This window comes from Parabacteroides sp. PF5-9, assembly GCF_029893105.1.
Lineage (GTDB): Bacteria > Bacteroidota > Bacteroidia > Bacteroidales > Tannerellaceae > JARXWG01.
This window is the reverse complement of the sequence record NZ_JARXWG010000029.1, coordinates 1-50,524: the sequence shown is the minus strand read 5'-3', so window position 1 is coordinate 50,524 and position 50,524 is coordinate 1. Positions and strand designations below refer to the sequence as shown.

Annotated in this window: 41 protein-coding genes, 1 tRNA gene and 1 pseudogene; 14 read left to right on the top strand and 29 right to left on the bottom strand. The window is 40.1% G+C overall.

Features of this window, described 5'->3' with window-relative positions; all coding sequences use genetic code 11:
* The 19 genes from M2135_RS14120 to lptB form a co-directional block, all read right to left on the bottom strand.
* On the bottom strand, nt 1–182 hold a 182-nt coding region (locus M2135_RS14120; RefSeq protein ID WP_280749169.1), incomplete at its 3' end, for a 6-bladed beta-propeller.
* A 1,243-nt stretch (nt 183–1,425) separates the two neighbouring features.
* Nucleotides 1,426–2,715 (bottom strand): HlyD family efflux transporter periplasmic adaptor subunit, encoded by a 1,290-nt coding sequence (locus M2135_RS14115; protein WP_280749168.1) that lies wholly within the window; start codon nt 2,713–2,715, stop codon nt 1,426–1,428.
* Between the two features lie 106 nt (nt 2,716–2,821).
* Nucleotides 2,822–5,020 carry a peptidase domain-containing ABC transporter gene (locus M2135_RS14110; protein ID WP_280749167.1) on the bottom strand — a complete coding sequence of 733 codons (2,199 nt, stop codon included), beginning with the start codon at nt 5,018–5,020 and terminating at the stop codon, nt 2,822–2,824.
* Between the two features lie 223 nt (nt 5,021–5,243).
* Nucleotides 5,244–8,735: a carboxypeptidase-like regulatory domain-containing protein gene (locus tag M2135_RS14105; protein WP_280749166.1), complete on the bottom strand. Its 3,492-nt coding sequence runs from the start codon at nt 8,733–8,735 to the stop codon at nt 5,244–5,246.
* Nucleotides 8,736–8,927: 192 nt separating this feature from the next.
* Nucleotides 8,928–10,046 carry a DUF4249 domain-containing protein gene (locus tag M2135_RS14100; protein WP_280749165.1) on the bottom strand — a complete coding sequence of 373 codons (1,119 nt, stop codon included), beginning with the start codon at nt 10,044–10,046 and terminating at the stop codon, nt 8,928–8,930.
* Nucleotides 10,047–10,097: 51 nt separating this feature from the next.
* Entirely contained in the window at nt 10,098–10,877 is a 780-nt protein-coding gene (locus tag M2135_RS14095) for a galactosyltransferase-related protein (protein WP_280749164.1), read from the bottom strand.
* A 60-nt stretch (nt 10,878–10,937) separates the two neighbouring features.
* Entirely contained in the window at nt 10,938–11,966 is a 1,029-nt protein-coding gene (locus tag M2135_RS14090) for a hypothetical protein (protein WP_280749163.1), read from the bottom strand.
* A gap of 18 nt (nt 11,967–11,984) precedes the next feature.
* On the bottom strand, nt 11,985–13,136 hold the full coding sequence (locus tag M2135_RS14085; protein ID WP_280749162.1) for a 6-bladed beta-propeller: 1,152 nt from the start codon (nt 13,134–13,136) through the stop codon (nt 11,985–11,987).
* A gap of 19 nt (nt 13,137–13,155) precedes the next feature.
* The gene (locus tag M2135_RS14080; protein ID WP_280749161.1) at nt 13,156–14,373 is read right to left on the bottom strand and encodes a 6-bladed beta-propeller; all 1,218 of its coding nucleotides are present in this window, start codon (nt 14,371–14,373) and stop codon (nt 13,156–13,158) included.
* A gap of 114 nt (nt 14,374–14,487) precedes the next feature.
* Nucleotides 14,488–15,600, bottom strand: a complete 1,113-nt coding sequence (locus M2135_RS14075) for a 6-bladed beta-propeller (protein WP_280749160.1) — start codon at nt 15,598–15,600, stop codon at nt 14,488–14,490.
* Nucleotides 15,601–15,617: 17 nt separating this feature from the next.
* Nucleotides 15,618–16,826 (bottom strand): 6-bladed beta-propeller, encoded by a 1,209-nt coding sequence (locus M2135_RS14070; RefSeq protein WP_280749159.1) that lies wholly within the window; start codon nt 16,824–16,826, stop codon nt 15,618–15,620.
* An 18-nt stretch (nt 16,827–16,844) separates the two neighbouring features.
* Nucleotides 16,845–17,945, bottom strand: a complete 1,101-nt coding sequence (locus tag M2135_RS14065; RefSeq protein WP_280749158.1) for a 6-bladed beta-propeller — start codon at nt 17,943–17,945, stop codon at nt 16,845–16,847.
* 29 nt (nt 17,946–17,974) lie between these two features.
* Complete coding sequence (locus tag M2135_RS14060) at nt 17,975–19,057, bottom strand: 6-bladed beta-propeller (protein ID WP_280749157.1); 1,083 nt, start codon at nt 19,055–19,057, stop codon at nt 17,975–17,977.
* A 72-nt stretch (nt 19,058–19,129) separates the two neighbouring features.
* Entirely contained in the window at nt 19,130–19,327 is a 198-nt protein-coding gene (locus tag M2135_RS14055) for a TIGR04149 family rSAM-modified RiPP (RefSeq protein WP_280749156.1), read from the bottom strand.
* A gap of 183 nt (nt 19,328–19,510) precedes the next feature.
* On the bottom strand, nt 19,511–21,079 hold the full coding sequence (locus tag M2135_RS14050) for a vitamin K epoxide reductase family protein (protein WP_280749155.1): 1,569 nt from the start codon (nt 21,077–21,079) through the stop codon (nt 19,511–19,513).
* 1,231 nt (nt 21,080–22,310) lie between these two features.
* The gene (locus M2135_RS14045) at nt 22,311–22,673 is read right to left on the bottom strand and encodes a DUF3244 domain-containing protein (RefSeq protein ID WP_280749154.1); all 363 of its coding nucleotides are present in this window, start codon (nt 22,671–22,673) and stop codon (nt 22,311–22,313) included.
* Between the two features lie 109 nt (nt 22,674–22,782).
* The gene (locus M2135_RS14040) at nt 22,783–24,516 is read right to left on the bottom strand and encodes a tetratricopeptide repeat protein (protein ID WP_280749153.1); all 1,734 of its coding nucleotides are present in this window, start codon (nt 24,514–24,516) and stop codon (nt 22,783–22,785) included.
* 165 nt (nt 24,517–24,681) lie between these two features.
* Complete coding sequence (locus M2135_RS14035; RefSeq protein ID WP_280749152.1) at nt 24,682–25,368, bottom strand: DUF1080 domain-containing protein; 687 nt, start codon at nt 25,366–25,368, stop codon at nt 24,682–24,684.
* A gap of 37 nt (nt 25,369–25,405) precedes the next feature.
* Nucleotides 25,406–26,158, bottom strand: coding sequence for an LPS export ABC transporter ATP-binding protein (lptB, locus tag M2135_RS14030; protein ID WP_280749151.1), 753 nt, complete (start codon nt 26,156–26,158; stop codon nt 25,406–25,408).
* Between the two features lie 145 nt (nt 26,159–26,303).
* Here lptB and M2135_RS14025 point away from each other — a divergent pair, with 145 nt between their 5' ends.
* Nucleotides 26,304–27,047: an ABC transporter permease gene (locus tag M2135_RS14025; protein WP_280749150.1), complete on the top strand. Its 744-nt coding sequence runs from the start codon at nt 26,304–26,306 to the stop codon at nt 27,045–27,047.
* Nucleotides 27,048–27,052: 5 nt separating this feature from the next.
* On the top strand, nt 27,053–27,823 hold the full coding sequence (locus M2135_RS14020) for an ATP-binding cassette domain-containing protein (protein ID WP_280749149.1): 771 nt from the start codon (nt 27,053–27,055) through the stop codon (nt 27,821–27,823).
* 15 nt (nt 27,824–27,838) lie between these two features.
* On the opposite strand, the gene M2135_RS14015 is transcribed toward M2135_RS14020, so the two are convergent.
* The 3 genes from M2135_RS14015 to gdhA all read right to left on the bottom strand — a co-directional run bounded on the left by M2135_RS14015 (nt 27,839) and on the right by gdhA (nt 32,649).
* Entirely contained in the window at nt 27,839–28,804 is a 966-nt protein-coding gene (locus M2135_RS14015) for a FimB/Mfa2 family fimbrial subunit (protein WP_280749148.1), read from the bottom strand.
* 175 nt (nt 28,805–28,979) lie between these two features.
* On the bottom strand, nt 28,980–30,458 hold the full coding sequence (locus M2135_RS14010) for an Mfa1 family fimbria major subunit (protein WP_280749147.1): 1,479 nt from the start codon (nt 30,456–30,458) through the stop codon (nt 28,980–28,982).
* Nucleotides 30,459–31,314: 856 nt separating this feature from the next.
* Nucleotides 31,315–32,649, bottom strand: coding sequence for an NADP-specific glutamate dehydrogenase (gene gdhA / locus M2135_RS14005; protein WP_280749146.1), 1,335 nt, complete (start codon nt 32,647–32,649; stop codon nt 31,315–31,317).
* Nucleotides 32,650–32,754: 105 nt separating this feature from the next.
* Here gdhA and M2135_RS14000 point away from each other — a divergent pair, with 105 nt between their 5' ends.
* Nucleotides 32,755–35,751, top strand: coding sequence for a PEP/pyruvate-binding domain-containing protein (locus tag M2135_RS14000; RefSeq protein WP_280749145.1), 2,997 nt, complete (start codon nt 32,755–32,757; stop codon nt 35,749–35,751).
* A gap of 72 nt (nt 35,752–35,823) precedes the next feature.
* Here M2135_RS14000 and M2135_RS13995 read toward each other — a convergent pair whose 3' ends face one another.
* Entirely contained in the window at nt 35,824–37,254 is a 1,431-nt protein-coding gene (locus tag M2135_RS13995; protein ID WP_280749144.1) for a Gfo/Idh/MocA family oxidoreductase, read from the bottom strand.
* A 150-nt stretch (nt 37,255–37,404) separates the two neighbouring features.
* On the opposite strand from M2135_RS13995, the gene surE reads away from it, so the two are divergent.
* Entirely contained in the window at nt 37,405–38,175 is a 771-nt protein-coding gene (gene surE, locus M2135_RS13990; protein ID WP_280749143.1) for a 5'/3'-nucleotidase SurE, read from the top strand.
* Entirely contained in the window at nt 38,172–39,308 is a 1,137-nt protein-coding gene (lpxB, locus tag M2135_RS13985; RefSeq protein WP_280749142.1) for a lipid-A-disaccharide synthase, read from the top strand. The genes surE and lpxB overlap by 4 nt, the downstream gene beginning before the upstream one ends.
* Nucleotides 39,309–39,518: 210 nt before the next feature.
* On the opposite strand, the gene M2135_RS13980 is transcribed toward lpxB, so the two are convergent.
* The 4 genes from M2135_RS13980 to M2135_RS13965 form a co-directional block, all read right to left on the bottom strand.
* Nucleotides 39,519–39,875 carry a hypothetical protein gene (locus M2135_RS13980; RefSeq protein ID WP_280749141.1) on the bottom strand — a complete coding sequence of 119 codons (357 nt, stop codon included), beginning with the start codon at nt 39,873–39,875 and terminating at the stop codon, nt 39,519–39,521.
* 91 nt (nt 39,876–39,966) lie between these two features.
* On the bottom strand, nt 39,967–40,527 hold the full coding sequence (locus tag M2135_RS13975; RefSeq protein ID WP_280749140.1) for an ORF6N domain-containing protein: 561 nt from the start codon (nt 40,525–40,527) through the stop codon (nt 39,967–39,969).
* 27 nt (nt 40,528–40,554) lie between these two features.
* Complete coding sequence (locus tag M2135_RS13970; protein WP_280749139.1) at nt 40,555–41,151, bottom strand: ORF6N domain-containing protein; 597 nt, start codon at nt 41,149–41,151, stop codon at nt 40,555–40,557.
* 123 nt (nt 41,152–41,274) lie between these two features.
* A tRNA-Gln gene (locus M2135_RS13965) sits at nt 41,275–41,345 on the bottom strand.
* Nucleotides 41,346–41,565: 220 nt separating this feature from the next.
* On the opposite strand from M2135_RS13965, the gene rsfS reads away from it, so the two are divergent.
* From rsfS to M2135_RS13950, 3 genes are read left to right on the top strand one after another with little or no spacing between them, the layout of a single operon-like run.
* Nucleotides 41,566–41,925, top strand: a complete 360-nt coding sequence (gene rsfS / locus M2135_RS13960) for a ribosome silencing factor (RefSeq protein ID WP_280749138.1) — start codon at nt 41,566–41,568, stop codon at nt 41,923–41,925.
* A 37-nt stretch (nt 41,926–41,962) separates the two neighbouring features.
* On the top strand, nt 41,963–43,996 hold the full coding sequence (gene ftsH, locus M2135_RS13955) for an ATP-dependent zinc metalloprotease FtsH (protein ID WP_280749137.1): 2,034 nt from the start codon (nt 41,963–41,965) through the stop codon (nt 43,994–43,996).
* A gap of 24 nt (nt 43,997–44,020) precedes the next feature.
* On the top strand, nt 44,021–44,857 hold the full coding sequence (locus M2135_RS13950) for a phosphatidate cytidylyltransferase (RefSeq protein ID WP_280749136.1): 837 nt from the start codon (nt 44,021–44,023) through the stop codon (nt 44,855–44,857).
* Here M2135_RS13950 and M2135_RS13945 read toward each other — a convergent pair.
* Nucleotides 44,844–45,545 carry a porin family protein gene (locus tag M2135_RS13945; RefSeq protein ID WP_280749135.1) on the bottom strand — a complete coding sequence of 234 codons (702 nt, stop codon included), beginning with the start codon at nt 45,543–45,545 and terminating at the stop codon, nt 44,844–44,846. The genes M2135_RS13950 and M2135_RS13945 overlap by 14 nt on opposite strands.
* Before the next feature lie 149 nt (nt 45,546–45,694).
* Between M2135_RS13945 and M2135_RS13940 the strand changes: the two genes are divergently transcribed.
* Complete coding sequence (locus M2135_RS13940) at nt 45,695–45,862, top strand: 4Fe-4S binding protein (protein WP_280749134.1); 168 nt, start codon at nt 45,695–45,697, stop codon at nt 45,860–45,862.
* Nucleotides 45,863–45,969: 107 nt separating this feature from the next.
* Here M2135_RS13940 and M2135_RS13935 read toward each other — a convergent pair whose 3' ends face one another.
* Nucleotides 45,970–46,335 carry a DUF3276 family protein gene (locus M2135_RS13935; RefSeq protein ID WP_280749133.1) on the bottom strand — a complete coding sequence of 122 codons (366 nt, stop codon included), beginning with the start codon at nt 46,333–46,335 and terminating at the stop codon, nt 45,970–45,972.
* A 225-nt stretch (nt 46,336–46,560) separates the two neighbouring features.
* Between M2135_RS13935 and nusB the strand changes: the two genes are divergently transcribed.
* From nusB to M2135_RS13910, 5 genes and pseudogenes are all read left to right on the top strand, one after another.
* Entirely contained in the window at nt 46,561–47,487 is a 927-nt protein-coding gene (nusB, locus tag M2135_RS13930) for a transcription antitermination factor NusB (RefSeq protein WP_280749132.1), read from the top strand.
* Nucleotides 47,488–47,551: 64 nt separating this feature from the next.
* Nucleotides 47,552–47,863 (top strand): preprotein translocase subunit YajC, encoded by a 312-nt coding sequence (yajC, locus tag M2135_RS13925; RefSeq protein WP_280749131.1) that lies wholly within the window; start codon nt 47,552–47,554, stop codon nt 47,861–47,863.
* A gap of 17 nt (nt 47,864–47,880) precedes the next feature.
* Nucleotides 47,881–48,891 carry a YbbR-like domain-containing protein gene (locus M2135_RS13920; protein ID WP_280749130.1) on the top strand — a complete coding sequence of 337 codons (1,011 nt, stop codon included), beginning with the start codon at nt 47,881–47,883 and terminating at the stop codon, nt 48,889–48,891.
* Nucleotides 48,888–49,469 (top strand): dephospho-CoA kinase, encoded by a 582-nt coding sequence (coaE, locus tag M2135_RS13915; protein ID WP_280749129.1) that lies wholly within the window; start codon nt 48,888–48,890, stop codon nt 49,467–49,469. The genes M2135_RS13920 and coaE overlap by 4 nt, the downstream gene beginning before the upstream one ends.
* An 89-nt stretch (nt 49,470–49,558) precedes the next feature.
* Nucleotides 49,559–49,984: pseudogene (locus tag M2135_RS13910) on the top strand (DUF5606 domain-containing protein); the annotation flags it as partial.
* Nucleotides 49,985–50,524: the final 540 nt, after the last annotated feature.

Below are 50,524 nucleotides of genomic sequence, written 5' to 3'. Positions count from 1 at the left end.
ACATCTTTACCGATAGCTTGCACAAAACCAGTAGTTATAAACTCATCCTTAGTTTCCAACGGAATATATTCCACATCCAAAAAATCCTGAAGAATCAATTCCTTTTTAGGATACTTTATCGAAACATCCACAGTGATAAACTCACCTGTTGATTGGTTATTTTCTTCTCCGCATCCTGCCATAAAAAACAGGATCGTTGTTATAATGGTAAATGATTTTTCATAACAATAGTAGATTTATATGATTTTTTTGTATTATGCATGAGGTATAAATTGCAAATTAGCTTTAGCCCATTATGAATTAGTTGAAATCACTTTGGCTACTTGACAGTTTCTGCCATCAATGATATGGATAATAAATAGAAAAACCAAGTTTTTGAGGTCACAGTTTGGTCACAAGTTATAATTGATCAAAAAATTACGATGAAATCGTTATTTTTTAACGATAGAAAAACAGCAGTATTTGTTGAAAACGTATTTTTATTTTACTTTTTTAAGTTAACGAAATTAAAAATACCAATGAGTCAATAACTGATGTACCAAAGAAATATTCATTTCCCCTCTCTTGTGGAGAGGGGGCAGGGGGAGAGGTGCTCTCCAGTATCAAAATAACACCAAACCGCCCATTTTAGTAACACACAAAAGAGGAAAAAAACACCAAACAGACAAAAAAACAAGGTTTTCCACCCCCTTTTTACGACTCAAAAGCGAGTGTTAAAAAAATCATATTAATGATATCCGACAGTTATCTAAAAGATTTTTAAAATCATGTAGAACACGCGCAACAATGATGCTGATGATTTGCCGGAGAGAATGCGTTCTTTTTCTGTAACAGGCAAAAAACGATAAAAAACAGTCGGAAAATCATCTTTTTTTCACCTGGATGGTGCAAAAAATAGTTGCATTTGAAATAATCATTTTTCCATCAAATAAGTGTTTCGGATTCCAACACTCCGGAAATGATCTACACGGTTTTCGTTTCACGATCAATAAGTGACGGTATAAGATCGACTGGCCTACATTTTGACAACAGCGAACTTCCGGAGAGGAGGATATTTGAAACGATTCCCGGGTCTAAGGGCAACGAAGAGCCTGTTGAAGGGGGTATTTTGACATTTTGTCAATAAGATGATCGATATGGAAAAAGTATCTTAGCTCCTTGCCTGGCCAGGCGAGGGGAACCGCTGCTCTGCTGCGGTGGAGTGGTCGCTTCACATGAACAAATCTGAATATCAGACGAATATAGCATTTTACGAGCAGATACCAACTAGAGTTTTGTTTATTATTTACCACTCTACAACCACTCCACCACCGCAAGCGGCGGTCCCCCTCGCCTGGCCAGGCGAGGAGCTGAGAATGTTTACTTGATATGATCAAAAAATGTGCATAAAGAGTAGAATAAATATGGGATATCATTAACCATTAATCATTCTTTACTCATCCCTTCTTTCCATATCCGTTTCAGCGGCATAAAAAACCGTTCGATCAGTCGCAACTCTTCCGTGACAATCTCTGCCGAAGCTTTCATCTCGTGTGATAAGGGTAAGGTCTTGCCGTAGTTGGTGGTCAACCCTTCCGGGAAGGCGACTTCCACCATATAGTTGTTTTCCGAAGGGACTAATGAGATCGATGCGACCACTCCATTGACTATACCAAACTCCTGATCGGGATAGTTCAAGAAACGGGTGATCACCCGCTGGCCCGTCCTGACCTTTCCCGATCGCTGTACAGGTAAAAGCGCTTTTCCCACTACTGCCTCATCTTCATCCGGCACAACGGTAAATGCATTTTCTCCTGCCCGGATATATTGATTTTCATTCCAATAGGTTGTAAAAGTTACTTTTCCGGCGATCGGAGCCGTCAGGCAATAATTCAGTTCCCAGCCATTGATGCCACTTTGCAACTGTTCGATAGCCACCCGGAGATTCTGCGTCAACACACTTTCTTTCTCCTGTTGTTGCAACCTCAGATCCAACAAGGTCTCTTCCAACTGACCGATTTGTATGTTCAGATTCTGCAATGACGCATTGGTGCCCTCCAACGAATAGCGGCTTTGCAGCCAGGTGGTTCGCGAAGTTTCATGTTCCGACGGTGAAAGCACCTGTCTGACAAACAACAACGAATCGCGTGCATACTGCCGACCGGCAATCTCATGTTGCAACTCCATCACCTGTTGTTGCTGTTTTAAATTAGAGGCGTATACTTTGTATTTTTCAATCTGGTCATTGGTGGAAGTGATCTTCTTCGGATAATAATCCAACGCTTTATAATTGCGGTATTCATATACGCTATTCAAAAAGGAGGCGTAAGCCGACTGGATATCTCCCAGTGAACCACCGATATCGACCAACGGAATGACCGTATCGATCCGGTCTGTTTTTTCCAGGAACTTTTTCAAGTTCAACACCTCCTGGGTATTCGCTGCATTTTCTATAACCGCCAGGATCATGCCCTGCTCCACCGATTGCCCGTCGCCAACCCAAAGTCCGTTGATCTTTCCCGACGAACGAGCCACCACCTGTGCTACCGGCTGAGAACCGGTGAGCGTCATCTCCGTCACAATCACATCGGGATACCTGAAAAAACAACTTCCGATCACCAATATCAAAATAACAACAAACAAGATCGTAATGCCCCATCGCACAATCCAGGCAGGAATCTGCCCCATCACCTCCTGCACTTCTTCGCTTCGTATTTCTATTTCAGATTTCTTCATAGAAATACAATCTTGTTTCTTTTATTCTTCATTTCAATTATTTATCTAAGTCTTACAGAGTTATTCTTTTTTTATATTTCCATTGTCAATTTCAACTGGTAAAGAATCAGCTTCCCAATTCAAGCTGATTCTTTACCAGCTGATAGTATTTTCCTTTCCGCCGCGTCAACTCCTCATGCGTTCCTTCTTCCGCGACTTTCCCTCCATCCAGTACCACGATATGGTCGGCATCCCGTACCGTACTCAGGCGATGAGCCACGACCACGACCGTCTTGCCGATATAAAACTCATGCAAATGAGCCATAATCTCTTTTTCATTATTGGCATCCAACGCATTAGTCGCTTCGTCGAGGAATATATACTCCGGATTTTTATAAACGGCTCGGGCGATCAGTATCCGTTGGCGTTGTCCCTGACTGATACCATTACCTTCCATGCCAATGATTGTATTATACCCCAAAGGCAACGAATCGATAAACTCACGGATATTGGCGACGGTAACCGCATGCAACAACCGCTCTTTGTCGATCGCCTCCACCCCAATGGCGATATTCTTAGCGATCGTATCCGAAAAAATAAACCCATCCTGCATCACACTGCCACTATGTGCACGCCACACATGCGGGTTGATGTATTGTAACCCGATATCCCCCACTTTGATCGTTCCTTTATTCGGCTCATAGAAACCAAGGAGCAGCTTGATCAATGTCGTCTTGCCACTCCCACTGGCTCCTACGATAGCTGTCACTTTACGTGCCGGTATTTCCAGGTTTATACCATCCAATACATAATCGCGATCAGCCCCATCATAGCTAAAGTTCAGGTTCTCGATATACAGTGTCCGGTTTTCCGGAAGGGCTGTTAATTTCGTATCCAGAGTTTGCTCTTCGTCTTCTTTCTGATGAATCTCACCTAAACGTTCCAGGCTGATCTTCGCATCTTGAAAATCACGGGCAAATCCGATAAACTGCTCTACAGGCGCCGATAGTTGTCCGACAATATAGGTGAGCGACATCATCATACCCAGTGTCATATCACCGGAAACAACAGCTCGGGCGGCGAGAAAGGAAATAAGGATGTTGGTGCTTTGGTTAAAAAACGCCGTCCCAAGCTGTTGATATTGTTGTAAGGCTAAGCCTTTTATACTTATTTTAAATAGTTTGACCTGAATACGTTCCCATTGCCAACGTTTCTCGGTCTCGCAATTATTGAGTTTAATCTCCTGCATACCGGTAATCAACTGATACAGGTTGCTCTGCTCACTGGCAGCCTGCGCAAAGCGTTTGATATCCAACTCCCGCCGATACCGCATAAAGGCCAATACCCAGGCGACGTATAATCCATTGCCTAAAAGAAATAATCCCAGTATTTTCAAATCGTAATAGGCCAACACAAAACCAAAAACAATAAAGTTGACAAACGAGAATAAGGTATTGATCGACGAACCGGTCATAAACGCTTCGATCCGGCTATGATCACCGATCCGCTGTATGATATCTCCGACTTTTTTTGTATCGAAAAACCGCAAAGGCAATCGCATCAGTTTAGCCAGAAAGTCCGAGATCAAGGCGATATTAATCCGGGTATTGACATGCAATAAGATCCAGCTACGGATAAAATCGACCGATAACCGGGCAATAAAAATCACCAGTTGAGCAATCAGTATCAACGTAATAAAACTCAGGTTACTGTCACGGATACCGATATCTACCAATGCCTGGGTCAGGAAAGGCATAATTAATTGCAGGATACTGGCTGTTACCATGCCCAGAATCAGCTGAATAAATTCCCGTTTGTAAGGCGTCAGATAACGGAAAAAGAAAGAGAGCCCACGTCTGTTTTGATCTTTATCCTCCTCACTGAAGGTATAAAACATAGGTCCCGGCTCCAACAACAACGTGGTTCCCGCATCATGGTCGCCGACTTTCGTACTTAACCAACAACGCTTAAACTCTTCTTCCCTATATGACACTTGTGTATTGGCCGGATCGGAAATGTAGTATTTATTGTTTTTAATTTTATAAAGCACCACAAAATGGCTCTGGTTCCAATGAAGAATACAAGGTAAAGGTGTCTCTCTTTTCAGTTGATCTAAAGTAATCTTCACCCCAATTGTTCGGAACCCGATCAACTCGGCCGCATCACTGATCCCCAACATCGACACCCCTTCGCGGGTCAGGAACGCCTTCTCCCGGAGATATTGTACCGAATAGGTTCGCCCGTAATACTTCGCGATCATACGAAGACAGGTCGGACCACAATCCATGGCATCCAGTTGTTTATAATGCGGAAAAGATTTTAACATTCATTTTAGCTTCACAATGTTTCACACTCGTTCTAATGATGCTCCGAAAGTATGTAAAACATAAAAAGAAAAAAAGGAATTGAGGTCACAGTTTGGTCACAACTTACTTTAAAGCGATATTTCGCGATGAAATCGTACTTATTTTTTCACTAAAAAGAGAAAAACAGGGGACAAAGACTCTTTTTTCGCCCATTCCTTAACAGAAATTAATATAAAAATCGGCTTATTTGACAAAAAGTGGTCGCACTTCATGTACAATCCGGCCATCCTGAGTCAATCCTTCGATGATAACCGAATAGGTGGTCGAAAAGTCAGAGGTGTAAAATTCAAAAGAAGTTTTTCCGTCTGCAGCAGTCACAAGATCGGGTTTCCAGAAGATTGTTGTGCGTAAATCGGGTTTAATATCAAACTTCTGCTCCTGCGTCTCATAACGGGGAGAATAGAATTCGATCGGTTGCTGATAACCCAACGGCATGATTGTTTTTTGATGATGTATCTCCTTTATGCTTTCCGGGATGCCTTCGCCGCGTTTTGTGGTGATACTGATAACACCATTTACCCCCAATACCCCATAAATTCCACTTTCTGCACCAGCACGAAATATGTCTATACGTTCAATATCATGAACACGGATCATCTCTAAAGGATTTCCCATTTCAGGAGACATATAAACATCATCAATAAAAACAGCACCACCAAATTCAAGATCATTTGGATCTTCTCCTATAGCTTTAACAGTAAATCCGGGGATTCCCGCAAAAGCATCCAACAATGTAGCAGGCTTTTTCTCTTCCAACTCCGTTAACCCGATCGAAATACTGGCCATTTTAGAAAAAACAGAAAAGGGTTCGGGATCTTTCTTTTGTTTACGGGCTACAATATCCACATCCTGCAAATGGATGATACGCATTTCATCATCGAACTTAGAACGTTCAGAAGCTTTCTCCATAAATGTTCCGGTTAGTTCTATAGGGGCATTCTGAACTGTCGCCACAGTATGTGGATCAAATAATAACGCTTTAGGCATTGGAAAAGATTTCTTATTCAATCGCAATTCCACAGAAGAACGTCCATTACTATTCTCTGCACGAAGAAAGAATATAGTGCTGTCGGGAAATTCGAATTCATCAAAAACAAAGCCTCCATCTTCCGAGGTTGTTGTCTCAAATATTTCTCCTGTACTCATCGTCATCATACTAATGGAACTATTTTTTACAGGACGATCAGTTAACTGAGTCGTTACTTTTCCTAATATGGCAAGATTTGTTTCCGGTTTTTGTCGGGGTGATTCGACATTCCCTTTCACTACTTCCGCCACATCATATCTTCGCCAGCCGTGTGTCAACATCAGTAAATCCAATAATTGTGCCGACTTTTCATCATTATTTTGGAAGTAGTAAGCAGGTGATTCAATATATCCTTTCAACTCGGAAGTCAACAACATTGTCGAAAGGATGGATACCGAATGGTCAACTGCCTGATCTTTATCATCGGTGACCGAAACGGAATAATTGCCTGATAACGGAAAACCATCCCTATCAGTAATTAAAAGATTCGCAGTTATTTTATCCCGTATATCATAGTATTCCTTATCCGTTGAAAATGACAATTGAGCCTGATTATCATTCAGACAAAAGACAAGACGTTCGCTTAACGGATTCATTTGTTCATCAAACAGTAAAATATGAATGACCCCCGAAGGAAGATCGTCTTTATGAAAAGTCATAAAAGGGGTGGTTGCTTTCCAGTGGTTGAAATATAATATCTCTCCACGACAATGAAGCAGAATATACATTGAAGAAACATCGTTTACTCCAGTTGCTTTCTGCCGCCCTACTATCAATCGGTCATCTCTGCCATAAGATGCTGTAAGCGCATAAGCATCAGAAAGTGCATCAGGAAGAATAAACTTTTTTTGATTACCATTCAAATCTGCACATTCGACAAAATAACGTTTCCCTTTTCCCGGAATAAATCCAAAAATACCCATCCCGGCATGAAGGGTGTGTAGTGAACTTTGTATATTTCCTTCTTCATCTATTACATTGCCAGAAATATATGCAGAAGATCCATCAGCATTCAACGCTTTAAAAGCCACTTTACATAAAGTACCTTCCAACAGGCTTCCTCCCTCCGGGAAAAACGACACATCAAAGTCCTGAAGCTGTGTCTTCTTTTCCGATTTTAAAGCAACAGCCTGCTTACCTGAAATATCACCGATCCGGATCGACTTTCTGAAGAAATAATCACCATCGGGATTATCCATATAAGAGGTATAGGCACGAACGGTATAATAACCTTCCGGCATGGCTTCGGAAAGGAATATATGCCCGTAATGCATACCCTGTTCCGGGCGCAGCATCACACGGTGGATCAATCCGTCGGACGCATCAAGTAGTTCGACATAAACATACCGGCTTAAATTGCTTGATTGATGGGTAAGTGCATCTGCCAAATAGGCCTTAAACCATATTCGTTCGCCCGGCACATAATAGTCCCGGTCGAGATGCAGGTGAAGCTTCTCCTGGGGATAAACCTCCAACTGACGACGAAAATGGTCGAAAATGGAATTTCCTCTCATTAATATATCCGGCATATTTGTAGAATCGCTCAGAGACACATAATCCGAAGGGAAACTATCCCCCACCCTCATTTTGCCCATATAACCGGAGAACACCACTTTATCTACAGGAGTAATGATACGAAAGTGATCAATAAAAAAAGAATCGGTTTGAAATTGTATCTGTGAACGGTTCTTTCCATACGAAATATCCAGAAATGGAAACTCGGAACTGTCCCCCTTTTCATATTCACTTAATCTGAGCATCTCATCCGCCATATCATAACTCAGTTCCGGTTTGGTGTCTTCCTCAACGTCAAACCGTTTCACCCTCACAAGAGCACCCTCAGGGGTATAACTAACAGAAAAACAGTCATTGACTAATACTCTTTTATTCCTTTTTTTAATCACAAATCCAGACTCTTCCAATGTTCCCAAGTAAAGATTCCTGATAAAATCAGGCACAGAACCTTTATATGTCTTTTCACGGTTGCTGTTGACTACAAGATTGGAGGCTCCATTATCCTGAAAAAAAGAAGTGCCCAGATAAAACGAGCGAATAACTTTTGAGTTTCCCAAGCTATTGTCGCTATACCATACACTAAACTCCTTAAGATCAAACCGGATATGATAACCTAGTTCACTGTTTTCGATCAGAATAGGCACACCAGAAGTTGCTGTCAACTGTTTGGATCGCGAATCATAGATCAGGCGAATATCCTCCTCATTCAGAATACGACTCGTTTTTCCATTTCGAGTTAAGCCTAAAAACTGATCACGAAATGCAGCGAGCTTCTTCTCCCGGCTGTACTTCTCTTTTACGCTGTTTTTAACAATTACCTCTTCTATCTCCGTAATCTTTTCCTTCAAGAACAGGGTATCAGGCATTGCTTGATAAGGGGCGGTCACAATCATTTTTTCATAATTCACATGGCTAATAACCAAAGGAGTGTTGATGCGTACTCCTGATGTCAGCTCAAACTGACCATTTGCATCCGAAATCGTATTGTACGATGTGCCGTCTAAATAGATAGAAGCATTGGAAACAGGTTCTTTCCCAGTTTTATCATAGATATATCCAGTCAATTTCTGCGCTTGTAATAGTGTATGGCTGAACAAGAATATTAGAAGAATGTTGGTAATGTTTTTTTTCATGATCTTAATTAGCATTAGCACATTAAAAGAGCGGTTGTAGTAATCATAGATTAGTAATCACTTCAGCAAATAATAAAGGTGTCAATATTGCACATCACAAACATACAAAATTATTTATATTAATCATCAATAATAATTTCATATTTGCACAGATTCTATTTATATTTTGAAATCAGAACAATATTCTATCTATTAAAAATAAGGAGTCGGCCAAAAGTCCGGCTTTTCTTTGGATGCTTTATACATCGTGCGGCAATCCACACATTTGGCTGAGGCGTAAGTAGGCTCTAAATAATTATAATAGGGATATCCTTTAAATGGATCTCTGGTTATATCACAAACTGGTCCCTTATTAGGATCGGGTTGTTCATAATAGTCTTTACTTTCATCAATATACAATTCCATTTTTGTCGTGGTGGAGACTTCAATATATCCGATAACAGTCATATTCGGATTGGTCAAACATTCAATATTTCCTTTCATCTCAGAAGGGATCGGAGAAAAAAGAGTGCCGGTTAGTTCTACATTCTTTTGCAGATTATTGAGGTAATTAAAACCTTCCTGCCGGAGTAACGTTTGTTGCACCAATATATAATAAAGACGAGATAATTTATCGTCATCCGGTTCTATCTCTGTCAATTTCTTTTGTGAAATAATATTTTCAGAAATTTTCTCCGTTGAGCCTAATAGTAATACTTTGGAATCGTCTTTCCCCCAACAATAATAGGTGTTCGGATATCTAAAGGGGGAAAACAGGAGGAATTCACCATCGATATAACCCGCATTGGCAAATAACAACGCACGAACTTCCCAATGTTCGTTGTACGACCAACGGTAGAATTTTGTTTGATCTTCCGGATCATGGGTCGAAACATAAATATTCACCGGATCACCCGGACTCTTTTTGGTCGAAAACAGACTATCGATCTCGGGGGAATACAATGGCGATAAAAATTCAGATTGGTATTTTTCTCCTATATGTGATATACACAATCGATATTTCCGATCTTTCAACAAATCACCTGTTTGAACAATATAAGTGCCATCTCCCTGACAAACCCCGTCTATCGTTCCTTCATGTTCGATTTCAACATAGACATGAGCGTCGTCAACCATTTCTGCTTCATATAAGGGGGTCGTCAACCCAACACTTTTACTGATTTTAATCACCGATTCCCCATTTGTTATTACCCCATCAATAACAAGCATATCTGCTATCTCATCAATCTCTTTTGCCGTATATTCTTCAATACATCCGGAAAAAAAGATAAAAAAACTATAACTAAACAGATGGATAAAAACTGTTCGCATAATAATCAGTCATAAATATCAGTGTAAACTTATACAAATAAGTTCATTTTATCAATAAGGATTGTTCTGAAAGAGTTCCTCCTTTGTAAAATTCACCACCTCATTCATATCATGTATTGCCTTATTTTGTTGCACTTTCGAGCGAAACATTCCATTTATATCCCTCGGATGTGTCAAATGATACATACAACCCGGAGTGCGATAAATCCGGTAATCCAGACAGAGCCAGCGGTAATGCCGCTCACCGTCTTCCAGGCCCCAGCCATAAAAAGCCTCATTATCCATGCCCGATTCAAGATATTTCGCTGTTTTAACAAACAGTCCACCACCTACCGCTCCAATCACTCCTTCTACCGTATATAACGACATCATTTTTGAGCGGTTCTTCCTAAGGTAATCAAGATCCCGATGAATCATATAATGGCGCCGTAGAATATCCGAAGTATCCAGAAAATCACCATCATAGGGATAGGCCACATCACACTGATCCTGCCTGAGTTGTTGAATAGCATCTATTATTTGAGAGTAGTCTACAATCACATCCACATCCCAGATCCCGACAATATCTGTATGAACTTCCCGAGCCATTATATTCAGGTATTTGGTTTTATAATACACGGGATCCTGATCTTCTATAAAACGATACACAATACGGTCTCCCAGAGCCATTTCAATCAGGCCATTATTGTAGGAAGCTGCTTCCAGTACTACAATATGCGCATCAAAATATTGCAACAAATATTCAATATTCATAATCAGGTTTTCTAACCGAACTACCGTATCCACCCTGACCGGAATAATAAACGTCGTATCCCTCAAATCTATTTTCATAAACACTTATTTTTTAAGTATCAATCAAAGTAATAACGCAATCCTATTTTCAATTATCAATTATCCATTCCTGATTTTTAACAAAATCAGGTAAGCCCCCGGAAATCCATTCAACAACCCCCGATGAATATTATAAAAATATTCACGTTCCATCAACGCATTCCAAGCATCCGATTGAATGATCCGGTTATAGAAGTATTTCGGATCATACTCAATCCGGTAATCAGGATAATTATTGTTGATAGCTTCCAATAGAATGTAGACCATCGCTATTCCGTTACTAATAAATATATGCCGGTCTTTCATCTCATACCGAAAGATCTCATCCAAACTAATTTCTTTATAAAGCATCTGTATATATTGATGCCAGAAACGATCTTTCAGATACGCCGTTAATGACAACAACCCCCATAAAAGATAGAGCCGGTTGCTATGTAATACAGGAAAACGCGACTGGATAGTCAACCGCATTTCATCCAAAACCTTATAAATTCGATCACTGTAGAAGTTTTGTTCCAGTAATTTCGCCGTAACCCATAAAAACAGAGGTAATTGGTAATGATAAACAGAAAATGAAATCGATTCATTCAGAAACTCATCCGTCAGGTTGGCATAGAAAAGATTGAACACTTTAATGATCAATTGCTGAAAAGGATAACGACTATTCTCATCCGGTTGATCAATCATCCGGCAATAGAGGTAATAGATCAGATGCAATAACTCTTCCGGTGAATAATTCGTTTTATTCTCCAGAAAAGCCAGTTTACGGAAAATTGTATTATCAAAATCTTCCAACAGTTCGTTAATATCCCCTTCGACAAATTTCTCCTTTACCAAATAAATCAGTCCCAACCCTATACCGGCCAACCCTTCTTCTACATTGATCGACTGATTGAAAGAAAGACCATTTTCAATGATTTGATCCAACATCTCTTCCGCAACAGACTGATACGGCGAATGATGCTCCAAACGAGACAACTGATAGAAGTAAATGCATAGACCCATTTTTCCATGAGCCAGTCCCACAGGATAAGTCTTATCGAGTGAAGATAACAAACGTTGGTTGAGGACTTCAAAATGTGTTTTCATAATAATCAGTCATAAATATCAGTGTAGGCTTATAAGCATAAAAATATATTCATCTTCTTCACCCAGATTATCATATAACTCTTTTAATTTTCCTTTTAGTTTATTGGCTTTTGCTGCTTCATGTAATTCTTTAATCGTATAACTCACAACACCACTCCAGGATTCTTCATGACAACTCACATTAAAAGGATCAATGATTACCGGTTTATCCCCTAAATCAGTATTTCTAATTTGTTGTCGAAAAATATCACCACTTCTTTTTTCAACCAGATAACCTGTTTTTGGGAATAACTCACTTTGATCACGAATGTATTCTTTTTTTTGCGTAGAAAAAAAGATAAAATCATTCGTTTCTACCCAACTATGCAAAAAGATCATTGGATCGGTTTGCTCAATCGAAGGACGACGCACCAATGCCGGAGTTAAGACCCTATCTTGAGTATATCGATAAACCGTATCAGCTGAATAGTTCGTTAGTATATACTCTTTTTTGTTTTTAACAAGATTGATCGACGGCATATAAAACGTGATCGCATCGATCGTTCCAAAGTCAGATTTGAAATCATTCACTCCCAACCTGTGCTGGCTCGTATCCTCTTCTTTTATTCTATCAATTTCCTCTTTGATACTTCCGTCTATTTTATGTATAAGAAAAAAAGGAGTTGTCCTGTCATCACTAAAGGCAAGTAAAGTCTGTTTATCAAATTCTGACATTCGATTGATCGTTAAATCCTTTTCCGTAGGAATTGTTCGCTGATAATTTCCATTTCGGTCATAAACACGAATGCCAATACCTCTACAACTCAAGTAAAGGTTCTCTTCCTGTTCATTGTAAAAGAAGCTATTCACCCCCATATACTCCTCCGGTCCATTGCCTCGACGGTCCACCTTACTCATGATCTTACCTTCTTTATCAAAGAATAAGAACTTTTCATTGACTACATCTTTAATAATTAAATAATCTTTTGATGTAGTTGCCTGAAAAGCCTTAAACAAAAAATCCGAATGTACCTCCGGAACGATATAATGGACATTGGCTATATCGTTAAGAGCGATAGATTTTACCGGATAATCATGAGAAACGTCAAACATTGTCAAATGTTTGCTTGATGGAGTTTCTGAACAACTCATCAAGAACACACAGACACTAATCAATAAAATATATTTCATGGTTCTATATATTAGGTTATCATTTAAACCGCAACATGACCAATACATCATTCTCATTTTCTTCCTCCATTTGCTCCACAAAGGACTTTAGCTCACCACTTAACCGGCCGGCGTCATAGGCTTCACGTAATTCATCTACAGTAAATGTGAGTAGACCTTCGTTTGCGTTTTGAATACATTGAACTGTATTTCGGTTTATGGTCATTTCTTTCCCCTTAAAATCTTTCATTGTTATGACAGGCGTGAATACCGCTCCACTTTTTTTGTCACGAACTAAATGCGTTGTCAATAAAGGCCCCGGTAGTTTAACTCTTAAAGTCTGCAATTCTATAAACTGATAGTTACCCCGATCGACTACTGTATTGATATAAATTCCAGGATTCAGCGATTTGACAGAAGGTGTTTGTACCATATAAGGCACTAAGGTATGATCTCTCTTATATAAATAAACAGTATCTGTTTCATGATTATGAAGCAGTAATCCTTCCTGATGTCTGATGAGATGATAGGTTCTTCCTACTATTTTTCGCGGACTGCCACTGGACTCATCCAATACAGTCAGATCAACACCAAAGAAGTCTTCCGGTACTTTTATATATTCTTCAACATGGCCATCCAAAACGGATAACCTGATAAAAGACGATTCATGTTCATTGATTACTTCTTGGCGTTCTTCAATATCTTCATGCAAACGCATATGTCGCATATTGGCTTTGCTCTTCAAATTCATATCGAACAAAACGATCGACCGGTCATCCAATAAAGCGTAATCATTCATCACAAAACTCTCCGGTGGAAGTGAAAACACTCTTTTATATTCTCCGGAGGAGTTATATACCCGAATCTTATTCCTCTCATGCACAAACAACTCATCCTTCTCTTCGTCGTATATAAAAGTAAACAACTGACTATATTCTTCCGGACCTCCTCCCTTACGATTAAATTTATGTTTCGGCTTGCCATCACGGGTAAAAAAGAGAATATCACCCGATCGAGGGTCACTGCCAATCAAATAAGTAGAAGATATTGCACCGATATTACCACGGAAAAGGAACTTTTCATCCCTGTCGTCTAACTGAAGATAGGTAATGTCTGCTATTTCTTCTAAACGGATATCCCTTTCAGTATATAATTTTGCAACATCAAGAGCTATCACTTGAGAGTCATCCAATGTATTAATACATCCAGACAACAAACTGCCAAGAAAAAGAGATAAGAACAGACTTCGTATTTTCATGTTATAAATTTTATTAAAGATACAACTAACTCTTTATTATTATCCATCTATTTTAGCTTCTATCAAACCAGCTTAAAAAACAACCCGCATTTTGGCAACACTATTATTCATACATCATTTAATTTTAGCGATGCACAAGATCGGGTTATCATCTTCTTTTAAATCGGGAAAACGTAATAAAAAATCTTCACTCGCTTGTTCATATAATATATACGCTGGTATCGGAATAACGATCCAACCATCTTCTAATGCATACATTTTTAAAGGTTTCCATTTAAAACCCGGATCAAAAACAATTTCATTAAACAATACAGGTTTTAAGTTACTCTTGTCTATTAACGCATAATGTTCATGAACTCCTGTCCCTCCATTGAATTGAAGCAGTATAGAAATACTCCCTTCTGCATAAAAATTAATATTATCGATATAACCTTCTTTCAAGCGCTCATTGTTCAACTCATAACCGGTCATATTTTGTTGTTCCCAAAATCCTACCGGAGGTGTTTTTCCATCAATATCAACGATATATCTAACAGCAGCGCTATCTTTTGTTATTTCATAGATAAGATTATTTTGTGGCTCATTAAACAATAATTTACCCTCGTAGCGAGGAAAACAGTCATGCATACCATAAGTAAACCGACGTCTTGATACAGGCCAATAAGAATCTATCAACTCATATGTATTTCGATTAAAAATATAGAATTTAAATTTGTTGTTGTAGTCTGCTTTTGCCACAAGTAGTGTATCATTCAGATATGTAATATCCAAAATGGATATATCTTTTAACCTAAACCTATCTAGAAAAACTCCATCATTGGAATAAGACACAATACTTTGAGACAAACGATCATTGATAGAGATTGTACCATCTTTCCATATCATAAAATTATAAAGAGACAAATAGGTATCAGCACCTTCGCCATATCGGTTGATCTTTTTTACAAATTTACCATTAGCGTCAAACACAGAAATAGTTTTGAGTTCTCCAATATAAATACAGTTATCATATGTTAGTATCTTTGAGAAATTCTCAATTTTATCTAATAACAAGGTGTCATTTGTCTCCAAACTAACAAATCGACAGGATTCAAACAAATCAGTCAGTGTTAATGTCGATTTCTCGGATGACAATGTAATAAAAATAGTATCATTGTTAATATTTGTCTTGTCACAAGACAAGAATGCGTAGACAACGAATAACGAATAGAAAAATATTTTTTTCATGGTTTTATATTAAGTTATCATTTAAACCGCAACATGACCAATACATCATTCTCATTTTCTTCCTCCATCTGCTCCACAAAGGATTTTAGTTCACCACTTAACCGGCCGGCGTCATAGGCTTCACGCAGTTCATCTACCGTAAATGTGAGTAGACCTTCATTTGCATTCTGAAAAGGTCTAACCGTTCTGTGATCAATGACAATATCTTTTCCTGCAAAATCAGACAAAATAATTTTAGAAGCATAGACCGAACCGTCTTTTTTGTCACGAACAAGAGATGTTGATTGTAACAAACCGGATGGCTGCACTTTTAACGTTTGTAACTCTATAAATTGATATTCTCCACGATCGACTACCGAATTGATATAGACACTCGGGTTCAGGCTTTTCAGTGATGGTTTTTGTACGATAAAAGGCGTTAATGTATGATCCTGTTTATATAAATAAACTGTATCAGTCTCCTGATTATGCAACAGTAAACCGTCTGTATGATAGATGATACGTGGAGTCGTTCCTATGCGTGGTTGATTCTTTTCATCGTATGCAATCAAGCTTACATTAAAAAAATCTTCTGCAACATCAATGTATTCTTGAATATGTCCATCAGAGCCTGATATCCGAAGAAAAGAGGAGAGATGTTCAGCTTTCAATTTTTCCTGTTCTTCCAGACTTACAGGATCTCTAAAACGCTGATGAGCCAGATTTGCTGTAGCCTGAACACGTGCATCTAAAAGAATAATCGATCGATCATTTAAGAACGCATAATCATTTATCCATATTTGTTCAGGAAACGGAAAAAGTTGTTTATACTCTCCGGCAGATGAATAAATCCGGATTTTATTCATTTCATGAACATATAATTCATCTCTCGCTTCATCATAAAGAAATCTGAAAAGTTGATTATATTCGCCTGGTCCTTTTCCTTTTCGGTTAAATTTATGATCCGGCTTCCCCTCCTTTGTAAAAAAAAGGATATCACCATTCATATAATTGGCTATTACAAGATGATTAGACCCTATTACACCGACACCGCCACGGAAAAGATACTCCTTATTACGATCGTCTAATTGCAAATAAGTGATATCTGCCATATCTTCCAGATTAATCCTCTTTTCAGGATATGATTTTGTGACATCCAAAACAATCAGATCCGATTCTCCTGACGGAACAGAACATCCATACAAAACGAAGCAAAGACTGATCAATAAACGATGTAGTGTTTTCATAAAAGAGACATTCTATGATTAGTTTTTTAGCTGCATAATAAAAACAACTGGATTATCATCGACTGTTCGGTCTGGAAAACAAGATTCAAGTTCTTCACTGGTTTTGTAGTAGTAAAAAAAATCATTTGATAAGTCCATTGACTCAATATGAGATATCCAACCAGTACCAAACAGATCATCCATTATACCCTGTTTTGCCCAATACCCTTGCTGTTCGTTTTTATCATAGAGATACAAACCGTATCCTCTTCGTTCTTCTGTATACTCAAAATAAGGCGAAAAGATAAAACGTTGTGACACCTGTATAGGTGACAATGTTATCGGATAGCCAACCATCATCGGATGCCCTATTTCTGTATAATTCAAATTACCGTAATCTATCATTATGACAGGTTTCATTGCTTTATCCTGCAACAAGTATAATGTATCTCTGAGAATCTTGTCTCTTTTTGTTGTCGGAGTATGTACATATTGACAATTGTCAACAATGGAAATTTCATCCGAATAATCATATGACACAAAACCTTTAGCCCCTTCATAAGAAGTAAGAAGCAGACTATCAATTAGTCCAAAATCCTTATCATACTTTAAAACCCATTTATTAATCATTACAACATCATCTACATTTTGAAAGGTCTGTGCTTTAACCCAAAAAAAGAAATCAAAATATGAAATAGACAAGCATTGCTTGGACTTATCTAATACCTCTTTCCGGACAAACCGGCCATCATAAGTAAAAAAAAGAACAGTTTGTTGTGGAGTCCAAACTACTAACTCTTTTTTATTTGTATCTAAAGTAAAACCATTTACTATTACATCTTCCGGGCCATCACCCCTTCGAGTTAATTGTTTTATAAAAGACCCATTCATATTGAATAGAAATATCTCTTGTTGATTTAGAACAAACATTAAATCATCATCTACTTTCACTTTTAACGTTTGATCCAACAGACAATTTTCATTTGTTTCAAGAGGAACAACCACCACATTTTCCACAATAGAAGATAAGTTGCAACCATTTTTTGCACTACTAACAGATAGTGTAACAAAATCTGCTTCCTGTTTGCAAGATAGCAAAACCAATAAAACAACGATTATTTGGGCAACATTATTATTCATACATCATTTAAAATGTAACAACGAATCGATTATTTTTTTAATACGCCTATATACAAAGTTGGATTAGCTTCATCACCGAGCCTTTCATTATTCAGATTCGTATGGAAATAATAAAATCGTTCTGTATCCATGTCTAAAGGACGAATCCGAACTCTTTCTCCTGTATATAAATCATCTATATATCCATTTCTTTGGTGATAGCTTTTATTCGTTTTAGTATCATAACAAGAGTAATAGTTTACAAATCCTTCCATTTGATCCGAGTTATGGTAATGTGAAAAAACATATCGAGTGCTTCTGTATAATTTATGAATAAATCTATTTTCAGTTTTTCCATCACTGAAAACGATCCTCAAATGAGGATGTAATTGATTTTTGTTTAATTGATATAATGTATCTCGAAGAACTGGATCCAACATAAAAACAGGGTAATACAAGTAAGTATGCTCTCCACTCACAGTCATATAATTTTTATTCGTGCTCGCAATCCCCAACATTTTATCAAAATAGTTCTTATATATCCCTATACTATCTTCTATTCTCCCTTCATTATTGTACTTGTATACTATTGCTTCATTAAAATATTTCCCTCCATTATCCTCTTGTCCAACTACGGTCGTAATGAGCATTAGTTGATTATCAATATAATTAAGATATTTTGAGAATCCCAAACAAGGAACTTCCCGAAGAAAGTTCCCCTCAAAATCATATGTCAGTAGTTTTGAGTCAGTCGCTACATATATTCGTTTATTTAGGATATCTGCTGTGATATCTGATATTTGTGTAAATTCTCCAGGCCCTGATCCTTTAGAGCCTATAGATGAGATAAATTTACCATAAGAATCAAACAATAATATTTGGTTCTTATGCCCATCCAATAAAATGATGTAATCATCAAAAACAAATACCCGCTCCTGTTGAGTCAAATTCCCAATAATACTTTTTTCGGTCAATTCTAACTCTACCGTTTGTAAGTCATCCACAATTTCTGACAGCAACAACGCATTGTCCTGCTCAACATCTACCAAAACAGTCAAAAAATCCAACTCTTTTTTATTGTTACACGATACTCCTATAAAAGAGATCAATAAAAACATTATAGTTCTATTCATTTATAACTATTTTTTCAAAATCAACCATTTGTCCTTAAAACATTATATTTCAAGGACAAATGAACACAAAAATCACGGAAGGAAACAGCCACCCATTCCTCCAGGACATATACGGGAAAGAGCATCATACGGATCACCGTAAACATCAAAACAGTTACTATTACTTCCCATTCCACAACAACACCTATGAGAACCTCCAACAAGATTTTTCATTTCATCTTTTTTCAATACTTCTACATTCTTCAAATTAAGTTTATTTAACTTTTTCATTTTAATGAATTTTTAATTATACAAATTTAATTTTCTGTAGTTCTCCCCAGCAAGTAGCTAAGTTGCCGTTATTGCACACTACAAACATACAATAATATCTATATATAGAATTTCTTTATATTATTCTATTAAACATATTCTGCCCAATCCTTATTCTGCCAGCAACCATATCCATAACATCAATCAAACACTCATCTCCGTAAAATACCCCAAATCCTCCACCTTATACTTATCCGGTAGTTTATACCCATTAAACAAAACAGTCGGTGTCGAAAAGATGGCAACCTCTTTCTGCCACGACTGATGTCGCTTCAGTTCGGCCAACATCTCCGGATCTTCCCGGTCGAACGGATATTTTGCATAAAAGGCCTCACGATTATCTTTGCCGCCACGAAACCACTCGCTTAACATCGATTCGTAATCGACAGGCGACAGCTTTTTATACATACTGATAAACAACATACTGCTTTCCGTCAACTCGTCATTAAACGAAGTCACCATATATTGCAGACAAAAGCTATTGTTCGAACTTTTCATCAACTGCTCCAACCGGGCATGCATCTTGGCACACGGATTGCAATGCGGATTAGTCACCACCGTAATCATATGTTTCGCTTGCGGATTGCCCATCAGGATACCGATTTGCCGATCGACCTCGTATTTGGCCTGTGCGTTCAACGTTGCCCGGAAGATCTCTTCATCCGCTTTCAGGTTATTCAGTTTCTGAGTGACTTCCTGCATCCGGTTAGCTTCCGATAAACGGGGGATTAACAGATTCAATAACAGTATAGGAATTATATACAAACAGCCGGTCAATAGGATTGCAGTGACAGTAAACGTAGGCCAGACAATCAATCCGAAAGCCAGATTATTGACAAACAACAACCATAAGGTTGCTTGTACAAAAAGGCATAACCCACACCACTCTCTGACTACCGCTTTTTGATACCACACACTCCATAAAGTAAAAGGCAAAAAGCAGACATTGACCAAAGTCAAATAAGGATATAATCCAGGAAAACAGGTGATCAAAATCAGATTGGTCACAAAATAACCCAATCCGATCTCACTCCAACTGAACGTACCGAACAATTTGGCACCATCCGACTCCAATACATCATTGCAGTCGCCTTCATGTAGAAACAAAGAACAGAGTTTATCGCCATAACGACTATGGATCTTCATTTGCTTTAAAACCAACAGATAACTGATATAAACACCCAGACCATTGATCAACAAAGCCGCCAACAGACCACCCTGATGATAAAAACCGGTGGTATAACCGATTCCACCCAACAACAAAATAGCAGCAATAAAAAGAGTGATCTTTTCAATGGAAGTGATTAGTTCTTTCCGGTGATTGGATGGATAATTTGGTTCAATGGACTTTTCGTCGGTCTCACCAACCAACACCACCCCCGACCACATCCGAAGAAAATCAGTATGCGGAACCGCCATCTTTTTCCCATCACCATAATACTCCACTTTATCCGGAGTAACATTGGAAACAATACCAAAACCTCCTTTTACTTGCACAATATATGGAGGTTCTATATCCTGAAGGTTAGTGATTGTGTTCTCCAGGCGCAATCCGAGGTTCTCAACTCCATAGTCGGTCAACATCTGTGATAAGCCATAGAGATTGGCATTATGTGGATGTTCTTCATAATATTTGTTGGAGTAGGCTTTTGTATGTTTTACCTCCAACAACTCCAGGTACAAGCTGAAAATATTTTGCTCTTTTACAATCATAAGGTTAACGAAATAGGCCTAATTAGTAATGTAATATTATGGAGAATAAAAGTGAGCATCAAGCTTTTGAGGTCACAGTTTGGTCACAACTTGTTTTCAAACTGAAAATCCGCGATGAAATCGTTGTTATTCTCGACCGAAAAACGGAGAAATAGTCATAAAAGGCTCATCTGAGATCCGATAATTAACAGAAATTAATATAAAAACAACTATCTGTGACTATAAATACACGTGAGTTCGATATAAGTAAACGAATCAAACCAAAAATCGCAACGTTGCTGTCGGTTTATATGAGACATCGAAAACAATTTTCTGTTAGAGGTACGTCTAAAACAATTTAGAGGTAGGTGTAAATCCGTTTAGAGGTACGTCTAAAATTATTTAGAGGTACCTCTAACAGAAAACAGACCTACGTGTGACAGAAATACAGTCTGCACACGACAGTAAAACAGTCAGAATCATGTTTTTATTTCTATCGAATGAGGTAGAAAAAGGATGTGGGTTTTTCGAGAAAAGCGACTTCAGAATCACTTTTTTTGCTCCTGGGAATACTCAGAAAACAGACTTGTTTCTATCTGACGTTTTTTAGAAACTACATCCATTATAGAAAAAAGTCAGATTGAAGAAGTGTTATATTTTGGCATTTTATCACCGCTTTTGCGGGCGCGTATTATATAAATAATAAAATTAAAAACCAAGCTTTTGAGGTCACAGTTTGATCACAAGTTTCAAATACTCCAATGTTTGAAGATTTCAAAATTAGCAAGTGGACATTCTCTGCTCCTTGCCTGGACAGGCGAGGGGGATCGCTGCCCCGCAGCGGTGGAGTGGTTGTATGGTGATTGAGTGGTTGATTGTATTGTTAGTGTGTTGGCAGTAGATGTTTAACCCCAAAATACAACCTCTCCACCCCCGCAAGCGGGGGTCCCCCTCTCCTGGCCAGGAGAGGAGCCCAGATAGCACTGGTCACTATATTGCATCTTCACATATTCTTCTACAAAGTCCATTATGTATATCAAACTCTCGTAATGCAGATAACCCCTCGCGGGGCTACTGCTTACAACTTGTAACCTACTCAATGATAAGCTGCACTTTTTGGACATCCCCCGGGCATGTCTACTTGATATGATCTAAAGAGTTGTATAGATCCCTGCTGATCATCCTGAATAGCAAAAAAAATCACAGCCTCAACAAAGAGACTGTAATTTCTTCACTCTCAAATAACGGAATTTCAATCAATTACAAACGTTCCGAACAGATAACCATATACTTGTTGTGTAATACTGATATTATACGTACCACTACTTAAAGATACCGGTAATAGATAAGTACTATTCGGGCCTTCTGTAATAACTTCCTGATAAACAATCTGATTATCGGCATCAGTAATAACAACGACCAATTCAGGAATCGCATCTTCAAAATAGATAGAAACTATTCCACCGTTTTCCGACACAACAGGTACTGCTGGTACGAAACTCCTTATACGCTTATCTCCCCATTTCCCTTTTGTTTCCACCTCTCCTTCAGCCATAACCTGAGTGGTCACCGATAAAAACAGCATTGCTAAAAATACAGATAATACTTTTTTCATTGTTCCAAAATTTAATTGTTACTGTGTTTTATTCACCGGCCAAAACTAGGCAAAAAGCATCCGAACAGAAAGCAATAGAGGTCACAGTTTAGTCACAAATAACATTTGATCAAAAGTTAGCAATAAAATTGTCAAAATCAACTGCGCTTCCCTTCTGACCTGTCAAGCGGGTATACAATCTAGAACGGACATTAGAAACTCCTTGCGAAGTCATACAGACGATTTCTGCAATGCGCCGCACATGAATATCTACCTTAACCAGGCAGCAAATCCGCAACTCTTTTTCGGACATAGTGGGACATAGCCCTTTTAAACGACGGGTAAAATCCGCATAGACCAGATCGAGCCAAGCCATCAATTCAAGCCAAGCTTCATCGCTAATCCGATTGGGTGAAGTGGTAAACTGCTGATAAAAATCACTCTTGAAAAATTTATTATCCCGCGAATGTTGTCCGAGTTCCAGCGCTTTATTCTTTTTCATCTCGGCCTCTAAGATCTGTCGTTGAGCAACAATAAGCGCTTTTTGAGTATAAATAAACTCTTCTTTACCGGAAGCTAATAGCCGCTCCAGTTTATTCACCATCGTTTCCTTCTCCAGCAGAAAAGCTTCTGTTTGCTGATGTTGTTGTATTAAAAAACGCTGTTGTTGTTCGGCCTGTTTCTGTTCTTTCTGTTTTTTGTTTGTATAAATGAAATACATCACGACCAATAAAACGATTAAACACCCAATCAGTATCAATAACTGATACATATAGACGTTTTTTTGTTGCGCCTCCTGCAGATAAAACATTTTCTCCTTTTCCACTTGCTGGTAGTTGAACAGACTTTGCATATGTTGAAGATTCTCAATCTGATAAGCATTCGTTAAAGAATCCCGAAGCCGAATCCGTTCTTGTTGATACTTGCCATAAAGCGGCCAATTTCCACGATCTTCTTCTATTTTTGCCAATACAGAATAGGAACCGACCTGTGTGGCCAAATTGGGCGATTTAATGGATTCGGACAGATAAACAATGGCAGAATCAGGCTGGTGTGTTTCATAATACAAATCGGCCAATGTTAAGTAGATGGGATAATGCTCATCGTATTCACCTAGACAATCGATCGCATTAAAGATATACATAAAGGCTTTGGGATAATCCTTGCATCGACCATAAAGTCCGCCCAGATCACCATAGATCGTCGAGCGACTATTCTCTCGTGCCAACGGCAAAGCGCTTTCGTAATAATAAATTGCACTGTCCATTTGGTTTTTAGAAGTGTATATCCGGCCTAAGTTTCTCAAAACAAGCCCCAGACTAAGGGAGTCTTTCTCCTCCTCAAAATGAGGCAATGCGTTTAATTGAAAATCTCTCGCCATATCATCCATATTTTGGAAAAGATATAAGGTTCCTATATTGGAATATATCCTCCCCAACAGGGCATGATCCCCAGTATTTTTTCCTGCATCCAAGGCTTTCAAATAATATTCCTGCGCCCGTAACGCATCTCCTAAATCCTGAAAAACAGTCGCCTGATAATAATATGCAAGCGTTTTTCGTTTGATATCTTTTGTTTGTTCAAAATGATCGACGGCGATTTTTATCAAAGAATCAGAAGTGTGTGTGAAATAATTTTTATCATGCGCCTGTGTCAACAACAAACACCAATACGCAAAATGTGCTTTAGGCAACAGTTCGGGATGTTCTAATGCTTCCAGAATCAAAAGCGCACTATCCGGACGATCGTTCATCAACCCTTCGGCCTGTTGCAAGCTTTTTATCTGTTCCGAATGGGTATTGCACTGGATAAACAGGGCAAATAGGGATAAACAGAATAGGAGATCGGTTACTTTTCGGCACATAACTTTATCGTAGATATAAGGAAACAACACAATAACATTTATCAAAAAAAAACAAATAGGATCAAGCTTCTATATCATCCTTACAAATATAAGGATTTATCTATTTTGCAAAAATAGTTTTTTATTGACATAGAAAAAGAGGGAAAAAATAAGGAGAAGGATGATTTATTTTGCACGGCGTATTTTTACGTTCCGAAAAGAGACGGAGGCCTCGCCATGTTTTCCCTGCAAGCCGATAAAACCTTTGACCGGCAACTCGGCATAAGGTGTTGGCAGCCAGGATGGGATCTCTGTACCGTCCGGATTGGTCGTACCGGATGTCCATAAAGCCATATTCATATCATTGACTTTTTTCCCATTCAGTATAACGGAGATACGTTGCCCGACACATTTGATTCGCATATGATTCCATTCACCGGGCTTTTTAACGACCTTTTGCTGACGAGGGCCTAAATGGCCGTATATTGCGCCACATTGCTCATACAGCTTGGCTTCAGCCCATTTTTCATAGTGGTCGTCGGCAATCTGTATTTCGACTGAATGGGGAATCCACTCTTTGATATCCGTACAATAGACTACTACCCCGCTGTTTGTCCCTTTTTCGGTCTTAAAATCCAAATCCAGTTCGAAATTTTCAAACTCGGCCGTACTCCAGATGGCGTCGTCTTCAACAGCCGTCAGTATCCCGTTCGTATCCGTCCAAGCCTCCGGATTGTAGATCGCTTCCGACAGATTTTCACCGAATAACGGCTGCCACTTATTCAGGTCATCTGTTACCTTAACAGAGTCTTCCTGAGCAAACATGGAGGAGGTGATCAATGAGAAAACAATCAGAAGAGCAGGATATTTCATACGACTAATTTTTAAGATATAAGAGATATGCGACAGATTACAACTCTTTTTTCCGTAAGATGAAGTCTTTTCCCAAATATTTCTCACGGACGATTTCATTTTCAGCCAGCTGTTCGGCCGTTCCCTGAAATAAGACTTTCCCTTCAAAAAGGAGATAGGCACGATCGCATATACTCAGGGTTTCGTATACATTGTGATCGGTAATGAGTATACCGATATTTTTATGTTTCAGTCGGGCCACAATGGTCTGGATATCCTGAACGGCGATCGGGTCAACTCCGGCAAACGGTTCGTCAAGCATAATAAACTTCGGGTCGATTGCCAGACAACGGGCAATCTCTGCACGTCGACGCTCGCCTCCCGACAATTGATCGCCCAGATTACGGCGCACCTTTTCCAATCCAAACTCCTGAATCAGGCTTTCCAGTTTTTCTTTCTGATAAGCCAGTGTGGTATCGGTCATCTCCAATACGGAACGGATATTGTCTTCTACCGTCATCTTTCTGAAAATAGAAGCTTCCTGCGCCAGATAACCGATGCCATTACGTGCCCGTTTGTATACCGGGTATTTGGTAATCTCGATATCATCCAGAAAAATACGCCCTTCATTGGGAGTCACCAAACCGACAGCCATATAAAAGGTAGTAGTCTTCCCGGCTCCGTTTGGGCCCAATAAACCGACAATCTCCCCTTGTTTCACATTGATAGAAACATGGTTGACCACGGTACGCGTTCTGTACTTCTTGACTAAATCCTCCGTGCGGAGCACCATTTCCTGTCCTTCTGTCATAATCAAAAGTTTGATGCAAAGTTATAAAATAATGAATTACAGACCGTGTATTCTCCCTAATAAGAACTAAAATTGTTCATTCTTAACCAACAACTATCAACCGATTAACGTATCTTTGCCGACCAAATGATCATATAAACAACGTATGAATAAAACCTTACACCGATTAGGAGAATATACATTATTGATGATGAAAAGCATCACAATCCCTGACCGTTGGAGTATGTTCTTCAAGCAGTTGGTCAAGGAGATTTACAAACTGGGAGTCGATTCGATCTGGATTGTGGTGATTATCTCCGTCTTTATCGGAACGGTTATTGCTATTCAGATCTCGTTAAATATCACGTCACCGATGATCCCGCTCTTTACCATCGGATATATGACCCGTGAGATTATCTTATTGGAGTTTTCATCATCGATCATGTGTCTGATCCTGGCCGGAAAGGTGGGAAGTAATATCGCATCGGAGGTAGGCACCATGCGGGTCACCGAACAGATCGACGCGATGGAGATCATGGGTGTTAATTCGGCCAACTACCTGATACTTCCTAAAATTGTCGGATTGATGTTGTTTATCCCGGTTCTAGTGATCTTCAGTATGTTTACCGGAATTATGGGAGGAGTAGCCGCCAGTTATGTTATAGACTCTATGTCTCCGGTCACTTTCGAGTATGGTCTGCAGTATGTTTTCATTCCGTTTTATGTCTGGTACTCCATCATTAAATCCGTCGTATACGCTTTCATCATTGCGTCGATCGCCTCCTATTTCGGTTATTATGTCAAAGGGGGTGCATTGGAAGTGGGAAAGGCCAGCACCAATGCAGTAGTCATGAGTAGCGTCATGATCCTGATGGCCGACGTTATTTTAACACATATACTACTTACATAAGCGACATGGTTGAAGTCAAACATATTATCAAATCTTTTGAGGGACGAACGGTATTAAATGATATCAACGCCATATTTGAAGATGGCAAGACCAACCTGATTATCGGGCGAAGCGGTTCGGGAAAAACCGTTTTGGTCAAAAACATTATCGGACTGATGTTTCCCGACAGCGGTGAGATTCTGTACGACGGGCGTAACCTCACATCGATGAACAAAAAGGAGTTGAACCATCTACGTCGCGAAATGGGCATGTTGTTCCAAGGGTCAGCCTTATTCGACAGTATGACGGTTCTGGAGAATGTGATGTTTCCATTAAATATGTTTTCCAAAGACTCGTATAAAGAACGGGAAAAACGTGCCCAATTTTGCCTTGAAAGGGTCAACCTACCGGAAGCCGGACACCTCTACCCCTCTGAGATCAGTGGAGGAATGATGAAACGCGCTGCGATTGCCCGGGCGATTGCGCTGAACCCCAAATACCTTTTTTGCGATGAGCCCAATTCGGGTCTGGATCCCAAAACATCGCTGATTATCGACGACCTGATCAAAGATATCACCACAGATTATAAGATGACCACTGTGATCAATACGCATGATATGAATTCGGTGATGAATATCGGTGAAAACATCATCTTTATCAATGAAGGGAAAAAAGAGTGGCAAGGTACTAAACATGAGATTATCTCCTCAACAAACAAAGCCCTCAATGACTTCATTTTTGCATCCGACCTGCTCAAAAAAGTAAAAGAAGAAGAGTTACAAAGAGAAGAAGGATAAAATCAGAGAGGATTATTAATCGACGACGATCCCCGACTCGATCAGACTCCAGCCATTGATAGACAAACCGATAAGTACAAACCGATCGTCAAGTTCAAGATTTAAGACAAACTGATCTTCCTGATCCAGTTTATCGTCTGTATTATACAGATACTCTCCGTCCATGTTTTTTATTTGAGCCAATCGATCTACAATAAGCATCTGATGGCTTTTAACCAACTGATCGTTCTCGTTCAGTTCTTCCACATAAAGGGTCAAGTCACTGCCGTGCCAGATTTTCATTGTTGTAAAGTATAGTGGATTGTCTGTCATCACCGAACCATCGTCTGGTGGCAGAGGCATATATATACGCTGGCTGTTTTTGTGACACCGGGTCTGATAATTTGCCGAACCGTTGTTCCCTTTTATATAGGTATTAATTCGTGATCCAGTGGGTAAGGTGTATCCTTTGAAATCGACAGTCACGTCAAAATGATTGGTCGCTTTCATGAGAATTACCGTATCACACCTGTCATCCATCCCTTCAGGAAGTGCATCCGCCCCAAAATCCAACACTTTAAAACCAGTGAACAAATCAGCTTGTCGCGTGCGTACCGTATCGCCAGCTTCACTCTTCAACGAAACGTAAAACTCTTTTTGCTGATCGATCCGATCTATTTCATACGAATCACCTTTGTTCACAAGGACAACAGCCGAATATTCCTGATTCTCTGCGATGGGTAATGCAATCCTATAATCGGTCTTCTTTAACTCTTCCTTCGAATAACTCAACAGATCGACCAAAAAATCGTTATCATCATACAGATAAACATCAACCTCTTTTACAATATGCTCATAGTTATATTTTCTCATTCCTGATTTCAGACTGATATACCGGAGATTATCCGGATCCATACCACAAGGCTCAAGTTCATCTTTCAGGCAACTGCCAAAAAGCAATACAGGAATTACAAATAATATTATACGTTTTAAATGTACCATTTTAAAAATGCTTCAATATTCATGTAGCATAGTTAAAAGTTTTGGAGGAGTACGAACAAAAAAACCAATCAGTAGCTAAGCAATCCGGTAGTTATCGAACTACTTTGACTACTGACTGGTCTGTTTTATAAAAAGGGACTCAAAATAAACAATGAGTCTTTATGAAATTACTGTTTTACGGAATAACTACCGGTGAAGTAATCTTATTCCAGTCGGCAATACGTACTGTAATTTCGACGATAGATGTCGTCGGAAGCGGTTGTTCCGGTTTGCGGATAAAGCTATCATCGCCCAAGCTGTTAATTGCCGTCACGGAAACATCATAATAATGGTTACGAAGTACGCGATTCTTCAACTCGTCATTTGCTTCATTCGGATCGCTCACAGCAAATGTGTAATAGTTTAATCCTCCAGTATATTTAATCCGATGATCGTCTGTCGGATAAAGCGCCGGTTTAGCCTGAGAAGGATCTTGTGCAAAGATGTAAGAGAGCCCTTCGTCGCCAGCTATCGCCACATAGAATGTGCCGCCATTCGACGAAATCACAGATGAACCACCACTCAACAAGACCAGGTCAGGCAATTGAGCAGCATCATAGATCTCATCCGCGTGTGGCACATACTTAGTTTCCAACTGTATATGTGTTGTATTACCGAAATATTGACGGTTGTTATATGCACCATCCGGTGAATCCATTTTCTTTGTTGTATTTTCACTTACATAGAAGAAGTTTGTTGCCACATTCCCTACAGCGATCAACTCTGTTGCATTGTCGGCATAATTCATAAAGTCGGCATCATTAAGAACCCAGCCGCCGCTACCGTCCGATTTAATGGCCGGTTTTTCGTGTACCGCACTGGTCACATAAACACCATTGTTTGTCGGAAGCAGATTGCCGTCATATTGACCGACCATATAGAACTTCTTCGCCACACTCTGTACGGCATAACGCGGAAGGGTAAACTGACCTTTTAATCCATTGACCGTACCGGCTTGTTGTGCCACGCTGGATAAAACCACTTTTGCAGCAGCACGACCGACTGAAATCGGCCCTAGGACTTCCGGATTTACATCTGTGCTTGTACCTAAGACAGTCACCATCTCTCTCCACATCGTTCCTATACGAAAACCATTTGTTGTAGCAGGAGCAATATTCAAATAACCCGGAGTTGCCGGTGCTGATGAGGTAATCGTAACATCTTTTATCGATCTTTCCCAGGCTATTCTGGAAGTAGCCGTTTCCGGATCCGGAATATTGGCTTCGGCTTCGTTCGCCAGAATATACACATATTTATTTCCGGCACTTAATGAGAATGTCTTTGTCGACTTATACGTTTTAGGCGTTGTTGCCGGAGTCACTTCCTCAAATTTAACCATCTCATTAACAACAGCGTTGTTGTTTTCAAAAATAACTACTTTCAGGTCGTTCGTCCAATCAATACCAATCTCATTGCCCACGGCTGCTTGCGCATTGCTGCCGGCTCCTCTTGTCACAGATGTGTTTCCATCGACAAGCGTCAAAGCTATACTTCCTTCAGCGCCATTATCTCCAGCACCACCAGGCCCGCCCGGACCTTCCTCGTTTGTACATCCTACGAGTCCGACAGTCATCATAGCCAGACAAGCCATCATTAACTTGAAATTTACTTTCATTTCTCTAAAATTTAATTGTTTGAAAATGTTTGAAATTATTTATATCTAAATCTGTCTTTTGTTTGTTGCGTTTAATGAGAATTTAGGAATTCTCTTACAGAGGTTTTCTTTTTTCGTCTATTTTCTTTTTTGTTTCACTCTATTATTTGCGCTAAGTTGTTTTACGGTTTAATTATTCTGAAAAACATCATTTTCGTTCTTCCACGGCGCGAATTTAGTAATAAATCTATTCGCCGTTTCAAAAAGACACTCTTTTTGAGTCAAAAAACTGTATTTTTGACTCTTTTTAACATATTGAAACCATTAAAAGCCATTTTTTAACCCAAACACCAGCAAAAACACATAATATATCATAATCCCATTAACATTCAAGGCATACAAATCATTCACTTTTTTTCACAAAACGAGAGACACTGATAATCAAAGCGTGCGCAAAATTCACATATAATACTTTTTTATACACATTTTACCATTCGCCTCTTTTATAAGACTACACCGTGAACGATTCAAAACAAAAATCGTAATGTCGCTGCCGGCTTTTTTGATGCATCCGGAACACTTTTTTGTTAGACGTACCTCTAAATTATTTTACACCTACCTCTAAATCGATTTAGAGGTACCTCTAAATTTGTTTAGACGTACCTCTAACAGAAAACGGAGGTAGGTGTAACAAAAAAAGGATCAGCATGCGGTTCTTATATCCTTGGGATGATGTAGAAAAAAGCAGGTACACATTCCGAACACCCAACAAAAGAATAGAGAAAAAGGGAGACGAATAGACGCTTTGGCAAAAACAAAAAAAATCCCCGATAAAAAAATTACCGGGGAAAATGTATAGTGAATAACGATCTATACCTTAAATAACACCTTGTGCCATCATCGCTCTGGCAACTTTCATAAATCCGGCAATATTTGCACCCTTTACATAGTTGACATAGTCGCCTTGTGTTCCGTACTCCACACATTGTGCATGAATAGCCGTCATGATCTGATGCAGTTTGGCATCGACCTCCTGAGCTGTCCAGGCGATATGCATCGCATTCTGAGTCATCTCCAATCCGGAAGTAGCGACTCCACCTGCATTAACAGCCTTACCTGGTCCAAATAAGATTTTATGCTCCACGAAAAGATCTACCGCTTCTGCCGTACATCCCATATTAGAGACTTCCGCCACACAAAGGGTCTTATTCTGAATCAATTTCCGTGCATCTTCTTCATTCAACTCATTCTGGATTGCACATGGCAAAGCGATGTCTACCTTCTGCTCCCAAGGACGTTTGCCCGGATAAAATACCGCCCCCGGGAATTCATCGACATAAGGTTGCACAATATCATTTCCCGAATTGCGCAACTCCAACATATATTCTATTTTCTTTCCCGAGATACCATCCGGATCATAAACATATCCATCCGGTCCGGAAATAGTGACAACCTTAGCTCCCAACTGAGTCGCCTTCTCAGCAGCACCCCAAGCGACATTCCCGAAACCGGAAATAGCTACGGTTTTTCCTTTGATGTCAATACCATGTTTCTCCAACATCTGGTGGACAAAATACAACGCGCCATAACCGGTCGCTTCCGGACGCAAGATCGATCCGCCAAACTCCATACCTTTACCTGTAAAAGTCCCGGTATTTTCACGAGCCAGTTTCTTATACATGCCATACATATAACCAACTTCACGTCCGCCTACACCGATATCACCGGCTGGCACATCCGTATCCGGCCCGATGTTACGCCACAACTCCAACATAAAAGCCTGACAAAAACGCATAATCTCTCCATTGCTTCTGCCACTCGGAGAAAAATCCGAACCGCCTTTACCTCCACCCATAGGAAGGGTCGTCAAAGCATTCTTAAACGTTTGCTCAAATCCCAAAAACTTCAACGAAGAAAGATTGACCGATGCATGAAAACGAATTCCTCCTTTATACGGACCGATTGCATTATTAAACTGCACGCGATACCCCAAGTTGACTTCTATATCCCCTTTATCATTCACCCATGGAACACGAAAAGTAAAGATACGGTCTGGCTCTACCAAACGTTCGATAATCTTCGCCTTTTCAAATTCAGGATGCTGATTATATACACTCTCAATGGATAATAACACTTCTTTTACAGCCTGCAAGAACTCTTTTTCTCCAGGATGTTTGGCTTCCAGTGTTGCTAAAATTAATTCTGTCTTCATGGTATTTAACATTAAATTAACTATCAAAATGTCACAAATGTAGAGATTTTTATAAAACAACAAAGTTTTTATCTACTTTTGATGCATAAAAATGACAATTTTATTATGAGCGGTATCCCTGATTTTAAAAATCTGGTGTTTAAAGACACTTCTTTTGCTAATCTGATGAATAAGCGTATATTTAATGTACTGCTTATTGCCACCAAATATGATGCGTTCATGCTCGAAGATGACGGACGTGTAGACGAACAGATATTCAATGAGTATACAGCGCTTAGCTTGCGTTATCCACCACGATTCACACAGGTCACCACCAAAGAAGAAGCGTTGGCAGAACTTGAAGACCGCAATTTTGAACTGATCATTTGTATGCCCAATATGGACGACCGCGATATTTTTGAAGCGGCAAAAGAGATCAAAGTCCAATACTCCAACATTCCGATTGTTGTGCTTACCCCCTTTTCCAGGGAAGTAACCAAACGAATCGCCAGTGAAGATCTGAAAGCGATCGACTATATTTTCAGCTGGCTGGGCAACGCCGAACTTCTACTGGCGATCATCAAACTGATCGAAGATAAGATGAATGTGGAAGATGACACCGCTAGTGTCGGCGTACAGACCATCTTATTGGTAGAAGATTCGATCCGTTTCTACTCTTCGGCATTGCCTCACCTGTATAAATTTGTACTTGAGCAAAGCAAAGCGTTTGCCGCAGAGGCATTGAATGAACACGAGCAGATGTTGCGTATGCGTGGTCGCCCTAAAATCAAACTGGCTCGAACCTATGAAGAGGCTGTCCGAATCTTCGATCAGTATAAAGACAATATGCTGGGAATCATCTCCGACATGAGTTTCACCTACAACGACATTAAAGACCCGTTTGCCGGTTATAAATTCGGACGCTATGTGCGCAAATCAGGATTGACTATTCCTTTTATCCTCGAATCCTCCGAATCGAGCAACAGCGTATATGCCGAAGAACTGGCCGCTTCGTTTATCGATAAAAACTCAAAAAGTTATCCGCAAGACCTGCGAAAAACAATTATGAGACATTTCGGATTCGGCGACTTCATTATCCGTAATCCACAAACAAAAGAGGAGATCATGCGGATCAAGAATCTGAAAGATCTCCAGAGAAAGATATTCGACATCCCGGACGACTCATTGGTCTATCACCTCTCCAGAAATCATTTCTCCCGTTTCTTCTATTCACGGGCGATGTTCCCACCGGCAGAGGTATTGAGAAATATAGACGTCAGCGATTATAAAAATATGGACGAGGCACGGCAACTGATCTTCGATCTGATAGTCCAGTACCGTCGAATGAAAAACCTGGGGGTCGTCGCTGTTTATCAGAAAGAGCGTTTCGACGAATACAGCAACTTCGCCCGTATAGGCGACGGCTCGTTAGGAGGAAAAGGCAGAGGTCTGGCTTTCATGGGTGCAATGGTCAAACGTTATCCCAATCTTGAAAAAGAGAATTTTGCGGTTAATATTCCCAAAACGGTTGTCATCTGTACCGATATTTTCGATGAGTTTATGGAAACAAACGAACTCTATCCCGTGGCTCTTAGTGACATTGATGATGACGCCATATTGAAATATTTCCTTCAGGCAGATCTCCCTGCTAATCTGGCAGAAGATCTGATGGCCTTCTTTGAGGTGATAAAAGGGCCTGTTGCCATACGTTCATCCAGTTTATTAGAAGATTCGCACTACCAGCCATTCGCCGGGATATACTCTACGTACATGGTGCCCAACTGTGAAGCAAAGCAGGATATGATGCGCACGGTGTGCGACGCTATTAAAGCGGTCTACGCCTCTGTATTCTTTAAAGACAGCAAAGCATATATGACAGCTACTTCCAACGTCATCGACCAGGAAAAAATGGCCATCGTTTTACAAGAAGTCGCCGGAAGCCAATACAATTCACATTTCTACCCGACAATCTCCGGAGTAGCCCGTTCGCTGAACTTCTATCCGATCGGCAATGAAAAGACAGAAGACGGGATTGCCAATCTGGCATTGGGCTTAGGAAAATACATTGTCGACGGAGGGACAACTCTTCGTTTTTCCCCGCGCCATCAGCACAATATCTTGCAGATGAGCACAATGAACCTGGCTTTACGCGAAACGCAAACCCGATTTTATGCCCTCGACCTGAAAAACCTGGCAGAAAACTTTTCAGTAGATGACGCATTCAATCTTTTAAAACTCTCCGTCAAAGATGCCGATGAAGACGGAGCACTAAAATATATCGTATCGACCTATGACCCGTATGATCAGATTATACGGGATGGCTATTATACCGGAGGGCGCAAAATCATCTCATTTGTAAACATCCTTCAGCACGACGTTTTCCCTTTGGCCGACACTTTAGATAAAATTCTAAAAATCGGTCAGGAAGAGATGGGACGCCCTATCGAAATCGAATTTGCCGTCAACATAGAAGTGGCGGACAACACCCCCAATGCCACTTTTTACCTGTTGCAAATCAGACCGATTGTCGATAATAAGGAGGTCATGGAGGAAGACCTGACATTGGTACAGAAAGACGAGGCGATCCTTTCATCGACCAGCGCCCTGGGGCATGGTATTATTTCGGATATACAAGATATCATCTATGTCAAAACCGAAGCATTCAACTCGGCCAACAATCAACTAATTGCCTACGAGATCGAAAAAATAAACCGCCAGTTTACAGAAGAAGGGAAAGTCTATGTATTGGTCGGCCCCGGACGCTGGGGCAGCAGTGATCACTGGCTGGGCATACCCGTCAAATGGCCTCACATCAGCAACGCCCGTGTTATCGTTGAATGTGGACTGGAAAATTACCAGATTGACCCCAGCCAGGGCACACACTTCTTTCAGAACCTAACCTCTTTTGGTGTTGGTTATTTCACCATTAATCCGTTTAAAGAGGATGGCTGGTTTGACGAAGCCTACTTGAATGCATTACCCGCTGCTTATGAATCGGACTTTCTTCGCCATATCCATTTCGATACACCTATTGTTGCGAAAATGGATGGAAAGAAAAGTTTGGGAGTCGTATTGAAACCGGATGTTGAGATTTCATCTCCGTCAGAAAAAGAGACAGAATAAAGGAAAAATGAAAGGGCTGCCCTTCCGGTACAGCCCTTTCTGTAGTCATCAAAAAAGTCTCGCAAAAAAATCTTATATCTTATAATATTGTTCCCAACCTTGACGCGGCACTGCACCATACAACAGTTGATTGGCAACCGGATTATTTGTAATTTGTCTGGTCTCCCGGTCAAATACAATTTTACTATTCAGCCACTGACTCAACACACCCAGGCAGAATACCTGACTCAGCGGCCCGGCGATTGAGAACGGAGAACGTGTTTTCTCTTTCCCCATACAACTTAGAAGGAAGTTCGCAAAGTGATTCGATGGGCTTGGCGGCACATCCGGCAATTTAGAAGCCATATCTTTTGCTACCTCATTCGGAATAATGGAAAGCGTACTGCCATGAGATCCCCCTTTAAAGGTGAGTGTATCCGTATAGATCTCTTTCCCGGGGTTCAGTTTTGCCGGTTGAATCTTACCTCCTGCTACAGTCGGGATGTTCGGGTCGATTTCCGACACACCATACCCTTCCGGTACAGCCGGGATATTATCCAGTCCGTCATACCACGTAATATCTACTGCCGGCATAATACCACGAGCAGGAAATTTGAACTGAAGTGTAGAAGACATCGGATAAAAGAACGGATTATGATCTTTCAGATAGATCGGATTTATCTCTGTCGGCAGTCCCAAATCAAGGAACTCATGTACGGTATCCAGAATATGTGCTCCCCAGTCGCCCAATACCCCCATACCAAAATCATACCAGCAACGCCATTGCCCGAGATGATAATCGTGGTTGTAGGCATGTTCATGCGTTACGCCCAACCAAGTATCCCAATCCATTGTAGCCGGAAGCTGTTCGGCTACCGGATAACTATTTATCCGTGGGTTCCATTCGTGCCAGCGACGCACATTGTTCATATGCCCTGTAATAGCAGTCACATCTTTAATTATGCCAGCTTCTTTCCAAGCTTTGAACTGGAAATAGTTGCCTTCGGAATGGCCTTGGTTCCCCATTTGAGTGACCACTCCGTATTTCTTTTCACCCTTCATCATCAACTCGACTTCATTGAAGGTACGAGCCATTGGTTTTTCGACATAGACATGCTTTCCATGAGCCATCGCTTCCATCGTGATCGGGAAATGGGAATGGTCGGGAACTGCAACTGTTACAGCATCGATCTGTCCTCCCATTTTATCAAACATCTGGCGGAAATCCTGGAAACGCGGAACGTTGGGGAACATAGAAATAACCTCCTGCGTATGAGGAGCACCCATATCCACATCACATAATGCAACAATATTACACATGCCCGTTTTTATAAAATCTTTGGTAATCTCATTCCCGCGGTTTCCGATACCAATAAGTGCCAGATTTACTTTATCATTCGCACTAACACGTGGTGCAGAAGCGTGTATTTTGGAGGGAATCCAGAAAGAAGGGATAGCAGAAACTGCTGAAAGAGCCACACCCTGTTTCAGAAATGAACGGCGTGAAATGTCATTCGAATTCATGGTTTATTATATTTGATTTAATTAATGTTTGCGCAAACACCCTACAAATATAGGCATAAAACCAACAGATTATCAGCCCGGAAGAAAAAAAATGCATCATCTTCATAAAAAAGACGTAATTTTGCCGTAATATAAACAATGAATGATCGTATGAAACACGAAAGACCGCTTATCCTGGTGACAAATGATGATGGCGTCCACGCAAAAGGTATTAATGAGTTGATAAACTGTTTGAAAGATTTAGGCGAGTTAGTCGTTTTTGCCCCGGATGGTCCTCGCTCAGGGATGAGTAGCGCTATTACTTCCACATCACCACTCACCTATTCTGTAATCAAAAAAGAAGAAGGGTTGACTATTTATAGCTGTTCGGGAACACCGGTCGACTGTGTCAAACTGGCCATCAATGAAATATTGGATCATAAACCGGACTTATTGGTCTCGGGCATTAATCACGGAGGCAATATGGCGATTTGTGTGAATTATTCCGGTACTATGGGCGCCGCAGCCGAAGGATGTATATTTGATGTGCCCTCTATTGGCGTTTCTTTGATGGATCAGGCCCACGATGCCGACTTTTCCGAATGTTGCCGGTTAGGCCGTATGGTTGCTCGCCGGATATTAAAAGAAGGTTTGCCACACGGCACCTACCTCAACCTGAATGTTCCGAACATCCCACAGGTAAAAGGAATGAAAGTCTGTCGCCAGGCCGACGGAAGATGGGTACGCGAATTTATGCGTTCGGAAAATGCACAAGGGAAACCGGTCTTTTGGTTAACCGGCGATTTTGAAAACGCCAAACCTATTCATCCGGAAAACGACACCTTAGCGCTTGATAGCGGATACGCCTCGCTCGTCCCATGTAAAATCGACGTGACCGATTATGACTTTATGCAACAATTGCATAACTTGTTCGCACAATGAAATACTACCTCATAGCCGGCGAGGCTTCCGGAGATCTGCACGCTTCCAACTTGATGATAGCCCTCAAGGAACAAGATCGTAATGCCGAATTTCGTTATCTGGGAGGCGATCTGATGCAAGCTGTTGGCGGCACACTGGTCAAACACTACCGGGAAATGGCCTATATGGGATTTATTCCGGTATTGCTCCACTTACGTACAATCATGCGTAATATGCAGATGTGCAAAGAAGACATAAGCAATTTCCAACCGGATGTTGTCATCCTTATCGACTATCCGGGATTTAACCTGAAAATTGCGGAGTATGTCAAAACCCGCTTACAACTCCCCGTCTATTATTACATATCTCCCAAGATCTGGGCATGGAAACAGTACCGCATCAACGCTTTTCGCAAGTATGTGGATCGGATGTTCTGTATCCTTCCGTTTGAAAAGGAGTTTTTCCGAAAATTGAATTATACGGTTGATTATGTCGGCAACCCATCGGTCGACTCGGTGGCTCACTATATGGAAAAGCAACAGACCTCCTTTCCGGTTTTTCGTGAACAAGCACATTTGCCGGACAAACCGATGTTGGCACTACTGGCCGGCAGCCGTCGCCAGGAGATCAAAGACAATCTACCGGTTATGTTGAAAGTAGCCACAGCTTTTCCGGCGTATCACCCGGTTATTGCAGGCGCTCCGGGAATTGATCCGGAATATTATCGGCAGCATATCGGAAACCACCAGGTCTCCATCGTTTTTGACCAGACATATACCTTACTACAACATAGCATAGCGGCACTTGTCACTTCCGGTACTGCCACATTGGAAACTTCTCTTTTCAGGATTCCGCAAGTGGTTTGTTATTATACGCCGGCAGGTTCGTTGGTCAGTTTTGTTTTTCGCCATTTTTTCCATACTAAATACATCTCGTTGGTCAATCTGATTGCCGACAGAGAAGTCGTCCAGGAACTTTTCGGCAAACGTTTTTCTCAAAAAAATATCCAAAACGAATTAGACCGTATTTTGAATGACACCGCTTATCGCAACCAAATGCTTGCCGGTTACGACGAAGTCATACAGGTTCTGGGCGAACCGGGCGCATCCCAAAGAACGGCTGAATTGATTTACAGTTATCTTTTTAAAGAATAAACCACACGGTTTTTGAACATCTCCGAACCGTTTTTTTGTTAGAGGTACGTCTAAATCGATTTAGAGGTAGGTGTAAATCCGTTTAGAGGTACGTCTAAAATAATTTAGACGTACCTCTAACAGAAAAGTGATCTCGATCCGACAAATTTTCGTTCTAAACAACTCAAAGAAACGATACCGATCAAGCAAATAAAATGAGATTGCGGCTGGCTATTTCTTTACAAAAACCATAGGATACTCCTCTTCCGTAGTCATTTTATTTCCTGAAACCGTAGCGGTAAGAGTATCTTCATCTTCTATAAAAGTAACGATCGGAGGATCATAAGTATAAGAGCCGGATCCAAAATATTCATCTTTCTCTCCATCGACCATATCATAACCGTAAAAGGTATAGGTCTCTTCAGAGAACGTGATAGAAAGTTCACTTTCCAAGCCTTCTTCGTCACCATAGTATACCCAAGTCGTTCCATTTAAAGAAGAACTACCGACTATCGGATCATCATCTGTTATACATGAGTTGAAAATAAAGGGAAGAGTGAGAAATAATAGAAATAAAACTTTTTTCATAACAGTGGATTTAAATTGATCCACAAAAGTAAACAAATGAATAGTTAATCCAAATAAAATATTGAAATTAATCACTTTAAGCACCCTAACCTCAATCCTTTGGCTTGATATATCCGATCGGTTTCCGAGGTTTATTTGCCTGTTTATGTTTTGCAGCCAACTCGGCTAATGCGGTGTAGATATCATCGAACTCTTTCCGGTTATCTTCCGATAGATCATTGATTGCAGCTAAGGTCTCTTCACTGACTTCTTCTAAGGTTTTTAGACGGTTTATCAATTCCGGTAACAGATCGTTCTCTTTTACGAGAGCAATCACACTGCGCATCGCCACAAAAGCATCCATAATCGAAAGGCTTACTTGTATGGCTGTAGGACTATGCAATACTGCAGATAACATCGATACGCCTTGTTCGGTAAAGGCAAATGGTTGAGTACGTGTGCCGCCCCAACTTGATATTCCATTTTGGAATAACAAAAACTCAGCTTTGGTTAACTGAAACATAAACCGTTCAGGGAACCGTTCAATATTACGTTTTACGGCCTTGTTTAGATTTCCGGTTGTCACACCATATAATTCGGCTAAATCCCGATCCAACATGACCCGAGTTCCCCGAATTTTGTAGATTTTACTTTGTATAAGTGTTATTTCCATAGATAATGGTTTTAGTATAAATAGAGATTAGGAATGATCACCGTTATCTTTATCCTCCGGCTTGATATATCCGATCGGTTTCCGAGGTTTATTTGCCTGTTTATGTTTTGCAGCCAACTCGGCTAATGCAATGTAGATATCATCGAACTCTTTCCGGTTATCTTCCGATAGATCATTGATTGCAGCCAAGGTCTCTTCACTGACTTCTTCTAAGGTTTTTATACGGGTTAAAACAGACCGATCACTTTCTTTCACTATAGTCAACACATTGCGCATAGCGACAAAAGCACGCATAATGCTAATATTAATTTTGATAGCAACATCACTCTTAAGCACACTCGACAACATAGCAACACCTAGTTCTGTAAATGCAAATACATCTGCACCACCAGAGTTATACCCCTTAGGTATCACATTTTGTGATACCCCTATGTCTATCAACGCCTTTGCTTCTTCTTTTGATAGCCTAAGCATAAAATCATTAGGGAATCGGTCTTGATTACGCCTAACAGCTTGTTTCAAAACCCGAGTTTCTGTTCCATACATCTCTGCCAGATCAAAATCGAGCATAACTCGTTGCCCTCTGATTTCATAAATTTTACTTTGTATAAGTGTTATTTCCATAGATAATGGTTTTAGTCTAAAATAGTTTGGGGTATAGTTAAGAACTTCCCCGATTTCGTCCCCCACTGCTAAACAAAAAAAGCGCCATCCTTTTGAAAATCAAAAGACAGCGCTTAAAAAATGTTGTTCTACCAGGGCTCGAACCTGGAATTTCAGGACCAGAATCTGACGTGTTACCATTACACCATAGAACAATTACAATCGCATTTCGGTATAAAAATACGTTTATGCGCTGCAAAGATATGCACTTTTTAAGAAGTTGCAAATAGTTGTCAAAAAAAATAGAAACAGGAACATTCTTTAAGAGCGATTGTTTTTAGAATAAAACAGATGCAACAGATTATGATTTGTTAAGCACAATATAAGGAATTTAGAAGTATATTTGCACCTTTGAATAATACTCATTAATAATAAATGGATCAAACAAAAGAACTCGTTGACGCAGTTATTGCTGGCCTGCAAGAGAAAAAAGGCAAAAATATTGTTACCGTAGATTTAACGCAAATAGATGGCGCCATATGTCAATATATGATCATCAGTGAAGGCAGTACGCCGACCCAGGTTTCTGCTTTATCGGATGCCGTATGGGACTTTGCCCGTAAAAATGCAAACGAAAAACCGCTTTCGATCGATAGCAACCAAGCTGCTCAATGGATAGGAATGGATTATGGCACGGTTCTTGTACATATCTTCTTGCCGGAACAGCGTGTATTTTATAATCTGGAACACTTGTGGGCAGATGCTCCGATCACACGACTTCCCAATCTGGATTGATCCGGTTTTTGTGTAACAACTTAAGATAAACAACAATATGTCAAATAATCCTCCCAAAAACAACAAACAACGCATGTTTCGTTTTAATCTGTACTGGATGTACGGATTAATCTTCCTGATGCTTATTGCACTCTATATGACGAACGATTCGTCCGCTTCCAAAGAGTTAGGTTGGACCGAGTTTCAGCGATTAGCCGGAGAGGATGTCTTCGACAAAATGGTCGTATATAACAAAAAAAATACGGTAGAGGCTACCATCAAAAATGGAAAAAATGGATTGGTTTTTAAAGGAGACACCTCTAAATTAGGCAATTCGCCCAAGGTGTTTGTCAAAATCCCTTCTGCGGATAAGTTTTCCGATTTCTTTGACAAAGTCGTTACCGAAAATCAGATCACCACTCAAGTCAGCTATGAAGAGGGAGAAGATGCATTCTGGAATTTCCTGATCTCCTTCGGACCATTCATCTTATTGATAGCTGTTTGGATCTTCCTGATGCGACGCATGTCCGGAGGAGGTGCCGGTGGCAGTGGTGGTGTATTTAGCGTTGGAAAGTCAAAAGCACAACTTTTTGATAAAGACAATGACAAAAAAGTCACATTCAAGGACGTTGCCGGATTGGCAGAAGCAAAACAAGAAGTAGAAGAAATCGTCTCATTTCTGAAAAGTCCGGAAAGATACACTGAACTGGGAGGTAAAATTCCTAAAGGTGCATTATTAGTCGGTCCTCCGGGAACAGGAAAAACATTATTAGCAAAGGCTGTTGCAGGTGAAGCCAATGTGCCGTTCTTCTCTCTTTCGGGATCTGATTTTGTAGAGATGTTCGTCGGGGTTGGAGCATCCCGTGTGCGTGACCTTTTCCGTCAGGCCAAAGAGAAAGCGCCTTGCATTGTCTTTATTGATGAGATAGATGCCGTTGGCCGTGCTCGTGGAAAAAATGTCAATATGAACAGTAACGACGAACGGGAAAATACGTTGAATCAGCTACTGACAGAAATGGATGGTTTTGGTTCTAACAGCGGAGTGATCATCCTTGCGGCAACCAACCGGGCTGACGTTCTGGACAAAGCTTTGCTTCGTGCCGGACGTTTTGACAGACAAATTCATGTTGAACTTCCTGATTTGAATGAACGAAAAGAGATATTCGGCGTACATCTGCGTCCGATTAAAATAGACGAGAGTGTTGATTCCGACTTTTTAGCGCGTCAGACTCCCGGATTCTCAGGAGCAGACATTGCCAATGTATGTAATGAAGCTGCGTTGATCGCCGCCCGTAACGGAAAGAAATTTGTTCAGAAAGAAGATTTTATGAATGCGGTCGACCGGATCGTAGGCGGACTGGAAAAACGGTCGAGAATTACTACGGCCGACGAACGCAAAAGTATTGCCAGCCACGAAGCCGGACATGCCACATTGAGTTGGCTGCTCGAACATGCCAACCCATTGGTAAAAGTCACCATCGTCCCTCGTGGGAAAGCGCTCGGTGCAGCTTGGTATTTACCTGAAGAGAGACAGATCACCACCCGCGAACAGTTACTGGATGAGATGTGTGCCACATTGGGAGGACGTGCCGCTGAAGAACTATTCTTAGGCAAAATATCAACCGGAGCCTCCAATGATTTGGAACGGGTGACTAAACAAGCCTATGCCATGGTGGTCTATTTTGGGATGAGCGACAAACTGCCTAACCTCAATTATTATGATTCGTCCGGTCAAGATTGGGGATTCACCAAACCCTATAGCGAAGAGACTGCTAAAATGATTGATCATGAGGTACAACGTATTGTCAACGAACAGTACGAACGGGCGAAAAAGATCCTGACTGAAAATAGCGAAGGACACAATAAACTGGCTCAGGTTTTGTTAGAGCGCGAAGTGATTTATACGGAGGATGTTGAACAGATTTTCGGCAAACGCGCCTGGATCTCAAGAACCGAAGAGATTATAGAACAGCAGGAAAAAGCCAATAAAAAAGAGACAGCTGAGGCTACAGTTATAGATGTTCCTTCAGTTGCCACAGAAAACAAAGAGGTTGTTCCTACGGATGAAGAACAACCGGAAAAGCCTGAATAATATATCGTAATCATACATACTATTGTGCTTAAAAATCTAATAAAAAGAGCGTTGACAGGAATAGCATTTGTTATTATTCTTGTGGCTGCAATTTGTATTCATCCCCTCTCCTTTCTGATCGTGTTTACACTGATTACCGGTGGGCTGTTATGGGAGTTTTACGGCTTATTGGAGAACTTCGAAGGGGCACGTTTAAAGCGCCTCATCAACAGTCTGGGGGGAGCCTATCTTTTTATCGCCTCTTTTTTAAGTGCGAATGCGCTGACCGGCAATCTGATCTTTTTGCCTTATCTGTTGTTTCTGATATACATTATGATAAGCGAACTGTATAATAAAGCACCGAATCCGATTGCCAATTGGTCGCTTATTTTTTTCGGGCAGATCTATTGTGCCGGATTTTTCTCTCTAATCAATTACATCTCATCCATTCCGGATACTCCCGGAGAAATAGCCTATACCCCACTCTATGTCTTAGCCATATTTATTTTCGTCTGGCTGAATGATACCGGCGCCTATCTGATCGGCTCCCTATTTGGTAAAAGACGTTTGTTTGAACGTATTTCCCCGAAAAAATCATGGGAAGGCTTTCTGGGCGGTCTGCTTGTAGCGCTAGCCACGTCTCAGGCTTTTGCCTGGTATGCACCCGAGATCACCCGTTTACAATGGTTGGGATTGGCTTTTGTGATTGTTGTTTTCGGCACTTGGGGAGATTTGATCGAATCGTTATTTAAACGCACATTAAACATTAAAGATTCCGGAACAGTATTTCCCGGACATGGCGGTATGTTGGATCGATTCGATAGTGTAATCTTGGCTATTCCGGCGACTTATGTTTATATACAATTATTTATTCGAAATTAAAAGTCAATACCACCATGCGGGAAGTGGCTTTCGATAACGCATCCGTATATTTCATCAACTCTTTATCAATTAGATCGGAGCGGTCTTTTTGTAACACATCTACCAGACCAAAACAGAACTTCAACTCCGGGCATAACTTAAAGAAAGGAAGATAAATATCACAACCAATCCCTACTTCCAAACCAAAATCCGCACCTTTCAGCAATAAAGCATTCCCTTTCTTCCGCCCCATATCCAAAGCACCATACACTCCACCAATCAGATAAGGACGATAGTTGTTCAATCGCAAAGCACTGTATTTTATATCAATGGGAAATGTCAGGTAAGTAGAACGGAGATTCGCCTCATATCGGTCACCCGTAGTCTGCTCACGAAAGACAACTAATTTCTCTCCAAAATGAACGGTCGGTGTCACACGTAAATTAAAATAAGGATTCAAATACATGTCACCAATCACCCCTACACTAAAACCGGGAGAATAAGAGGGTATTTCCGCAAACCAGGTTTCTCCATCGGCAGTCACACCACTATTTGTCAGAATCAGATCTTGTGCGTGCAGTCCAACATGAAACCCCAAATGAAACCATTTCATATCGGCATACGGTTGATTTTTCACCCGTTCCTTCTGAGCAAAAACACTCAGAGAGGAGAGCACTACAAGGCTTAATATATATATAGTACGTCTCAATTTATTCACGTTTGGAGTAATAACGGAGAAGTTTTAAAGATATTGCAAAAACCGTGTTTTTTGAACAAATTATAGAGGGATAGTTTTATATATACAAAGATTATTCTATTTTTGCAGGACTAATAGTATCAATTTTAAAGTTTAAGAAAATGGCTTACGTAATTAGCGAAGATTGCATTGCTTGCGGTAGTTGTATTGACGAATGTCCTGTATCAGCGATTTCAGAAGGTGATATCTACAAAATTGATCCGGAGATGTGTACTGATTGCGGAACATGCGCTGATGTGTGTCCAACCGAAGCGATTCATCCGGCATAACCAAGCAACAAATTAACAGATAGGTTTACCTAATCAGGATACCTATAAAAAAATAACGGACTGTTACTTTCTTAGTATACAGTCCGTTATTTTTTATATACACTCACTTAAAACTCAATATCCAGCTTTATATCTCCTGAATCACCTGTCGCTTTATCATCGCCTTCATCATCCGAGACGATGGATCCTATTTCACTATTGTGTCGCTTAATATAATCGATCACATCGGTCATACCATCCATAAACTTATCAAAATCTTCTTTGTATAGAAAAATCTTGTGCTTTTCAAAAGTCATCGGCGAACCGTCTTTAGGCTGAACCTTCTTACTTTCAGTAATAGCCAGGAACAAATCTTCTTTTAAATTTTTCTTTACATCCAGATAATAGATGCGTTTCCCTGCTTTGATGGCTTTAGAGTACAGAATCTCCTTGTCGCCACCTTCAACATGTGTATTTTTCGTCGAATCTTCCATGACAGCAAACATTTATTAAACACCTTCCTATTTCACATAACTTGCTTCAAATATGTGCATTTTTTTTTAATTAACAACTATTTTTAGCTATTTTATCTTTAAAAAGAGCGATTTCATCTATGTTGTCAATACCCTTACATCGCAAAACATTCGTCCAACAAACATATATAATCAAAAGAAATCGCTACCTTTGCATCAAAATTTAAACAGAAGTTCCTTCAAACGATGATTAACAGAATTCTTATTCGAATTAAAGTTTTACAGATAGTCTATTCATTCTATCAAAACGGAAACGGAGACCTTAAAAATGCTGAAAAAGAATTATTGTTCAGCTTTCAGAAATCGTATGACTTATATTTCTACTTTTTACTTCTCATTACCGATCTGACTTACCTTCAATACCGCATACTTGATAACCGGAAACACAAATTCCGTCCAACTGAAGAGGATTTGAATCCGAATATGCGTTTTGTCAACAACCGTTTTGCTGCACAATTGGCCGAAAATGCAGAGATGAAGCAATATATTGCCGCCCGAGGTCTTTCATGGAGCAATGATGATGAATTTGTAAAAAGCATTCTGGAATTAATCACCACTTCCGATATTTACCAGCAGTATATGACTGCCGAAGAAGATTCCTACGAGGCTGACAAAGAGTTCTGGCGTGGCGCATTCAAAAAACTGATTTGTGGGAATGAGTGGGTCGAGAGTTTTCTGGAAGATAAAAGCATTTATTGGAACGATGATATCGAAATCGTACAAACCTTTACATTGAAAACCATCAAAAAATTTGAAGCTGCGGCAGGAGAGAAACAAGAGTTGCTCCCCATGTTCAAAGACCTGGAAGATCGGGAATTTGCCATTAAACTATTCCGTCAGACCTTATTAAACGGAGATGAATACCGACAACGGATCGATAAACACATGAAAAACTGGGAAACCGAACGAGTCGCCAATATGGATCTGATCATCATGCAGGTTGCTTTAGCTGAAATTCTGACATTCCCGTCCATTCCGATCAGTGTGACACTCAATGAATACATCGATGCCGCTAAATATTACAGCACCCCCAAAAGCGGATTATTTATCAACGGCGTCCTCGACTCGATTGTCAACGAATTAAAAAAAGAAAAGTTATTGTTTAAGGATTAAGAAATATCCTTACTTTTGTTGGTAACAGTATATAAGTATTAAACATATAAACATTTAAATTATCATGAGTATCCTCAGCATTCTACTTCAGGCAACAGGCGGTGGCAGTCAATGGTCAGGCCTTTTAATGATGGTAGTCATCATCGCCATATTCTATTTCTTCATGATCCGTCCGCAACAAAAGAAACAAAAAGATATCCAACGTGCTCGTGAAGCATTGAAAGTCGGTGATAAAATCATTACTGCCGGAGGAATCTACGGTAAGATAAAAGAGATCGGAGATATTTATATGCTGATCGAAATATCTGATGGAGTTCGCATCCGCATAGACAAAACATCTGTCTTCGCTTCAGCAGAAGACGCGCAACAAAAATAAAAGAAAACAAAACGGATATGCTCCGACTTGAACAAATCAAAATATCATTCAAGTCTACCCTTATTAAGATCAAGGCTTTTCTTCACAGTCAACAATGGAGAGAAGCATTGATCTTTTTTGGGTTCTTCCTTTTATCCTCCGGTTTCTGGTTATTGCAGAGCCTTCAGCAAGACTACGAAATCGAGCTGTCTATTCCTATCAAATATAAAAACATCCCTGTTGATATTGACTTTACAGAGCAACCGCCTGAGAAAATCATTGCACATGTCAAAGACAAAGGAACGACTCTAATGAATTACTCTTTCGGGCGTAAATTCTCGTCGTTGGAGATCAATATGCGGAATGCCCAAAACAAAAACGGTGGGTTGGTTATTGACAGACGGGATATCGAATCCGACATCCTCAAACAACTATTGACAACAACTGCATTGATTGGGATCGAACCGTCACAAATCGAATTAAAGTACAGCACCAAAGAGCACAAAGAAATCCCTGTTGTGTTTCATGGGAATATGACTCTCGAACCCGGCTTTCAGATTTCAGGTGATACTACAATAATCCCCGACAAAGTCAATGTCTATGCCGTCAAATCGATATTAGACACATTAACAGAAGCCAGAACAGTCTATACAGATATAAAAGGAGTCAACCGTTCCATTTCAAGAGAATTTCAACTTCAGCAAATCCAAGGAGTCTCTTACGAACCGACAGCGGTTAACATCACCATACCTGTAGACGAATTCACCGAACGTATAATAGAAGTACCTGTAATATGTACGGATATACCCCAGGGCTTTACCGTCCGGATGTTCCCGCCCAAGATCAATGTCACCTGTAATATTCCGGTTGCACGATTCAGGGATTTATCCGAGAACCAATTTTCCATTCAAATACCGTTCAGTCTATTGGAGCAAAACCTGACCGGAAGACAAATGATCCAACTAAATAAATGGCCGGAGTGGATACGTTCTTTCACCCTGGTCCCCGATCATATTGAATTCATTATCGAACAAACCGTTCCAACATGATTAAAATCGGTATCACCGGAGGAATCGGTAGTGGTAAAACCGTTGTCACTACGCTATTCGAGGCCATGGGCATCCCTGTTTACATCGCTGATGAAGAGAGTAAAAAACTGACAAACAGTTCTCCTGCCATCCGAAAACAACTAATCGACTTATTCGGCAGTTCGATCTACACCTCAGAAGGGGTAGACAGAAAGCAGTTAGCTACATACATCTTTAACGATCCCGAACGCCTCAAGCAGGTGAATGCAATCATCCATCCGGAGGTTAACCGACATTTTCAGAATTGGGTTCAACAACTCCGTGTCCCCTACTGCGCCATCGAATCGGCCATTCTTTTCGAGTCCGGATTTGATCGGTTAGTCGACATCCGCTTAATGGTTTATGCTCCCCTGGAGGTACGCATACAACGCGTGATGAAACGCGACAGCTTTTCACGCGAAGAGATCATCCGTCGAATCAATAATCAATTAGCCGATGAGATAAAAAAAGAGTATTCCGATGCGGTTATCATGAACGACGACAAAAACGCTATTATCCCTCAATTAACCCACTTCATAACCCATCTCCAGTCATTATAAATCGATTTTTCTGCTCCGATTAAGGCTATTTTAAGCAGTTATGTTATCTTTGCCGCTCAAAGCTCAAACCATAAAAGAAAAAGAATATTATGTTGAAGACAATCTTGTCAGTATCCGGCAAGCCTGGATTATTTAAATTAATCTCCCAAGGAAAAAATATGTTGATCGTCGAGTCATTGACGGATAAAAAAAGAACACCTGTCTATGCCAGCGACAAGGTCATCTCACTTGGAGATATTGCGATCTACACAGAAGAGGAAGAAGTACCTTTACATCAGGTTCTCGAATCGATCAAAAAGAAAGAAGCCTCAGCCGCTATTTCCCTTACTCCTTCCGCTTTATCCCCTCAGGAGTTGCGCGACTATTTCGCAGCCATTCTACCCAACTTTGATCGCGAGCGTGTTTATCCAAGCGATATAAAGAAAATATTAAACTGGTACAATACACTTATTGCCAATAATATTACCGATTTCACACCGGAGAAAGCAGCAGAACAAGAAGTTGCTGAAGAACAAAAGAGTGTAGAAGCTGAAACTGCTCCCAAAACAGAAAAACCGGAAAAGAAAACAACGAAGAAAACAGCTAAAAAAACAGAAACAGCTGAAACAACAAAAACGCCAAAAGCGCCCAAAGAAAAAACAACAAAGACAACAAAAACGACAAAGAAAAAAGAAGAATAACCTGCCAATCTCTTGGTTGGAATAGCGAAAGAGGAGGGTGTCTCAAAGATCAGATGTACTTTTGAGACACTCTCTTTTTTTGTGACCTACCGGGGCATTTACCGTCAACACGATAAATGACGTTTAACGGAATAATTTCCCTTTTCTACAATTGTGGTAAAGTTCCAGTACAGCTGTCAAAAAGAAAAAAATATGCCGCTCTTCTGAATAGATATATGAGAGAATCTCATACTCAAATAACGTGAGTTCGATATGAGAAAAAGAATTCAATTCGAAGAATATTTGATTTCTATGTTCAATTCCAAATAATTTCACTGTTATTTTTTTAGTATTGTCCTAAAAAGTTTTCCACATAGGGTTCTTTTCGTTTAACAA

What these genes read in the sequence shown, in the direction of transcription:
- M2135_RS13940 (WP_280749134.1), top strand. Translation starts at nt 45,695, where the DNA reads ATGGCTTACGTAATTAGCGAAGATTGCATTGCTTGCGGTAGTTGTATT.
- rsfS (WP_280749138.1), top strand. Translation starts at nt 41,566, where the DNA reads ATGGATCAAACAAAAGAACTCGTTGACGCAGTTATTGCTGGCCTGCAA.
- M2135_RS14040 (WP_280749153.1), bottom strand. Translation starts at nt 24,516, where the DNA reads ATGTGCCGAAAAGTAACCGATCTCCTATTCTGTTTATCCCTATTTGCC.
- M2135_RS14105 (WP_280749166.1), bottom strand. Translation starts at nt 8,735, where the DNA reads ATGAAAAAAAACATTACCAACATTCTTCTAATATTCTTGTTCAGCCAT.
- M2135_RS13935 (WP_280749133.1), bottom strand. Translation starts at nt 46,335, where the DNA reads ATGGAAGATTCGACGAAAAATACACATGTTGAAGGTGGCGACAAGGAG.
- M2135_RS14045 (WP_280749154.1), bottom strand. Translation starts at nt 22,673, where the DNA reads ATGAAAAAAGTATTATCTGTATTTTTAGCAATGCTGTTTTTATCGGTG.
- M2135_RS14015 (WP_280749148.1), bottom strand. Translation starts at nt 28,804, where the DNA reads ATGGTACATTTAAAACGTATAATATTATTTGTAATTCCTGTATTGCTT.
- M2135_RS14020 (WP_280749149.1), top strand. Translation starts at nt 27,053, where the DNA reads ATGGTTGAAGTCAAACATATTATCAAATCTTTTGAGGGACGAACGGTA.
- M2135_RS14055 (WP_280749156.1), bottom strand. Translation starts at nt 19,327, where the DNA reads ATGAAAAAGTTAAATAAACTTAATTTGAAGAATGTAGAAGTATTGAAA.
- lpxB (WP_280749142.1), top strand. Translation starts at nt 38,172, where the DNA reads ATGAAATACTACCTCATAGCCGGCGAGGCTTCCGGAGATCTGCACGCT.
- M2135_RS13980 (WP_280749141.1), bottom strand. Translation starts at nt 39,875, where the DNA reads ATGAAAAAAGTTTTATTTCTATTATTTCTCACTCTTCCCTTTATTTTC.
- M2135_RS14115 (WP_280749168.1), bottom strand. Translation starts at nt 2,715, where the DNA reads ATGAAGAAATCTGAAATAGAAATACGAAGCGAAGAAGTGCAGGAGGTG.
- M2135_RS14110 (WP_280749167.1), bottom strand. Translation starts at nt 5,020, where the DNA reads ATGTTAAAATCTTTTCCGCATTATAAACAACTGGATGCCATGGATTGT.
- M2135_RS14010 (WP_280749147.1), bottom strand. Translation starts at nt 30,458, where the DNA reads ATGAAAGTAAATTTCAAGTTAATGATGGCTTGTCTGGCTATGATGACT.
- yajC (WP_280749131.1), top strand. Translation starts at nt 47,552, where the DNA reads ATGAGTATCCTCAGCATTCTACTTCAGGCAACAGGCGGTGGCAGTCAA.
- M2135_RS14035 (WP_280749152.1), bottom strand. Translation starts at nt 25,368, where the DNA reads ATGAAATATCCTGCTCTTCTGATTGTTTTCTCATTGATCACCTCCTCC.
- M2135_RS14080 (WP_280749161.1), bottom strand. Translation starts at nt 14,373, where the DNA reads ATGAAAATACGAAGTCTGTTCTTATCTCTTTTTCTTGGCAGTTTGTTG.
- lptB (WP_280749151.1), bottom strand. Translation starts at nt 26,158, where the DNA reads ATGACAGAAGGACAGGAAATGGTGCTCCGCACGGAGGATTTAGTCAAG.
- M2135_RS14050 (WP_280749155.1), bottom strand. Translation starts at nt 21,079, where the DNA reads ATGATTGTAAAAGAGCAAAATATTTTCAGCTTGTACCTGGAGTTGTTG.
- M2135_RS14000 (WP_280749145.1), top strand. Translation starts at nt 32,755, where the DNA reads ATGAGCGGTATCCCTGATTTTAAAAATCTGGTGTTTAAAGACACTTCT.
- M2135_RS14070 (WP_280749159.1), bottom strand. Translation starts at nt 16,826, where the DNA reads ATGAAAACACTACATCGTTTATTGATCAGTCTTTGCTTCGTTTTGTAT.
- M2135_RS14060 (WP_280749157.1), bottom strand. Translation starts at nt 19,057, where the DNA reads ATGAATAGAACTATAATGTTTTTATTGATCTCTTTTATAGGAGTATCG.
- M2135_RS14065 (WP_280749158.1), bottom strand. Translation starts at nt 17,945, where the DNA reads ATGAATAATAATGTTGCCCAAATAATCGTTGTTTTATTGGTTTTGCTA.
- ftsH (WP_280749137.1), top strand. Translation starts at nt 41,963, where the DNA reads ATGTCAAATAATCCTCCCAAAAACAACAAACAACGCATGTTTCGTTTT.
- nusB (WP_280749132.1), top strand. Translation starts at nt 46,561, where the DNA reads ATGATTAACAGAATTCTTATTCGAATTAAAGTTTTACAGATAGTCTAT.
- gdhA (WP_280749146.1), bottom strand. Translation starts at nt 32,649, where the DNA reads ATGAAGACAGAATTAATTTTAGCAACACTGGAAGCCAAACATCCTGGA.
- M2135_RS13995 (WP_280749144.1), bottom strand. Translation starts at nt 37,254, where the DNA reads ATGAATTCGAATGACATTTCACGCCGTTCATTTCTGAAACAGGGTGTG.
- M2135_RS14090 (WP_280749163.1), bottom strand. Translation starts at nt 11,966, where the DNA reads ATGAAAACACATTTTGAAGTCCTCAACCAACGTTTGTTATCTTCACTC.
- surE (WP_280749143.1), top strand. Translation starts at nt 37,405, where the DNA reads ATGAAACACGAAAGACCGCTTATCCTGGTGACAAATGATGATGGCGTC.
- M2135_RS14025 (WP_280749150.1), top strand. Translation starts at nt 26,304, where the DNA reads ATGAATAAAACCTTACACCGATTAGGAGAATATACATTATTGATGATG.
- M2135_RS14075 (WP_280749160.1), bottom strand. Translation starts at nt 15,600, where the DNA reads ATGAAAAAAATATTTTTCTATTCGTTATTCGTTGTCTACGCATTCTTG.
- M2135_RS13975 (WP_280749140.1), bottom strand. Translation starts at nt 40,527, where the DNA reads ATGGAAATAACACTTATACAAAGTAAAATCTACAAAATTCGGGGAACT.
- M2135_RS14100 (WP_280749165.1), bottom strand. Translation starts at nt 10,046, where the DNA reads ATGCGAACAGTTTTTATCCATCTGTTTAGTTATAGTTTTTTTATCTTT.
- M2135_RS13970 (WP_280749139.1), bottom strand. Translation starts at nt 41,151, where the DNA reads ATGGAAATAACACTTATACAAAGTAAAATTTATGAAATCAGAGGGCAA.
- M2135_RS13920 (WP_280749130.1), top strand. Translation starts at nt 47,881, where the DNA reads ATGCTCCGACTTGAACAAATCAAAATATCATTCAAGTCTACCCTTATT.
- M2135_RS14095 (WP_280749164.1), bottom strand. Translation starts at nt 10,877, where the DNA reads ATGAAAATAGATTTGAGGGATACGACGTTTATTATTCCGGTCAGGGTG.
- coaE (WP_280749129.1), top strand. Translation starts at nt 48,888, where the DNA reads ATGATTAAAATCGGTATCACCGGAGGAATCGGTAGTGGTAAAACCGTT.
- M2135_RS14085 (WP_280749162.1), bottom strand. Translation starts at nt 13,136, where the DNA reads ATGAAATATATTTTATTGATTAGTGTCTGTGTGTTCTTGATGAGTTGT.